A 56,365-nucleotide genomic window follows, 5' to 3' on the forward strand; every position below is an offset into this window, starting at 1 on the left:
GGACGTCGAAGCTGATGTCCAGCGTCGACTTGTAGGCCTCACTCATCAGCTGGCCCTGCAGCGGGACGTAACTGCCGTGGTACTCCACCTCGTTCATCGCCGGGTGGAAGAACAGCGTCAGGTACACACCCGTGAGGATGATGATGATGAAGCTGTACAGGCAGATCTCACCCAGCATGAACGACCAGTGGTCGGGGAAGATCTTGCGCATGTTGGCCTTGGCCAGGGAGTAGATCCCCAGCCGGCCGTCGGCCCAGTCGGCGACCCGCTCACCGGCCGGTGCCTTCCCGCGCGAGCGGGACTCGGTGCTGGTCGTAGTACTCATCCGCGCTCCCAGAAAGCAGGGCCGACGGGCTCTTCGAAGTCGCCGAGCGCTTCGAGGTAACCCTCGTCGTTCACGCCGATGCGCAGCTGCGGCAGCGGGTGGCCGGCAGGACCGAAGATCACCTTGGCGCCGTCGGCAAGGTCGAAGGTGGACTGGTGGCAGGGGCACAGGGCGTGGTGCGTCTGCTGCTCGTACAGGGAGACCGGGCAACCGACGTGGGTGCAGATCTTCGAGTACGCGAGGATGCCCTCGTGCGACCACTCGAGCGTGCGCTTGTCCTTGATGTCCTCCGGCTCGATCCGGACCAGCATCAGGGCGGCCTTGGCGATCTCGTTCTGGAAACCGTGGTCGTGCTCGTCCAGGCCCTCGGGCTTGGCGAAGGCCAGCGAACCCACGATCAGGTCCGACGGGCGCATCGGCTCGTTGGTGTTCACGTTGACGAGCAGCTTGCCCTTGGACCACAGGGTGTGGCGCAGCTTCGTCCCGGGCAGCGGCCCGAGGTCGCGCAGCAGCATCACGCCGGAGAGCGGGAACAGGGCCAGCGCGCCGAACATGGTGTTGCGGATCAGCTTCCGGCGGCCGAGCGCCGACTCCTTGGCGCCCTGGCGGAAGTCGTCCATGACCTTCGCGCGGACCTCGGGGGCCGCCTCGACCGGGTGACGCTCGTCGGCGAGCTCGTGGTCCGACATCAGCGTGCGGGCCCAGTGGACCGCGCCGGCGCCGATGCAGAACAGGGCGGTGCCGAGCGTCATGCCCAGCGCGAAGTTCATCGCGCTGATGTGACCGAGCGTCCAGATGTAGATCGTCTTGTCGATCGGGATGGCCACGTACGAGACGATGAAGCCGATGGTGGCCAGCATCGACACCGTGAACAGCAGGGCGACCGTGCGCTCGGACCGCTTGGCGGCCCGCTCGTCGATGTCCTGGATCCGCGGCTCGTGCGGCGGCAGGCCCGGGTCGGCGAACGGGTTCTGCTCGTCCGCGAGCTTCACCCGGCCGGGGCCGGTGTCCTGCGCTGCGGGCAGGTTCTCTTCGGGAATGTCTTGGCTACTCATGACTTCTTGGCCTTTGCGGTCCGAGCGGCGACCCAGACGGCGACCGCGATCAGCGCCCCGAGTCCGAAGATCCACGCGAACAGACCCTCGACGACGGGACCGAGACCGCCCAGCGCCAGCCCGCCGTAGCTCTCGGTGTCATCGCTGTTGACCTCGTCGAGGTACGCGATGATGTCCTTCTTGTTCTGCTCCGACAGCACGCTGTCGGGGAAGGAGGGCATGCTCTGCGGGCCGGTCAGCATGGCCTCGTAGATGTGCTTGGGGTCGACGCCCTCCAGGCTGGGGGCGTACTTGCCGTGCGTGAGCGCACCGCCCTTGCCGGTGAAGTTGTGGCACTGCGCGCAGTTGTTGCGGAACAGCTGCCCGCCCTCGGCGGCGTCGGCGCCCTCGGGGCCGTACTGCTCCTCGGTCGGGATGGCCGGGCCGGAGCCCAGGGAGGCGATGTACGCCGCCAGCTGGTCGATCTCGGCCTGGGTGTAGATGTTCCTCTTGCGCGGGACCTGCGCGGTCTGGGAGGTCGAGGCAGGCATACGGCCGGTGGCCACCTGGAAGTCGACCGCCGCGGCGCCCACGCCCACCAGGCTCGGGCCGTCGGTGGTGCCCTGACCGCCGGTGCCGTGGCAGCTCGCGCAGCCGACGGTGTAAAGCTTCTTGCCCTCCTCGATGGTGAGGGACTGGGCGGTTTCGTCGGCCTGCGCCTTGTCCGCGGGTGCGAACACGGCGTACAGCCCCCCGGTGCATGCCAGCGCGAGGAGTAGGACGACGAGCGCCGCCAGCGGATGGCGTCGTCGTGCGGAGAGCTTTTTCACGGATTACCCCGGTGTCAGGATCTTCTGCGTCGATGCTTCTGTTGGGTGCGCTGTGTCCAGCGCGCGGATGAGGGCCCGCCTACTTGATCATGTAGATCGTGGCGAAGAGGCCGATCCAGACGACATCGACGAAGTGCCAGTAGTAGGACACGACGATGGCCGCGGTCGCCTGTTCATGGGTGAACCTCCGGGCCGCGTAGGTCCGGCCCAGGACCAGCAGGAAGGCGATCAGGCCGCCCGTCACGTGCAGGCCGTGGAAGCCGGTGGTCAGGTAGAAGGCCGAGCCGTACGGGTCGGAGGAGAGGGACAGGCCCCCGTGCTTGACCAGCTCGGTGTACTCGAGGACCTGGCCGCCGATGAACACCGCCCCCATGATGAAGGTGACGATGAACCACATCCGGAGCTTCTTCACGTCACCGCGCTCGGCGGCGAAGACGCCGAGCTGGCAGGTGAGCGAGGAGAGCACCAGGATCGTGGTGTTCGTCGCCGAGAACGGGAAGTTCAGCAGGTCGGCCTTCTCCGACCAGAACTCGGGTCCGGTCACCGATCGCAGGGTGAAGTACATCGCGAAGAGGGCCGCGAAGAACATCAGCTCGGAACTCAGCCAGATGATGGTTCCGACGCTGGTGAGGTTCGGTCGGTTGACCGACGGGTGCGCGTGCCCGGTGTCTACTGTCGTTGCTGTCGCCACGCCGACATTATGTCGGTCGCTTATCCCGCCCTCACTCCCGGGGGTGCCGTTCGGTGTGTTCGCCCCTCCTGGACTGCCCGTATGGCCCATGAGAGCCCCCTTCGAAGCCGTGTCCGAACAGTGTTGACAGGCGGTCCGAGGGGGTAGCATCCGCGCCATCGGTACCCGAAGTTCCCGACAAGCCGTGCCCTCTCTCTTACGCGTGGAGGAACAATGCAGGCGACCGCCACGGTGCTGGTCTACAGCGACGACGCCAACACCCGGGAGCAGGTGCGGCTCGCCACCGGGCGGCGGCCGGCACCGGACGTGCCCCCCGTGGAGTTCGTCGAGTGCGCGACGCCGGCGGCCGTGCTCAAGGAGCTGGACCGGGGCGGCATCGACGTGTGCGTGCTGGACGGCGAGGCCGTGCCGATGGGCGGCATGGGCGTGTGCCGGCAGATCAAGGACGAGATCTTCGACTGCCCGCCGGTGCTGCTGCTGATCGGACGGCCGCAGGACTCCTGGCTGGCGACCTGGAGCCGCGCGGAGGCCGCGGTGACGCACCCGGTGGAGCCGGTGGAGTTCGCCTCCGCCCTGGCCTCGCTGCTGCGCCGGAAGGCGCTGGCGGGCGCCTAGGAGCTCCCGCGGCGGCCGTGCGGGCTCACACGGCCGCCGGCCGCAGCCGGGCCGTCTCCTGGACGGTGCCGGGGGTCTTCCCGCCGCCCGTGAGGGCGCTGCCCTCGCGCCACCTGTCCCAGTCCAGGTTCCAGTCGCCGAAGCCGTTGCCGAACGGTTCCATCGTGTCGCCGTCCGAGTTCACGACCTCGACGAGGTCGCCCTGGCGGACGGTGTCGAAGAACCACTCGGCGTCGGCGGTGCTCATGCCCACGCAGCCGTGGCTGACGTTGGCGTAGCCCTGCGAGCCGACCGACCACGGGGCGGCGTGCACGTACTCGCCGCTCCAGGTCACCCGGGTGGCGAAGTGCACGTCCAGGTCGTACGACTCGGCGGAGCCCTCGGCGATGCCGACGGTGGTGCTGCGCATGCGTACGAAGCGTTCCTTGGCGAGCACCACCTTGACGCCGTTGCGGGTCTCGAAGCCGGGCTTGCCGGTGGTGACGGGGATCTGCTTGATCTCCTCGCCGTTCTTGTAGACCGTCAACCGGTGGGCGGCGGCGTCCGTGAGGGCTGTCACGCGGTCACCGGTGCGGAGGGTGAGCGGCTCGGCCCCGCCGCCCCGCAGCCGGTCGCCGATCCAGACGCCCTCCAGGTTGCTGCGCACCCGCACGGTGGCGTGGGCCGGCCAGTACTCCTCGGGCCGGAAGTGGAGCTTCTTGTCGTCGACCCAGTACCAGGCGCCGGTCACGGCGGGCGTGGAGTCGACCTCCAGGCCGCGTTCCACGACGGCCCGCTGCGCCCGGTCCCTGACCGGCTCGCTGAGCTCCGCGACGAGCGGCTGGCCGACCCCGTACGTGCCCGCCCCGGGGCCGAAGGCGACGCCCAGGCGCTTGGCCGTGCCGGGCCTGCCCGTGGTGAAGGCGACGACCTTGCGGCCGGGCCTGCCGTCCTCGTCCTCGGTGCTCACGCGGACCGTGTACTGCGCGTCCTCGGCCAGCGGGGACGTGCTGTGCCAGCGGCTGCCGTCGGCGGCCAGTTCGCCCGACAGGTGCCGTCCGGCGGCGTCCACCGCGACGACGTCCGTGATGCGCCCGTCGGAGTTCTCGGCGGTGATCTCGAGGGGCTGGTCGGGGTCGACGGGCCCGCCCTCGTCGAGGGAGCCGCTGAAGGAGATCTGGTCCGCCGCGTCGTACGGCTCGGCGGACAGCGGGCTGCTGTCGGAGGAACAGCCGGTGACGCCCGCGCCGAGGGCCGCCGCCAGCAGCGCGCAGCCGGCGAGACGGGCCCGCGCGCCGCGGAGGCCGGTGCGGGGGGACTCGGTGTCTCTCATGGCCTCACGCTAGGGAGCCGGGCCGGTCCCGGCTCACCGGACGGCCCGAACGGGTGAGGCGGACGCGGCACGAGCGGGAGCCCGGACCCTCCTGACGGAGTGTCCGGGCTCCCGGGTGCCGTGCGGCGTGCTACTGGGTGCGGTTCTCACCGCGGTAGTACTCGAAGACCCAGCCCCACAGACCGATCAGCAGGATCGGAGCGGAGAAGTACATCAGCCACCAGCCGATGGCCACGCCCATGAAGGCCAGGGCGGCGCCCACGCCCAGGGCCAGCGGCTGCCAGCTGTGCGGGCTGAAGAACCCGACCTCGCCGGCGTCGTCGGCGACGTCCGCCTCCTTGTCGTCCTGGGCGCCCACGTCGACCCGCCGGGCCGTGAAGCCCAGGTAGAAGCCGACCATGATGCTCAGGCCGAAGGCCAGGAAGAGGGCGGTGGTGCCGACCGGCTCCTTCGACCAGACGCCGTAGACCACGGCGATGGCCAGGAAGAAGAGGCTCAGCCACATGAACATCTTGCCCTGGATCTTCACTTGCCGGCCTCCTTGCCGCCGGAGAGGGCCTTCTCACCGTGACCGGCGTTCTCGAGCTCGTCGAGCGCGGCGATCTCCGGGTGGTGCAGGTCGAACGCCGGGGATTCGCTGCGGATCCGCGGCAGGGTGAGGAAGTTGTGCCGGGGCGGCGGGCAGGAGGTGGCCCACTCCAGCGAGCGGCCGTAGCCCCACGGGTCGTCGACGGTGACCGGCTTGCCGTACTTGGCGGTCTTCCACACGTTGTAGAAGAACGGCAGCATCGCCATGCCGAGCAGGAAGGAGGCGATCGTCGAGACCGTGTTCAGGGCGGTGAAGCCGTCCGCGGCCAGGTAGTCCGCGTACCGGCGCGGCATGCCCTCGACACCCAGCCAGTGCTGGACCAGGAAGGTGCCGTGGAAGCCGACGAACAGCGTCCAGAAGGTGATCTTGCCGAGCCGCTCGTCGAGCATCTTGCCGGTGAACTTCGGCCACCAGAAGTGGAAGCCGGCGAACATCGCGAACACCACGGTGCCGAACACCACGTAGTGGAAGTGCGCCACCACGAAGTACGAGTCGGAGACGTGGAAGTCCAGCGGCGGCGAGGCCAGGATGACGCCGGTCAGACCGCCGAAGGTGAACGTGATGAGGAAGCCCAGCGTCCACAGCATCGGCGTCTCGAAGGACAGGCTGCCCTTCCACATGGTGCCGATCCAGTTGAAGAACTTCACACCGGTCGGGACCGCGATCAGGAAGGTCATGAAGGAGAAGAACGGCAGCAGCACACCGCCCGTGACGTACATGTGGTGCGCCCACACCGTCACCGACAGACCCGCGATCGCGATGGTCGCGCCGATGAGACCCATGTAGCCGAACATCGGCTTGCGGGAGAACACCGGGATGATCTCGGAGACGATGCCGAAGAACGGCAGCGCGATGATGTACACCTCGGGGTGACCGAAGAACCAGAAGAGGTGCTGCCAGAGCAGCGCTCCGCCGTTCGTCGAGTCGAAGATGTGCGCCCCGAACTTGCGGTCCGCCTCCAGGGCGAACAGCGCGGCGGCGAGCACCGGGAAGGCGAGCAGCACCAGCACACCGGTGAGCAGCACGTTCCAGGTGAAGATCGGCATGCGGAACATCGTCATGCCCGGAGCGCGCATGCAGATGATGGTGGTGATGAAGTTGACCGCGCCGAGGATGGTGCCGAAGCCGGAGAGGGCGAGGCCCATGATCCACAGGTCGGCGCCCATGCCCGGCGAGCGGACCGCGTCCGACAGCGGCGAGTAGGCGAACCAGCCGAAGCTGGCGGCGCCGTCCGGGGTGAGGAAGCCGCCCACCGCGATGAGCGAACCGAGCGAGTAGAGCCAGTAGGCGAACATGTTCAGCCGCGGGAACGCCACGTCGGGCGCGCCGATCTGCAGCGGCATGATCCAGTTCGCGAAGCCGGCGAACAGCGGCGTCGCGAACATCAGCAGCATGATCGTGCCGTGCATCGTGAACGCCTGGTTGAACTGCTCGTTCGACACGACCTGCAGGCCCGGGCGGGCCAGCTCGGCGCGCATCACCAGGGCCATCACGCCGCCGATGATGAAGAAGACGAACGACGTCACCAGGTACATGGTGCCGATCGTCTTGTGGTCCGTGGTGGTCAGCCACTTGACCACGACGCTGCCACGGTTCTGGCGCCTGACCGGCAGTTCGTCCTCGTAGTGGGACCCTGCTGCCGCGGCACCCTTGGGTTCGTTGAGGATGCTCACAGGATGTTCGACTCCCGGTTCTTCTCGGGGCCGGACTGCTCGATGCCCGCGGGCACGTAGCCCTGCTGCCCCTTCTTCGCGAGGTCCTTCAGGTGCTGCTCGTACCGCTCGGGGGAGACGACCTTCACGTTGAACAGCATCCGGGAGTGGTCGACGCCGCAGAGTTCGGCGCACTTGCCCAGGAAGGTGCCCTCACGGTTGGGGGTCACCTCGAAGGCGTTGGTGTGGCCCGGGATGACGTCCTGCTTCATCAGGAACGGCACCACCCAGAAGGAGTGGATGACGTCACGCGAGGTCAGCACGAAGCGGACCCGCTTGCCCTCGGGCAGCCACAGGGTGGGGCCCGGGTTGTTGGTCTGCGGGTTCCGGGTACCGGGGATGCCGCAGTCGTGCACACCGCCGGCGTCGGCCGGGAAGGCCTCCTTGTAGCGGTCCGGGATCGCGTCGAGTTCCTTGGACGTCTTGGCGTCGCCCGTGGAACCCTCGACGTTCTCGACGTAGTTGAAGCACCAGCTCCACTGGAAGCCGACCACGTTCACCGTGACGTCGGGCTTCTTCTCGAGCTTCAGCAGCTCGGATTCGTCACGGGCGGTGAAGTAGAAGAACACCGAGACGATGATGAGGGGGACCACCGTGTACAACGCCTCGATGGGCATGTTGTACCGGGTCTGCGGAGGTACCTCGACCTTGGTGCGGCTGCGCCGGTGGAAGAAAGCACTCCACAGGATCAGGCCCCACACCAGCACGCCGACGGCGAGCGCGGCCGCCCAGGACCCCTGCCACAGGGAGAGGATCCGCGGAGCCTCTTCCGTCGTGGGGGTGGGCATGCCAAGGCGGGGGAAGTCCTCCCATGTGCAACCGGTGGCGGTCGCCAGGACCAGGCCCGCGGTCAGTGCCTGCAGCAGCTTCCGCCGCATCGGGCGCCGCGGCTTGGGGGTACCGCCCACGCCTTCCAGGCCGTGGGGGAGGTCGGAGCCGTTGGGACTCACGTAGCGCCTTCCCGAGAGTCTCGCCCGCGCTGTTCGGCTGCGGCCTGGCCTTCTCGCTGGTCGGTCGCCGCCCTGCGTCGGGCAGGGGTTTGGATGTTTATGCGGACCAAACCCTAGCCGACGCCTTTTGAGCTCTCGCGGGGAGGGGTGCCATACGCGCCGCGGGTTACACCGAGCGCCCCATCGCCCGGGCGTCCGGGATGTCACGCGGGCGGGTGCGGAAGCCTCCCCCGGCCGCCGGAGCGCGCCCGCGCCCGGGCCGGTTCCCGGGTTCGCGCCGGGGCGCTTAGCGTGGGGGCGTGTCCTACTTCGATGCCGCTTCCGCCGTTCCGCTCCACCCCGTCGCCCGGCAGGCCCTGTTGGCCGCCCTGGACGAAGGGTGGGCGGATCCGGCGCGGTTGCACAAGGAGGGGCGGCGGGCCCGGCTGCTGCTGGACGCGGCGCGCGAGGCGGCCGCGGAGTCGGTGGGCTGCCGGCCGGACGAGCTGGTGTTCACCCCGTCGGGCACGGCCGCGGTGCACTCCGGGATCGCGGGGGCGCTGGCCGGGCGGCGGCGCACGGGGCACCACCTGATCGTGTCAGCGGTCGAACACTCTTCTGTACTCCATGCGGCGGAAGTTCACCGGGCCGGCGGCGGCACGGTCACCGAGGTCCCGGTGGACCGCACGGGCGCCGTGAGCCCGGCGGAGTTCGCCGGGGCGCTGCGGCCGGACACCGCGCTGGCCTGTCTGCAGTCCGCCAACCACGAGGTGGGGACCCTCCAGCCGGTGGCCGAGGCGGCCCGGGCGTGCCGGGCGGCGGGGGTGCCGCTGCTGGTGGACGCGGCCCAGTCGCTGGGCTGGGGGCCGGTGGACGGCGACTGGTCGCTGCTCGCGGCGAGCGCCCACAAGTGGGGCGGCCCCTCGGGGGTCGGGCTGCTGGTGGTGCGCAAGGGGGTGCGGTTCGCGCCCCGGGGACCGCGCGACGAGCGGGAGTCGGGGCGGGCGCCCGGGTTCGAGAACCTCCCGGCGATCGTGGCCGCGGCGGCGTCGCTGCGGGCGGTGCGGGCGGAGGCCGCCCAGGAGGCGGCCCGGCTGCGGGAACTGACGGAGCGGATCCGGGCGCGGGTGCCGGAGCTGGTGCCGGACGCGGAGGTGGTCGGGGACCCGGAGCGGCGGCTGCCGGGCGTCGTCACCTTCTCGTGTCTCTATGTCGACGGGGAGACCGTGCTGCACGAGCTGGACCGGGCCGGGTTCTCCGTGTCCTCCGGCTCCTCCTGCACCAGCAGCACGCTGACGCCCAGCCACGTGCTGAGGGCGATGGGGGTGCTCAGCGAGGGCAACGTCCGCGTCTCGCTGCCGCCGGGCACGGAGGAGGGGGACGTCGAGCGGTTCCTCGCCGTGCTGCCGGGCGTGGTGGCCGGGGTGCGGGAGAGGCTCGGCGCGCCGGTGTCCCGGACGGACGTGGTCACGGAGGAGCGGGACGAGGCGCTGGTGGTGGACGCGCTGGGACGGCGCTGCCCCGTCCCGGTGATCGAGCTGGCCAAGGTGATCGGCGATGTGCCGGTGGGCGGCCTGGTGCGGGTCCTCGCGGACGACGAGGCGGCCCGGCTGGACATCCCCGCGTGGTGCGAGATGCGCGGGCAGGAGTACGTCGGCGAGCAGCCGGCGGACCGGGGCACGGTCTATGCGGTCCGCCGGCTGTCATGACCGGGCTCAGCCCAGGTGCTGCCGCACCTCGGTGGCGGCGTCGTCGCCGTAGGCCTTGGTGAAGCGCTCCATGAAGTGGGCGCGGCGCAGCTGGTACTCCTGGGTGCCGACCGTCTCGATGACGAGGGTCGCCAGCATGCAGCCGACCTGCGCCGCGCGCTCCAGCGAGACGCCCCACGCCAGGCCGGACAGGAAGCCGGCGCGGAAGGCGTCGCCCACGCCGGTGGGGTCGGCCTTGCGCTCCTCGTCGGGGCAGGCGACCTCGACGGCCGGCTCGCCGGCCTGCTCGATGCGCACGCCGCGGGCGCCGAGGGTGGTGACGCGGTGGCCCACCTTGGCGAGGATCTCCTCGTCGGTCCAGCCGGTCTTCGTCTCGATGAGGCCCTTCTCGTACTCGTTGGAGAAGAGGTACGTGGCCCCTTCCAGCAGTATCCGGATCTCCTCGCCGTCCATGCGGGCGATCTGCTGGGAGAAGTCGGCGGCGAACGGGATGCCCCGGGAGCGGCACTCCTCGGTGTGCCGGAGCATCGCCTCCGGGTCGTCGGCGCCGATGGACACCAGGTCGAGACCGCCCACACGGTCGGCGACGGTCTTCAGCTCGATCAGGCGGGCCTCGCTCATCGCGCCCGTGTAGAAGGAGCCGATCTGGTTGTGGTCGGCGTCCGTGGTGCACACGAAACGGGCGGTGTGCAGCGTCTCCGAGATACGCACGGAACCGGTGTCGACGCCGTGCCGGTCCAGCCAGGCCCGGTACTCGTCGAAGTCGAAGCCGGCCGCGCCGACCAGGATCGGGCGGGTGCCGAGCTGGCCCATGCCGAAGGCGATGTTCGCGGCCACTCCGCCGCGACGCACGTCGAGGTTGTCGACCAGGAAGGACAGCGAGACCGTGTGCAGCTGGTCCGCGACGAGCTGGTCCGCGAACCGGCCGGGGAAGGTCATGAGGTGGTCGGTGGCGATGGAGCCGGTGACTGCGATGCGCACGGCGTGGAATCTCCTGAGGGAGGGGGTTTGACACTTCACGCTACCGGGTGGGGACGGCCCGCAGAAGCAGCCGAAACTACCCGATAGTAGCCCTTTCTTCGCGGCTGCCGGCGTGCATACGGTGCGGACATGACGAACATCAAGGCCCACGCCCCCGCTCCGGTCGACCTCGAGGGCGACCTGGCCTCGCTGCGCGGCGACTGCGCCCGGATGGCCCCGCACTGGACGGCGCCCGAGCGGGCGGCGGCCCGGCCGGTCGCCCCCTCCCTGATCCACGGGGTGGACGTGCCGCCCGCCTCCGCGCGGATGCTCGACGCCATGTGCGACTACGGCGACTGAGCCGACGCGGGGAACCGCGCGCTCCCCCGCTGCGTCCCATCGCCGTCCCCCGTGGGGGGGACGCGGGACACGAACCCTCTGCAGTCCCGGTGCGACCGGGCAGGGTCCACAGGGGACGGCTGTGCAGGCGAAGGAGCGATGCGGTGAACACCGAGCGACCCGACCACGACGACGAGCCGCGCCCCGCCACGGGCGACGCGGGGGGCGCAGGACCGCGCGCCGCCTCCGCCGCGGAAGCGGCCGCCTCCGGTGCCACGCGGACGCGTGGCGCGGGCGAGGACGCCGGGACCTCGGAGCCCGAGGGCGCCAGGACTTCGGCGCCCGGGGATGCGGACGCCGTGACCACGGACACCGGGACGGGTGAATCCGAAGCGGCCGGCCCGCGGACCGCCGGCGGTGAAGCGGCCGATGCCGATGAGGACGGGCCCGCGGGAAGCGGCGGTGTTCCCGCAGCCGGGGCGGACAGGCCCGCGCGCGCCGGGGCTCCCGCAGCGGAGGCGGACGGGTCCGTCGAACCGGATGAGCCGGTGGTCGGCGCGGGCCATGGCGGCGACCGCGGGTCCGGGAGAGCGGGGCGGCGGCGGACGCCGGCGTTGGTGGTCTCCGTGGCCGCCGCCGTGCTGCTGGCCGGCGGTGGCGGGGCGTATCTCGCGGCCGGGGCCGCCGGGGACTCCGGGGGCGGTACGGCCCCGGGGGCGAACGGCGACCCCGCTCCCCCGCCGCTCGCCCTGGACGGCCACTCGGAGAGCGGCCCGGCCGGCATCGCGCCGGGCGAGCCGAATCCGTACGGCGCCACCTACCGCGCCGACGGCACGCTCCCCGAGGGCCCGGACTCGGCGCCGGTGTTCCACGCGCGGGGCCAGGTGACCGAGGACAGGGTGGTCGCGCTGGCGAGGGCGCTGGGGATGGAGGGCGAGCCGGTCGCCGAGGGCGGTTCCTGGCGCATCGGCGGCCAGGACGGCTCCGGTCCGGCCCTGCGCGTCGACCAGCGGGCCCCCGGCGCCTGGACGTTCAGCCGGAACATCCCCGGCAGCGACAACTGCAAGGGCGCCACCTGCAAGGCCCCGGCCGGCGCGAACACCCCAGCGGTGAGCGAGGCCGCCGCGAAGAAGGCCGCCGCGCCGGTGCTCAAGGCGGTGGGCCAGGACGACGCCAAGCTGGACGCGAGCCAGGTGCTGGACGGCAGGCGTGTGGTGAACGCCGACCCGGAGGTCGGCGGGCTGCCGACGTACGGGTGGACGACCGGGGTGGTCGTCGGGGCCGGCGGCGAGGTGGTCGGCGGCAGCGGCCGGCTCGCGGAGCCGGTGAAGGGGGACGACTACCCCGTGGTGAGCGCCCGCGAGGCGCTGGACGCGATGAACGGCGCGCCCGGCGCCGGGGGCCGGGTGGAGATCGGCGGCTGCGCCACCCCCGTACCGCTGGACGAGGGGCAGCGGCAGGAGGAGCCGTGCGTCCCGGCGGCGAAGCCGGCCGGCGACACCGTGTCGGTGGACGAGGCGGTGTTCGGGCTGGCCGCGCACGCGGTGGACGGGCGTCCCGCGCTGGTGCCGTCCTGGCTGTTCGAGGTGCGCCCGGCGGGCTCGGAGAGCCCGTTCACGGTGACGCACCCCGCGGTCGCCCCCTCGTTCCTCGCCCCGCCGGAGGGGTCCGGACAGCGGCCGGGCGAGGAGCCGTCCGGCCCCGGTGACGAACCGACGTCCGCGCCGGCCACGCGTGAGGTCGAGGTGGAGGGCTACACGGCGGAGGGCGACGAGCTGACCGTGGCGTTCACGGGCGGCGTCTGCGCGGACTACGAGGCGACGGCGAGCGAGAGCGGGGACGAGGTCACGGTACGGGTGACCGAGACGTCCCGGCCGGGCGAGGTGTGCATCCTGATCGCCAAGCAGTACCAGGAGACGGTGCGGCTGGACGCTCCGCTCGGCGACCGCGAGGTCGTGGACGCGAAGGGCGAGCCGGTGCCGCTGCACAAGGAGGGCGCCCGCCTGCCGGCGCCCCGCACCCGCTGACGGCGGACGCGCACGACGAAGGCGGCGGTCCCGTGAGAACGGGACCGCCGCCTTCGTCGTGCGCTGTGGAGGCGGAGCCGCTCAGCTGAAGGAGTCGCCGCAGGCGCAGGAGCCCGTGGCGTTCGGGTTGTCGATCGTGAAGCCCTGCTTCTCGATGGTGTCGACGAAGTCGATGGTGGCGCCGCCCAGGTACGGGGCGCTCATGCGGTCGGTGACGACCTTCACACCGCCGAAGTCCTTCTCCACGTCGCCGTCGAGCGAACGCTCGTCGAAGAAGAGCTGGTAACGCAGGCCGGAGCAGCCGCCGGGCTGGACGGCGACGCGCAGGGCGAGGTCGTCACGGCCTTCCTGGTCGAGCAGCGCCTTGACCTTGGACGCGGCGGCGTCGGTCAGGATGATGCCGTCGGTGACGGTGGTGGTCTCGTCCGATACGGACATCTACATCTCTCCCGGGTTGTACGGAGACTGCTTGCCGACGGTTGCAACCGACGGGGCCGCGGATTCATTCCGGGCCGGGCGCGTCTTTTCCTCGGCTCCCTCCTCATGCTCGCACACGCCGTGCGGAGCGGAAACCGTCGCTCGCGGGGCCCGCGGGGAACGCACGGGCGGCCGGCGGGATTCACGTCACATGGACGCTATGACCATCGTCAAAGTGACATGAACCGGTTATGATAAATAGCGTCAATTAGACGAGAAGTCGCCAGAACAGAAAGGGTGCGTGCCGTGACCACCGCCCAGCCCCAGGAGCTCGACGTCCAGCCGACGCCCCTCGCCCTGCTGCTCCTCGGCCGTGAGGCCGACCCGAGGAGCGAGCGCGGTGTGGAGTGCCCCGGCGACCTCCCCTCGCCGTCCGACCCGGACCTGGTGGAGCGCGCCCGCGCGGCCAAGGCGAAGCTCGGGGACAAGGTCTTCGTGCTCGGCCACCACTACCAGCGGGACGAGGTCATCCAGTTCGCCGACGTCACGGGCGACTCCTTCAAGCTGGCGCGGGACGCCGCCGCGCGCCCGCAGGCCGAGTACATCGTGTTCTGCGGTGTGCACTTCATGGCCGAGTCCGCCGACATCCTCACCGGCGACGACCAGAAGGTGGTCCTCCCGGACCTCGCGGCCGGCTGCTCCATGGCGGACATGGCCACCGCCGAGCAGGTGGCCGAGTGCTGGGACGTGCTGACCGAGGCCGGGATCGCCGAGCAGGTCGTCCCCGTCTCGTACATGAACTCCTCCGCCGACATCAAGGCCTTCACCGGCAGGCACGGCGGCACGATATGCACCTCGTCGAACGCCAGGCGCGCCCTGGACTGGGCGTTCCAGCAGGGCGAGAAGGTCCTCTTCCTCCCCGACCAGCACCTGGGCCGCAACACGGCGGTGCGGGACATGGGGATGTCGCTGGAGGACTGCGTCGTCTACAACCCGCACAAGCCGAACGGCGGTCTGACCGCCGAGGAGCTGCGCGCCGCGAAGATGATCCTGTGGCGCGGCCACTGCTCGGTGCACGGCCGCTTCAGCCTGGACTCGGTGAACGAGGTCCGTGAGCGCATCCCGGGCGTCAACGTCCTGGTGCACCCCGAGTGCCGGCACGAGGTCGTGGCCGCGGCGGACCACGTCGGCTCGACCGAGTACATCATCAAGACCCTGGAGGCGGCCCCGGCGGGCTCCAAGTGGGCCATCGGCACCGAGCTGAACCTGGTCCGGCGCCTGGCGAACCGTTTCGCGTCCGAGGACAAGGAGATCGTGTTCCTCGACCGCACGGTCTGCTTCTGCTCGACCATGAACCGCATCGACCTCCCCCACCTGGTCTGGGCCCTGGAGTCCCTCGCCGAGGGCACCCTGGTCAACCGCATCGAGGTCGACAAGGAGACGGAGGCCTTCGCGAAGCTGGCCCTGGAGCGCATGCTGGCGCTGCCGTAACTCCGGCACACGGCGCACGCGGCGAAGGCCCTCGCCCGGCACCTTCCGGTGCCGGGCGAGGGCCTTCGCGGGTTCCGCGGGGTCAGACCTGCGCCGCGGCCGCCTCGTCGGAGGAGGACTCCGGCCGGGAGGCCGCCTGCCGCTTGGCCGCGCGCCGCTGGGCGCGGCGCTCCTTGCGCAGTTCCAGCATCGCGTAGAGCGTCGGGACCAGGAGCAGGGTGAGCAGGGTCGACGTGATCAGGCCGCCGATGACCACCACCGCGAGCGGCTGGGCGATGAAGCCGCCCTCGCCGGTGACGCCGAGCGCCATCGGGAGCAGGGCGAAGATCGTCGCCAGGGCCGTCATCAGGATCGGCCGCAGTCGGTGCCGGCCGCCCTCGATCACGGCCTCGATGACGCCGTGGCCCTGCGCGCGGTACTGGTTGATCAGGTCGATCAGCACGATCGCGTTGGTGACCACGATGCCGATCAGCATCAGCATGCCGATCATCGCCGGGACGCCCATCGGGGTGCCGGTGAGCAGCAGCAGGCCGAGCGCGCCGGTCGCCGCGAACGGGACGGACACCAGCAGGATCAGCGGCTGGGCCAGCGACCGGAAGGTGCCGACCAGCAGCATGAACACGATGGCGATGGCGGCCAGCATGGCGAGGCCCAGGTTGACGAAGGCCTCGTCCTGGTCCGCGGTCACGCCGCCGATCTCGGCCGTCGCACCCGCGGGCAGCGTCAGCTCGTCGATCTTCTTCTGGAGCTCCGTGCCCACGGCGCCCGTGTTCTCGCCGACCGGGCGGGCGGTGACGGTCGCCGCGCGCTGGCCGTCGATCCGGGTCATGGAGACCGGGCCGTCCACCAGCCGGACGGTGGCGATGTCACCCAGCTTCACCGGGCCGAGGCGCAGGTTGCGCAGCTGCTCCACGGTCGTGGCGGGCCGCGCCGAGCGGATCACGACGTCCCGCTCCGCGTCGCCGAGGACCGCCTTGGCGGCCGGGGTGCCCTTCACCGACTGGGTGACGGCCATCCCGAGGGTCTGGGCGTCGAAGCCGGCCGCTGCGGCCTTGTCGGTGGGTTCGACCGAGATGCGGGGCACGCTCTGCGCCAGGTCGCTGGTGACGTCCGTGACGTCGTCCAGCGAGGCCACCGCGTCACGGACCTGCTCGGCCGCCTTGCGCAGCACCTGCGCGTCGGCCGCCTTGACGGTCACGCTGACGTCCTGGCCGCCGAAGCCGTCACCGGCCGCCACGACGGTGGTGCCGATGCCGTCGAGCTCGGCGAGGCCCTTCTCGATGCTGTCCCGCACCTCGTCGGAGGAGGCGGACTCCTCCAGCATGACCTGGTAGCTCGCCTGGTTGGTGTCGGTGCCGCCGCCGAAGGCCGCCAGGAAGCCGGACGAACCGACCGTCACCTGGTAGTCCTCGACGCCCTCGGTGTCGGAGAGCAGCTTCTCGATCTTCTTCGCCCGGGCGTCGGTGGCGGCCAGGCTGGTGCCGGGCTCCAGCTCCTGGCGGACGGTCAGGACCTGCTGCTCGCCCGCGTCGAAAAAGTTGGTCTTCAGCAGCGGGGCCATGGCGAAGGTGGCGATCAGCACGACCACGGCGATGGCCAGGCTCGCCAGCCGGCGCCGGGTGGCGAACCGCAGCACGGGCACGTAGGCGCGCTGCAGGCGGCTCCTGGCCTCCTTCTCCTCCGCCAGCCGGCGGGCTTCCTCGGCGTCCTCCGGGGTGCCCTTCGGCGGCCGCAGGAACCAGTACGACAGCACCGGCACGACCGTCAGCGACACCAGCAGGGACGCCAGCAGCGCGGCGGTGACGGTGAGGCTGAAGGAGCCGAACAGCTCGCCCACCATGCCGCCGACCAGGCCGATCGGCAGGAAGACGGCGACGGTGGTGAGCGTGGCGGAGGTGACCGCGCCGGCCACCTCGCGCACCGCCTTCATGATCGCGGCGTGGCGCTCCTCGCCGTAGCCGAGGTGCCGCTTGATGTTCTCCAGGACGACGATGGAGTCGTCCACGACCCGGCCGATGGCGATGGTCAGACCGCCCAGGGTCAGCATGTTCAGGGACAGGTCACGGGTCCACAGCACGATCAGCGCGAGCACCACCGACAGCGGGATGGACACCGCGGTGACGAGGGTGGAGCGGACCGACGTGAGGAAGACGAGGATCACCAGCACGGCGAAGACCAGACCGAGCGCGCCCTCGGTGGTCAGGCCGTCGATGGCCTTGGAGACGGCGGGGCCCTGGTCGGCGACCACGGTGAGGGTGGCGTCGTCGCCGAGGTCCTCGCGCAGCCCGGGCAGCTCCTTCTCGACGGCCTCGGAGATGGCGACCGCGCTGCCGTCGTGGTCCATGGTGGCCAGCACGGCGAGGCTGGGCTTGCCGTTGGTGCGGGTGAGGGAGGCGGAACTCGCCTCCTCCTGCCGGACGGTGGCGACGTCGCCGAGGCGGACCGGCTTGCCCTCGCCGGGGCCGGCCGTGACCATCAGGTCCTGGATCTGCCGCACCGAGGTGAAGCCGCCGCCGACCTGGACGGTGCGGTTGGCGCCGTTCTCGTCGAAGGAGCCGGCCGGGACGGTGGCGCCGCCGGCCTGGAGGGCCTGGGCGACGGAGGCCGTGGTGAGGCCCGCCCGGGCGAGCTTCGCGTCGTCGGGCACGACGGTGACCTGAAGGTCCCGTACGCCGTCCACCATGACCTGGCCGACGCCGTCGATGCCCTTCAGCGCGGGCACCACCGTGCGGTCCAGCTGATCGGCGAGCGCCTGCTGGTCCTTGTCGGAGGTGACGGCGAGCACCACGGCCGGGATGTCGTCCGTGGAGCCGGCGACGACCTGCGGGTCCACCCCGGACGGCAGCCGGGCGCCGGCCCGGTTGACGGCCTGCTGCACGTCGGCGACGAGCTGCTGGGTGTCGTTGCCGTAGTCGAAGGACGCCATGATCACGGCGTTGCCCTCGCTCGCCGTCGAGGTGACGCCGGAAATGCCGTCGACGGCCTCCAGGCTGTCCTCGATGGGTTCGACGACCTGCTTCTCCACCACGTCCGGCGACGCGCCCTGGTAGGGCGCGATCACGGAGACCATGGGCAGTTCGATGGTGGGCAGGAGCTGCTGTTTGAGCTGGGGTATCGCGATCGCCCCGAAGACGAGCGCGATGATCGACATCAGTCCGATCAGCGCCCGTTGCGCGAGGCTGAATCTGGACAGCCAGGACATGGGTCAGGGTCTCTTTTCCGTGGAGCGGCGAAGGTCCGGCAGACGGGCGCGCGCACAGCGAGCGGCCCGCTCTACACCCTGGGGCATGGCCCGGGACCGATCCGTGGTCCCGAGGTCCGATATCTTCACGCGGCGCCTACTCCGGCCGCAGTACACCCGGCTGTGCCCGGTCCGTCCTCGGACGGACCAGCCCGGACTCGTAGGCGATCACCACGAGTTGGGCCCGGTCGCGGGCGCCCAGCTTGGCCATGGCGCGGTTGACGTGGGTCTTCACGGTGAGCGGGCTGACCTCGAGGCGTTCGGCGATCTCGTCGTTGGAGTGGCCGCCGGCGACCTGCACCAGCACCTCCCGCTCGCGCACGGTGAGCGAGTCCAGCCGCTCGGCGCGCTCCGGGTCGCGGTCGGGGCCGGGCGGGCCCTCCTGGGCGAGGAAGCGGGCGATCAGGCCCTTGGTGGCCTGCGGGGACAGCAGTGCCTCGCCCCCGGCGGCGACGCGGACCGCGTGGAGCATCTCGCCGGGCTCGGAGCCCTTGCCGAGGAAGCCGGAGGCGCCGGCCCGCAGCGACTGGACCACGTGGTCGTCGACCTCGAAGGTCGTCAGTATCACCACCCGCACCCCGTCGAGCGCGGGGTCGGAGCTGATCTCGCGGGTGGCGGCGAGCCCGTCGGTGCCGGGCATGCGGATGTCCATGAGGACCACGTCGGGCCGGTGTTCGCGCGCCAGCCGGACGGCCTCGGCGCCGTCGGACGCCTCGCCCACCACCTCCATGTCCGGCTCGGAGTCGACCAGGACGCGGAAGGCGCTGCGCAGCAGTGCCTGGTCGTCGGCGAGCAGGACGCGGATCGTCATGCGGGCTCCAGCGGGGCGTCGGTCACGGGGGGCTGCCGGGGGCGGCGGAGGTGCGGGGCTCGACGGGAAGGATCGCATGCACGCGGAAGCCGCCGCCGTAGCGGGGGCCGGTGGTGAGGGTGCCGCGCAGCGCGGTGACGCGTTCGCGCATGCCGAGCAGTCCGTGCCCGCCGCCGGGGGTGGGGGCGTGGCCCGCGTCGCCGCCGTCGTCGAGCACGGTGACCTCGATGTGCGGTCCGACGCGTACGACGCTGACCTCGGCGCGCGCGCCGGCCCCGGCGTGCTTCTGCACGTTGGTCAGCGCCTCCTGGACGATCCGGTACGCGGCCAGGCCGACGGCGGCGGGCAGTTCGGTGCCCTGGTCGGCGCGGGCCACCTCGACGCGGAGTCCGGCGTTGCGGAAGGTGGCGGCGAGCTCGTCGAGGCGGTCGAGGCCGGGGGCGGGCTCGGTGGGCGCCTCGGGGTCGCCGGACTGGCGCAGCAGGCCGACGGTGGCGCGCAGTTCGCCGAGCGCGTGGCGGCTGGCCGCACGGACGTGGGCGAGGGCCTCCTTGGCCTGGTCGGGCCGCTTGTCCATGACGTGGGCGGCGACCCCGGCCTGGACGTTGACCAGGGCGATGTGGTGGGCGACCACGTCGTGCAGGTCGCGGGCGATGCGCAGGCGCTCCTCGGCGACCCGGCGGCGGGCCTCCTCCTCGCGGGTGCGTTCGGCCCGTTCGGCGCGCTCCCGGATGGCCCGGACGAACGCGCGGCGGCTGCGGACGGCGTCCCCCGCGGTGGCGCCGATGCCGGTCCAGGCGAGGATCGCCAGGTTCTCCTGGGCATACCAGGGCAGGGGTCCGGCGGCCATCGCGACGCCGGTGAGGACGGTCGTGGTGAGCAGACCGAGCCGCCAGGTGGTGGGGCGGTCGGTGGAGGCGGCCACCGTGTAGAGGGCGACGACCGCGCACATGGCGACGGGAGCGCGGGGGTCGCCGGTGACGGACTCGACGACGGAGAGGCCGCCGGCCACACCGAGCACCGTGCGGGGCGCGCGGCGGCGGAGGACGAGCGCGGCGGCCCCGAGCGTCATCAGGACCAGGCTGAGCGCGTCCGGGGTGCGCAGGCCCCAGCGGACCCCTTCGGGGCCGTGCGGGTCGACGAAGGACCCGGCGACCATGCACAGCAGGACGCCGGCGGCCAGCGCCGTGTCCACGGCGGCCGGGTGGGCCCGCGCCCGGCGCCGGACGCGTGTCAGGGTGCTCACGGCTGGTTGCGGTGACCGGAGCGGACGCCCGTGCGGCGCGGCCCCGGTCCCCCCCCCTCTCTGCGGACGGCTCCTCGCGGACGATCGGACCGGGTGGTCCCGGGGACGCCTCAGGTCCCCGGGACGAGGCCGTCGTCGGTGAGGAGGTCACGGACCTCCTCGAGGGTGGCGTCGGGGGACGGGAGGATGAGGTCGGACGGCTCCAGGGAGTCGTCCGGCACCGGCTCGCCCAGCTCGTGCACCTTGTCCAGCAGTGCCCGCAGCGTCGCGCGGAAGCCGGGCCCGTCGCCGTTCTCCATCTCGGCGAGCAGTTCCTCGTCCAGCTCGTCCAGCTCGGGGAGCCGGCTCTCCGCCAGCGTCACCTGCCCCTCCCCCATGATCCGTACGATCATGTCGCCCTCCTCGGCGTGGGACTACTGCTTGTCGAAGCGCGGGGTGTCCTGCGGCTGCTGCTGGGCCTGCGGCTGCGCCTGCTCCTGGCCGCCCTCCAGGGCCTGGCGGTCGCCGGAGCCGCCGCCGGCCAGCTCGGCCTTCATGCGCTGCAGTTCGAGCTCCACGTCCGTGCCACCGGAGAGGCGGTCCAGCTCGGCCTGGATGTCGTCCTTGTGCATGCCGGACGGGTCGTCCAGGGCGCCGGAGGCGAGCAGTTCGTCGATCGCGCCGGCCCGCGCCTGGAGCTGGGCGGTCTTGTCCTCGGCGCGCTGGATGGCCAGGCCGACGTCGCCCATCTCCTCGGAGATGCCGGAGAAGGCCTCGCCGATCCGGGTCTGCGCCTGGGCGGCGGTGTAGGTGGCCTTGATGGTCTCCTTCTTGGTGCGGAAGGCGTCCACCTTGGCCTGGAGCCGCTGCGCGGCCAGCGTCAGCTTCTCCTCCTCGCCCTGGAGCGTGGCGTGCTGCGTCTCCAGGTCGGTCACCTGCTGCTGGAGCGCGGCGCGACGGGAGAGGGCCTCGCGCGCCAGGTCCTCACGGCCGAGCGCGAGCGCCTTGCGCCCCTGGTCCTCCAGCTTCCCCGACTGGGACTGGAGCTGGTTGAGCTGGAGCTCCAGGCGCTTGCGGCTGGTCGCCACGTCGGCGACACCGCGGCGGACCTTCTGGAGCAGCTCCAGCTGCTTCTGATACGAGTAATCGAGGGTCTCGCGCGGGTCCTCGGCCCGGTCAAGGGCCTTGTTCGCCTTCGCGCGGAAGATCATCCCCATACGCTTCATGACACCGCTCATGGGCTTCGCGCGCCCCCTTCTGACGGACTCCAGCTCCAGTGACTGCGACAGAACCCACAGTACGGGCCCTGCATCCATTACCGCACTGTCCGGGGACTGATGCGCTCATCCCCAAGGACGACTGAGTACCCTCCTGATCCGGCGCAGGGAGTAGGTGGTTCCCGGGTGGCGGCCGCCGGCCGTCCCGGAGACCCCCGCTACGTCCCCATCTGTCCTAGGAGAGACGTCCGGTGTTGCCGGATCGTTCCCCGCGGGGCTGTGGTCCAACCCCGGCCACCCCGTACCCTTGGGTTTTGTGTTCCGTAGCCGCGCCAAGGAAGAGAAGGCACCGGTCGCCGACAAGGCGACGGTGACCGACTCCCATCAGCCCCGTCATCCCGAGGCCCCCAAGGGCCGCCCCACACCCAAGCGCAGCGTGGCCCAGTCGCAGCGCCGCAGCGTGGCCAGCACGACGATGTCGCGCAAGGAGGCCGCCAAGCGTCAGCGCGAGGAGCGCCGTGCCGCACTGGAGCGTCAGCGTCAGGCGCTGGCCAGCGGCGACGAGCGGTACCTGCCCGTGCGCGACAAGGGCCCGGTGCGCCGGTTCGCCCGTGACTACGTGGACTCGGGCTTCCACATCGCCGAGTGGTTCCTGCCGCTGGCCGTGGTCATCCTCGTGCTGAGCATGGTGCCGGTGCCGCAGCTGCAGAACGTCGCGCTGCTGCTGTGGCTGGTCGTCATCGCGGTGATCGTGCTCGACTCGGTCGTGACGGGCTTCCGGCTGAAGAAGACGCTCGCCGAGCGCTTCCCGGACGAGAAGCGGCGCGGCGCGGTCGCCTACGCGCTGATGCGTACGCTCCAGATGCGCCGGCTGCGGCTGCCCAAGCCCCAGGTGAAGCGCGGGGAGCGGCCCTGAGCACCACCCCGTTCGCGCACGGTACGGCGGTGCCCGGCCCGGTGAGCGGGCCGGGCCGGCTGCGTGACGTCGTCCGTGAGGAGCTGGTGGCCCGCCAGCTGGAGGAGCAGATAGTCGGCCGCTTCCCGGTCGGGAAGCGGCTGCGGGTGCTCGACGTGGGCATGGGCCGGGGCGCGCAGGCGCTGCGGCTGGCCCGGGCCGGCCATCAGGTGACGGGCGTCGAGCAGGACGCCGCGTCGATCGCGGCCGCCCGGGAGACGTTCGCCGGGGAGCCCGAGGGCATCCGGGAGCGGATGCGGATCATCGAGGGTCACGCCGGGGACACCGGGGTGCACTTCCTGCCGGGCAGCTTCGACGTCGTGCTCTGTCATGGCGTGCTCACGGGCGACGTGGAGGAGCCGGACGCGCTGCTCGCGGGGGTGGCCCGGATGCTGGCGCCCGGCGGGATGCTGTCACTGCTCGTGCGCAACGGCGACGCGGCGGCGATGCGGGCGGGGCTGTCCGGCGACTGGGCGGGCGCGCTGGCGGCGTTCTGCCCGCCGACGGCGTCGTTCGGGCTGAAGCGGCTGACGTCGACCCTCGCGGGGATCGGGGCGCCGCTGCACACCTGGTACGGCGTGCGGATCTTCACGGACACGGTGGCGGACGACGTGGTGCTGCCGGACGACCTGGACGCGGTGCTGGCGGTCGAGGACCGGGCCGGGCGGACGGACCCGTACCGGGGGGTCGCCGCGCTGCTGCACCTGTGCGGGGTCCGGGGCTGAGGTCCCAGCCCCGGACGCTTCGGCTCCGGGCGCTTCGGCTCGGGTGGCCTCGGCCGGGGTGGCCCCGGCCCCGGTGACCTCAGCCCGGGTGGCCTCGGCTCACGCCCCTTCGTCGGCGCTCCCGGTCTCCGCCGCCGTCTCGTCCGCGTGGAGGCTCATCGGGCCGTAGATCTCGGTGTCGTCCTCCAGCAGCCGCACCTGGTCGGCGCCGCCCTCCAGGAGGGCCTTCCAGTTCTCCCCGATCCAGGACTCGGCGTCCCCCTGCGTGGAGAACTCCTCCGGCGGCACCGCGGGCTCGACCTGCGTCCCGTCGGTCTTCTCGAACCGCCACGTCCATGCCGCCATGTACGCCTCCCAAGCGTGTGAGCTCACTGCACAGCAGAAGCCGGATCTTGGTCCGGCTCCTGACCAAGAGCGTAGTCGGACGGGCATCGGCTGTGGGGAAAGGCGAGAATCGGGGCGTGGAACTGACTCTGCTCGGCACCGGCGCCCCGGCGGGACTGCCCCGCCCCGACTGTCCCTGCGCGGCGTGCGCGTGCGCGCTCGGGCCGGACGCGCGGGCGGCCACCGCGCTGCTGGTGGACGGCGTACTGCTGCTCGACCTGACCCCCGGCGCGGCCGTCGCCGCGGCCCGTGCGGGGCGTTCGCTGGGCGGAGTGCGCCAGGTGCTGCTGTCGCACCCGCACGACGGCCCCGCGGTGGAGGTGCCGGCCGGGCTGCCGCAGCCGGGCCGGGTGCCGGACGGACGGGAGCTGACGCTGCTGACCGGGCACCGGGTGCGGGCGGTCGCGCTGGACGCGCCCGGCACCGGGTACACGGTGACCGGCCCGGACGGGCAGCGGCTGCTGTACCTGCCGCCGGGCGGCGCCCCGGCCGGGCTGGAGGCGCCGGCCGAGCCGTACGCGACGGTGGTGCTGGACGTCGTGGGCCGCCCGGACGCGCTGGCGCGGCTGCGGGAGGCGGGCGCGGTGGCGCCGGCCACGGACGTGATCGCCGCGCACCTGGACCACGACGTGCCGCCGGGCGGCGAGGTACGGCGCCGGCTCGCGGCGGCGGGGGCGCGCGCCGTGCCGGACGGGACCACGCTGGAGGCCGGCGCCTGTGAGGACGTGCCCGACGTGCCGCGGCGCACGCTCGTGCTGGGCGGGGCGCGGTCGGGCAAGTCGGTGGAGGCGGAGCGGCGCCTGGAGTCGTTCCCCGAGGTGCTGTACGTGGCGACCGGCGGCTCGCGCAACGGGGACACCGAGTGGGCGGCGCGGGTGTCCGCGCACCAGGAGCGGCGGCCGGGGTCCTGGCGGACCGTGGAGACCTGCGACCTGGTGCCCCTGCTCGGGGACGACGGCCCGCCGCTCCTGGTCGACTGCCTGTCGCTGTGGCTGACGGACGCGATGGACGCGGTGGGCGCGTGGGACGACGCGGAGTGGGCGGACGGCGGCGAGCGCGCCCTGCGGGACCGGGTGCGGGCCCTGACGGACGCGGTCCGCGAGACCGGCCGCACGGTGGTCGCGGTCTCCAACGAGGTCGGCTCGGGCATCGTCCCCGCCACCGCCTCCGGCCGCCGTTACCGCGACGAACTGGGCCGCCTGAACGCGGCGTTCGCCCGGGAGTGCGAGCAGGTACTGCTGGTGGTGGCGGGACAGGCGCTGGTGCTGCGCGGGTGAGGCGGCGGGTCGCCGGCGTCCCGCCCGGGCGGGCGGACGGCCGTCGGCTCGCCGCCACGCCCTCTCCCGCCGGTCACCCGGCGCCGGCCCGCGGCCGGCGGTCCCGGCTCGCGCGGCCGGCGCGGCGGCGGGCCGCTCGGCCCCAGGGGCGGGGCTCTCGGGCGGGACACCCGGCGCCGGCCCGGCAGACCCTGGGACCCGGACCGTGGCACGGCCGGCCGGTCACCGCTTCGGCTTGTGGGCGATCACGCGGTACGTGTTGGCGAACGGGCTGTGGCGGATCAGGGGGGACAGGGCCAGGTCCGTCGCCGCTGCCGCGATCACCAGGGGGGTGCCGGCGCGGAGGAGGACCGTGCGCAGGCGTTGCCGGCCCGGGGACGGCGGGACGGCTCGCCAGGGGGTGTCCGGGGCGGGGAGGGCGTGGGAGAGGGCGAGGGCGGCGAGGCCCGCCAGGTCGTGCGGCACGTGGGCGGCGCGGTGGCCGGCGGTGACGATCTCGCAGTCGCGCGCCTCGAGTTCCTCGCGGAGGTTGCGGCGGGGCAGCAGGTGCAGGCGGCGCGGCTGGTCGTAGGGCAGCCACCAGCGGCCGAACAGGGCGGCGTACGCGCAGCGCGGGTCGAGCGTCTCGATCAGCAGGTGTCCGCCGGGGCGCAGGGCGTCGAGGGCGGCGTGCAGTTCGGCGCGCGGGTCGGTGGTGCGCTCCAGGTGGTGCAGCAGGCTGACCACGTCGTAGCGGCCGGCCAGCCGGGCCCGCAGCGCGGGGTCGGTCAGCGGCCCGACGTGCGCCTCCTCGACCCGGCCGAGCTCACGGGCCCGCTCCACGCGCGCGGTGAGGTCGGTGCCGTCGAACGCCGTGTACGGGAAGAACTCCCGCGCGGTGTCCGGGAAGCGGGCGAGCCCGGTGCCGACGTCCAGCCAGCTCTCCGGTTCGCCGAAGGGCAGCATCGCGCGGGCGGCGGCGCGGCGGCGGTGGCGTACGGCGTGCAGGGCGAGGACCCGCTCGGTGGCGGGGTCGCGGGGGGCGCCGCGCACCGCCCGCCGGTAGAAGGCCAGGCCCTCGGGGGTGAGCCGGGGGTTCTGGAAGGTGTGCCCGCAGTCGCGGCACTCGTCGACGGTGAACAGTCCGGGCCGGTGCCGGCGCAGGTCCCCCGTTCTCAGCCGGGTGCGCAGCCGTGCGGAGCCGCACCAGGGGCAGTCCGGGCGGCGCGGCTCGTGCACCCGGGCGGAGCCGTGCGGGGCGGGGAACGCGGCGTCGGGGGAGGTGGCGGACATGGGCGGCTCCCGGCGTGAGGGCGTACGGCACGCGGGTGGCGCGACGTGCGGGGACGGTCGGGGACGGACGGAGGGATCTCCGGCATCCCCGGGCAAAACGTTACGTACGGGAGGGCCTCACGGGGTGGATCACCGCCGGGGTGGCGTGGTGGGGGTGAGGGCGCGAACGCGGGGACGACCGGCGCTCCGGGGCGTTCGACGGGGGCCGGTACTGTTCGGCGAATGAGCTCGCTTAATCTCGAGGACTTCACCGATCTGATCGAGCGTCCGGACGGCGGGGTGCGCCGCGACGCCGAGGAGCACCGGTCCCGCCTGGTGGTGCCGCCCGGGTCGCTGGGCCGCCTGGACGACCTGGGCGAGTGGCTGGCCGCGGCGCAGTCCGCGGTGCCGGTGCGGCCGGTGGAGCGGCCGCGGGTGGTGCTGTTCGCGGGCGACCACGGGATCGCGGAGCTGGAGGTCTCGGCGCGTCCCGCGGGCACCGCCGCGGAGCTGGTGCGGGACGTGCTGGAGGGCGCCCGCCCGGTCTCGGTGCTGGCGCGGCAGCTGGACGTGCCGGTGCGGGTGGTCGACATGTCCCTGGACTGCGACCCGGCGTCGCTCCCCGAGGACGTCGTGCGCCACCGGGTGCGGCGCGGCAGCGGGCGCATCGACGTCGAGGACGCGCTGACCCCGGAGGAGGCCGAGGCGGCGTTCCGCGCGGGGATGGCCGTGGCGGACGAGGAGGCCGACTCCGGTACGGATCTGGTGGTGCTGGGCGACGTCAGCGTCGGCGGCACGACCGCGGCGGGTGTGCTGGTGGCGGCGCTGTGCGGGACGGACGCGTCGGTGGTGACCGGGCGCGGCGGTCTGGCGATCGACGACCTGGCCTGGATGCGCAAGTGCGCGGCGATCCGGGACGCGTTGCGCCGGGCGCGGCCGGTGCTGGGCGACCAGCTGCGGCTGCTGGCCACGGTGGGCGGGGCGGACCTCACCGCGATGACCGGGTTCCTGCTGCAGAGCGCGGTGCGGAAGCTGCCGGTGCTGCTGGACGGTGTGGTGACGGCGGCGTGTGCGCTGGTGGCGCAGCGGGTGGCGTTCCGGGCGCCGGACTGGTGGCTGGCGTCGCACGTGAGCGGGGAGCCGGGGCAGGCGAAGGCGCTGGACCGGATGGCGTTGGAGCCGTTGCTGGCGGAGGGGGTCCGTGTGGGAGAGGGCGCGGGGGCGTTGCTGGCGCTGCCGTTGGTGCGGGCCGCGGGGGTTCTGGCGGCGGAGCTGCCTGTGCGGCAGGAGGCCGCCAAGGGCGAGTGAGGCGGGCCCGGGGGCGTTTCCTCTCTTCGCCCCCGCCGCCCCTTCCCGTCCCGTCCCCGGGGCCGCGCCCCGGACCCCCTCGCGCGGTTCCCCGCGCCCCCGGGGGCGTCACCTCCGCGTCCCGGAGGGCGGGGTGGGCCCGGTCCGCCGCTTCGCGCGGTTCCCCGCGCCCCCGTTCAGGGGCGGTCCGGTTTGCCGCCCAGCCAGTCCCCGATGGCTCGGGCGGGGCGGGACCAGCGGCGGTCGTGGCGGTAGGCGCGCAGGAGGGCCTTCGCTCTGGCCCGGTGACGGTGGCGGTAGAAGCGCTTGGCCCACGGGGATCCCGGGCGGGCCAGCCGCAGGGAGCCGATGAGCGCCACGACCGGGACGATCACCCCGAAGACCGCGAGGCGCACCTTGCCCTTGCTCAGGGCGATCAGCGCGAAGCCGAAGTTGACGGCGAGGCCGGTCAGCGCGCCCGCGCGGTTCTGCAGTTCCTCCTGGGAGAGGTCGTTGACGCCGAACGGCGCGAACCCGGCCAGCAGCAGGACGACCAGCGCCGCCGTCAGCGCCACCATCTCCACGCTCTTGCGTCCGGCCTCGGACCAGTACACGTCGTCCAGGTGGAGGATCAGCGCGAACTCGTCGAGCACGAGCCCCGCGCCGATGCCGAAGAGCACCGCGCTGAGGTACGGGCCGAGGCCGCGCTCCCCGCTCGCCACCGCGCCGAAGCCGCCGACGACGGTGAGGATGACGCCGGGCACCACGTGGTGGATGTGCACCGAGCCCGCGGTGATGTTGCCGAAGGGACCTCTGCCGGCCCGGATCAGCCGGGTGACGGTCCGGGTGATCACGAAGGTGAGGACGAAGGCCGTCAGCGCGAGGAGCAGCGGGAGCTTGCCCGGCTCGATGATGTTCCGCTCCAGCCACTGTCCCATATGCGTACTTTATGCACGGCCATGGGCGGCGCCCTGCTGACCGCCGGGTAATCTGCGCCGGTGCCCGAGCCCTCCCCCGCCTCCCCCGCCGACGGCCTCCGCTTCGCCTTCGGCACCCTCACCGTGCTCCCGGCCCGGCTCACCCGCTGGGACCGTCCGGCCGCGCGGACGGGCATGCTCTGCGCGCCCGCGGTCGGCCTGGTGGTGGGCGGCGTGGCCGCCGCGACGGGACTGGTGCTGCTGTTCCTCGGGGCGGGGCCGCTGCTCGCCGCCGTGGCCTCCGTCGCCGTGCCGGCCGCGCTGACCCGGGGGCTGCACCTGGACGGGCTGGCCGACACCGCCGACGGGCTGGGCAGCGGCAAGCCCGCCGGGGACGCGCTGCGGATCATGAAGCAGTCGGACATCGGCCCCTTCGGGGTGCTCACCCTGGTGCTCGTCCTGCTGGCGCAGGTGGCCGCGCTGGCGCAGGCGTACGGCGGTTCCTGGGCGCGGGGCGCGCTGGCCGCCGTGGTGTCGGCGGTCGCGGCGCGGCTCGCCCTCACCCTGGCCGCGCGCACCGGTGTGCCGGCCGCCCGGCCGGAGGGGCTGGGCGCGACGGTCGCGGGAGTGGTGCCGGTGCGGGGCGCGGTGGTCACCGCGGCCCTGACGACGGGGCTGCTCGCGGGCGCGGGCGCGGCCCTCGGGGCGTACGACGCGCTGCGCGCCGGGCTCGCGGTGGCGGTGGCGGCCGGCGTGGCCGAACTGCTGCTGCGGCGCTGCGTCCGGCGGTTCGGCGGGGTGACCGGCGACGTGTTCGGCGGGGTCGCGGAGACGGCGGCGACGACCGCGCTCGTCGTCATGTCACTGGCCTGAAACGATCTCCGCGTCCCCCTGGGGGCACACCCGCCCCGCCGCTAGCCTGTGGGGGCGGATCGGCGGACGGACGGGGGGCGTTGATGCCGGCATTGCGTCGTGCCACGGCCTGGGTGATCGACTTCGCGCTGGTGGCGGGGCTGGCCTCGCTGCTGGCGGTGCTCACCTTCAACCGGATCTCCGCCCTGGTGACCGACGTGCCCGGACTGGCCGCGCGCGGCGGCTTCGACCTGCTCACCTCGCGCGGGGACGTGCTGGACGCCTCCGCCGGTCTGGGCACGTCGCTGTGGGACACGTCGGTGGGGTACGTGCGGCAGGCGTTCGGACTGCTGGTCCTCGCCGCCTTCCTCTACCAGTGGGCGTGCCTCGCCCTGGCCGGGCGGACCGCCGGCAAGGCCCTCACCGGGCTGAAGGTCACCCCGCGCACGCCCCGCCGGGCGGCGCTGCGCGCGGCGGTGACGACCGCCACGGACGTCGCCGTGTACGCGGTGGCCTGCGTGCTGCTGCTCGAGGGCGAGATCCTGCTGTCGGTGCTGGTGTGGCTGGTCGCGGTGGTGCTGTTCCTGCTGAACGCGCTGCCGGTGCTGGGCGCGCGGCGGCGCTCCCTCGCCGACCGGGCGGCCGGCACCTCGGTGGCCTCCGTGGAGCTCAGCAGGTTCGCCGCCACGCGTCGAGCTCGTACCTCTTGAGCAGTGAACTCAGCTTCAGGCGGCGGGAGTCGGCGCAGAAGCGGGCGGTGGGCAGTTCGTACTCGGCGTGGAAGACGGCCTTGTCCGCCTCGACGAACGGGGTGAGCTCCTCGCACTCGCCGTACTGGGCGCACTGCTCGTTCACCGCGAAGTCGAAGTCGCCGACCAGGTCCGGGATCTGGTCCAGGTCGTTCTTCAGGCCCACGGCCATGCCGCGCTCGTGCGCGAGGCGGGCGATCAGCCGGTTGTAGCGGAGCTGGTCGGCGGCGGTGAGCGGGAAGCCGGTGCGGTTGCGGTAGCCGTCCATGTTGTCCGGCTCCACCGCGTCGAAGCCCTTGTCGCGGCACATGTCGAGGCGTTCGGCCATCAGCGGCCCGAGGACGTCGGTGCGGCGGATGTCGAGCCAGCGCTCGCCCTCCCAGCCGTTGCCCCGGCCGAGCACCGACTCCGGGAAGCCGTCCGCGTCCGGGCGGAAGTCCTCCCAGGCGCCGGTGGACAGGTAGCAGATGACCTTGCGGCCGTCGCGGTGCAGTCGGGCGACCGTCTCCGCCGAGTGGTCGAAGCCGTCGATGTCGTACACCGGGACGTCGACGGCGGTGTCCAGGCGGCCGCTGAGCTGCCATTGCCAGGCGACGCCGGGCCGCGGCCGCCACCGGTCCCCCGACGGCGACGGCTCCGCGTCCGCGCCGCCGGAACCCCCGGCACACCCCGTCAGCACCAGGGCCAGCAGGACGGCCACCGCACGCGCTCTTCTCACCGGACGCTCCCTCAGGGCTCACGGCCGTCCGCGCCCCGGCGGCGCGGCGGCACCCCCATGATCGCCCGGCCGTCCGCACCCCGGGTCGCCATCCGGACACCGCACGGGCCGGCACGGGGCATTCCCGGCCCGCCGCGGGGCACCCGCCGCGCCGGGGCGGGTGCGCACCGGCCATGAGAGCGGGCGCACACGCGCGTAGGCTCGGAGCCGAGTGTTCGCCGCACCGGGGGAGGCCCCGACGGGATCGCACCCGGACGTCACGATTAGGGTCGGCTGCCGGGCCCGGTCGACCCACACCCTTCGGCCACTGAAACTTCACATCGGAAGCGAGAATTCACCACCGTGACTGCTCTGACTCTCAGCACCGCCGCGGTCGCCGGCCTGCGCGCCGACGCGATCGTGATCGGTGTCGCCAAGGGCTCCGCGTCCAAGCCCGGGGGACCCGTCGTCGCACCGGGCGCCGAGGCCGTGGACCAGGCGTACGACGGCAACCTGGCCGGTGTTCTGGAGACCCTCGGCGCGTCCGGTGCCGAGGGCGAGGTGACCAAGCTCCCCGCGCCGGCCGGCCTCAAGGCGCCGCTCGTGGTGGCGGTGGGCCTCGGCGCCCGGCCCGAGGAGGACTCCGGCTACGACGCCGAGGCGCTCCGCAAGGCGGCCGGCGTCGCCGCCCGTGCCCTCGCCGGCACCAGGAAGGCCGCGTTCGCGCTGCCCCTGGCGGACGCCGCCGACGCCGGCGCGGTCGCCGAGGGCGTGCTGCTCGGCGCGTACTCCTTCGACGCGTACAAGGACAAGGGCGACGCGAAGAACGGCAAGAACGGCAAGGCCCCGCTCGCCGAGGCCGTGCTGCTCGGCGGCAAGTCCCGCGACAAGGCGTTCAAGGCGGCCCTCGAGCGCGCCGTCGCCGTGTCCGAGGAGCTCAACCGCGCCCGCGACCTGATCAACACCCCGCCGAACGACCTCAACCCCGAGGCGTTCGCGGCGGTCGCCCAGGCGGCGGCCAAGGAGCACGGCATCAAGGTGCAGGTGCTCGACGAGAAGGCCCTCGCCAAGGGCGGCTACGGCGGCATCCTCGGCGTCGGCGCCGGCTCCGCCTCGGGTCCGCGCCTGGTGAAGCTGTCGTACACCTCGTCCAAGGCGAAGAAGCACCTCGCCCTGGTCGGCAAGGGCATCACCTACGACTCGGGCGGCATCTCGCTCAAGCCGGCCGGCCACAACGAGACGATGAAGTGCGACATGAGCGGCGCCGCCGCCGTGTTCGCCGCGGTCGTCGCCGCCGCCCGCCTCGGCCTGGAGGTCAACGTCACCGGCTGGCTGGCGCTGGCCGAGAACATGCCCTCCGGCTCGGCGACCCGCCCGGGCGACGTGCTGCGCATGTACAGCGGCAAGACCGTCGAGGTGCTCAACACCGACGCCGAGGGCCGGCTGGTCCTGGCGGACGCGCTGTGGGCGGCCTCGCAGGAGAAGCCGGACGCCATCGTGGACGTGGCGACCCTGACCGGCGCCATGATGCTGGCGCTGGGCAGCCGCACCTTCGGCATCATGGCCAACGACGACGCCTTCCGCGCCGCGGTGCACGAGGCCGCCGAGGAGGCGGGCGAGCCGGCCTGGCCGATGCCGCTGCCGGAGCACCTGCGCAAGGGCATGGAGTCGGCGACCGCCGACATCGCCAACATGGGCGAGCGGATGGGCGGCGGCCTGGTCGCCGGCCTGTTCCTGCGCGAGTTCGTCGGCGAGGGCATCACCTGGGCCCACCTCGACATCGCGGGCCCGGCCTTCAACGAGGGCGGTCCCTTCGGCTACACGCCCAAGGGCGGGACGGGCAGCGCGGTGCGCACGCTGGTGCGGCTGGCGGAGCGGGCCGCCGCCGGCGAGCTGAGCTGACGCGTCTTCGGGTGACGGGCCTCGTGCGCGGGTGCGACGGGGCCCCGTCACCGGGGAGTGGGACGTCTCACACCACGGCCCGGCGTCTCGTACGGCCCCGACAAGTGCGAGGATAGGGCTCGGCAGGACAGGGCCCCACACAAGGGCCGAGAACATAGAGCGGCCGGACACCAGCCGCCGACCGGTCACTGGAGACCGGCGTGGCGCAATGCATGGAGGACGTGACGTGGCGAACGACGCCAGCACCGTTTTCGACCTAGTGATCCTCGGCGGTGGCAGCGGTGGGTACGCCGCGGCCCTGCGCGGGGCGCAGCTGGGCCTGGACGTCGCCCTGATCGAGAAGGGCAAGGTCGGCGGTACCTGCCTGCACAACGGATGCATCCCCACCAAGGCCCTGCTGCACGCGGGTGAGATCGCCGACCAGGCCCGCGAGAGCGAGCAGTTCGGTGTGAAGGCCACCTTCGAGGGCATCGACATCGCGGCCGTCCACAAGTACAAGGACGACGTCATCGCCGGCCTGTACAAGGGTCTCCAGGGGCTGATCGCCTCCCGCAAGGTCACCTACATCGAGGGCGAGGGCCGGCTGTCCTCCCCCACCTCCGTCGACGTGAACGGCCAGCGCGTCCAGGGCCGCCACGTCCTGCTGGCGACCGGCTCCGTGCCGAAGTCGCTGCCGGGCCTGGAGATCGACGGCGACCGGATCATCTCCTCCGACCACGCCCTGGTCCTGGACCGCGTGCCCAAGTCCGCGATCGTCCTGGGCGGCGGCGTCATCGGGGTCGAGTTCGCGTCCGCGTGGAAGTCGTTCGGCACCGACGTCACGATCATCGAGGGCATGAAGCACCTCGTCCCGGTCGAGGACGAGAACAGCTCCAAGCTGCTCGAGCGCGCGTTCCGCAAGCGCGGCATCAAGTTCAACCTGGGCACCTTCTTCGAGAAGGCCGAGTACACCCAGGACGGCGTCAAGGTCACCCTGGCGGACGGCAAGGAGTTCGAGGCCGAGGTCCTGCTCGTCGCCGTCGGCCGCGGCCCGGTCTCGCAGGGCCTGGGCTACGAGGAGGCCGGGGTCGCGATGGACCGCGGCTACGTCCTGGTCGACGAGTACATGCGGACGAACGTCCCGACGATCTCCGCCGTCGGCGACCTCGTCCCGACGCTCCAGCTCGCGCACGTCGGCTTCGCCGAGGGCATCCTGGTCGCGGAGCGGCTGGCCGGTCTGAAGACCGTCCCGATCGACTACGACGGTGTCCCGCGGGTGACGTACTGCCACCCGGAGGTCGCCTCCGTCGGCATCACCGAGGCCAAGGCCAAGGAGATCTACGGCGCGGACAAGGTCGTCGCTCTGAAGTACAACCTGGCGGGCAACGGCAGGAGCAAGATCCTGAAGACCGCGGGCGAGATCAAGCTCGTCCAGGTCAAGGACGGTGCGGTGGTCGGCGTCCACATGGTCGGCGACCGTATGGGCGAGCAGGTCGGCGAGGCCCAGCTGATCTACAACTGGGAGGCGCTGCCGGCCGAGGTGGCCCAGCTCATCCACGCCCACCCGACGCAGAACGAGGCGCTCGGCGAGGCCCACCTGGCCCTGGCCGGCAAGCCCCTCCACTCCCACGACTGACGCCCTCAGTCACCGGGCGCGACGACACAGACTTCCGCACTTCTAAGGAGCAACCGAAACCATGGCGGTTTCCGTAACCCTTCCGGCGCTCGGCGAGAGCGTCACCGAGGGCACTGTCACCCGCTGGCTGAAGGCCGAGGGCGAGCGTGTCGAGGCCGACGAGCCGCTGCTCGAGGTGTCCACCGACAAGGTCGACACCGAGATCCCGGCCCCCGCCTCCGGCGTGCTGTCCTCCATCAAGGTCGCCGAGGACGAGACGGTCGAGGTCGGCGCCGAGCTGGCCCTGATCGACGACGGCAGCGGCGCCCCCGCCGCCGCCGAGGCGCCCGCCGCCGAGCAGGCGGCCCCGCCGGCCCCCGCGCCGGAGCCGCAGGCCCAGCCGTCCACCGAGCAGACCGCCCCGGCCCCGGCGCCCACCGTCGAGGCCTCGTCCGGCGGCGGTTCCGCGCAGGGCACCGACGTGGTCCTGCCGGCGCTCGGCGAGTCCGTCACCGAGGGCACCGTCACCCGCTGGCTGAAGTCGGTGGGCGACACCGTCGAGGCCGACGAGCCGCTGCTCGAGGTGTCCACCGACAAGGTCGACACCGAGATCCCCGCCCCCGCCTCCGGCACCCTGCTGGAGATCGTGGTCGGCGAGGACGAGACCGCCGAGGTCGGCGCGAAGCTCGCCGTCATCGGCGAGGCCGGCGCCGCTCCGGCCGCCGCCCCCGCCCAGGAGGCCCCGGCCGCCCCGGCGCAGCCCGAGCCGGCCCCCGCGCAGCCCGAACCGGCCCCCGCGCAGCCCGAACCGGCCCCCGCGCAGCCCGAGCCGGCCCCGGCTCCGGAGCCCACGCCGGCCCCGGCCGCCCCGGCTCCGCAGCAGACCGCCCCGGCCCCGGCTCCGGCTCCGGCTCCGCAGCAGGCCGCCCCGGCCCCGGCTCCGCAGCAGGCCGCTCCTGCCCCGGCTCCGGCCCCGCAGGCTCCCGCGGCTGAGGCCCCGGCCGCCGCCAAGGGCTCGGACGACGGCGCCTACGTGACCCCGCTGGTGCGCAAGCTCGCCGCCGAGAACGGCGTCGACCTGTCCACCGTCAAGGGCACCGGCGTCGGCGGCCGTATCCGCAAGCAGGACGTGCTCGCCGCCGCCGAGGCCGCCAAGGCCGCCGCGCCGGCCCCGGCCGCCGCCGCTCCGGCCGCCTCGAAGAAGGCCCCGGCGCTGGAGGCGTCCCCGCTGCGCGGCCAGACCGTGAAGATGCCGCGGATCCGCAAGGTCATCGGCGACAACATGGTCAAGGCCCTGCACGAGCAGGCCCAGCTGTCCTCGGTCGTCGAGGTCGACGTCACCCGTCTGATGAAGCTGCGCGCCCGGGCCAAGGACGCGTTCGCGGCGCGCGAGGGCGTCAAGCTCTCCCCGATGCCGTTCTTCGTCAAGGCCGCGGCCCAGGCGCTGAAGGCCCACCCGGTCATCAACGCCAAGATCAACGAGGCCGAGGGGACCATCACCTACTTCGACACCGAGAACATCGGTATCGCGGTGGACTCCGAGAAGGGCCTGATGACCCCGGTCATCAAGAACGCCGGCGGCCTCAACATCGCCGGCATCGCCAAGGCCACGGCGGAGCTGGCGGGCAAGGTCCGCGGCAACAAGATCACCCCGGACGAGCTGTCCGGCGCGACCTTCACCATCTCCAACACCGGGTCGCGCGGCGCGCTCTTCGACACGATCATCGTGCCGCCGGGCCAGGTCGCGATCCTCGGCATCGGCGCCACGGTCAAGCGTCCGGCCGTCATCGAGACCGAGGAGGGCACGGTCATCGGCGTCCGCGACATGACCTACCTGACCCTCTCCTACGACCACCGCCTGGTGGACGGCGCCGACGCGGCCCGTTACCTGACGGCGGTCAAGGCGATCCTGGAGGCCGGCGAGTTCGAGGTCGAGCTCGGTCTGTGAACCGGGCGGTGGCCACGGACCGCTGATCAGGTCCCTCGGTGCCCCCGTCCGGAAGCCCTCGCGGCTTCCGGACGGGGGCACCGTCACATGGGGCGTGTAAGTCTCGTCTCACCTGGGCGAGAGCGCCCCCGCGCGCCCCACCGGGGCGGGCTCCCGGCCGTATTGTCTATTCGTCAAAGCCCCCCGGGGGCCCGCGGGCCCCGCTAAGGAGCCCGTCATGACCGCGCCCGTCGTCCACTCGCTGCGCGAACAGATCCGCGAGCACATCCTGGAAGGGATCATCAGCGGGCGCTGGAAGCCGGGCGAGCGGATCGTGGAGCGGCGCATCGCGACCGAGCTGGAGGTCAGCCAGACGCCCGTGCGGGAGGCGCTGCGCGAGCTGGAGTCGCTGCGGCTGATCGAGTCGGCGCCGAACAAGGGCGTGCGAGTGCGGAACCTGACCGCAGCCGACCTGGAGGAGAGCTACCCGGTCCGGGCCGGTCTGGAGGCGATCGCGGCGGAGCTGGCGGCGGGGCGGCTGGCGGAGGACTGCTCGGCGCTGGAGCCGCACGTGGCCGCGCTGTACGAGGCGGACCGGCTGTCCGACGGGACCGCGCAGGTGCGGCACACGGTGGCGTTCCACCGGGAGCTGGTGCGGGCGGCGGGGAACTCGGTGCTGCTGCACACGTGGGAGGGGCTGGGGATCGAGGTGTTCACGGCGCTGTCGATACGGTGGCTGGGCACCGTGCAGCAGTCCTACGCGGAGGAGCACGAGGAACTGGTCGCGGCGTTCCGCCGCCGCGACCCGCGCATCGCGGAACTGGTCAAGTCGCACGTACTGGGGTGCGCGCCCCGCGCCTGAAGGGGCGCGGGGAACTGCGCGGTCGGCCCCACCGGCCCGCGGCCGTCCCGCCTGCGGGCCCCCGCGCTCCCACGCGCGACACCCTCCTCACCTGCGCAGACCCGCCGCATCGCCGTCACCGCGTGCCACCGCCGGAGGCACCCCGTGCCGACTTTCTCCAGATCAAGAGATTTTGCCCCTCAACCCTTTGATCGATCATCGATCACGGAGTTATTGTCGCCTGCGGACTTCCACCGAGGTCCACAGCCCTGTCCTGCCAAAGACCAAGGGCACCCCCGAACCCTTTGAGGGCACCCCCTTCGACTGAGGAAGGCGGCGACATGACCGACCCCAACGCCATCCAGCCGAGCGAGCTCGACCAGCTCCCGGACCGCGACCCCGAGGAGACCGCCGAGTGGCAGGCCTCCCTGGACGCCGTTGCCGCGGCGGCCGGGCCGCACCGTGCCGCGTACCTGATGCGCCGTACGCTGGAGCGTGCCGAGGGCGCCGGCGTCGCGCTGCCCAAGCTGCTCGAGACCGACTACGTCAACACCATCCCCACCGCGGCCGAGCCCGCCGTGGACGGCGACGAGGCGATGGAGCAGCGCATCACCGCCTGGAACCGCTGGAACGCGGCGGCGATGGTGACCCGTGGCAGCAAGTACGGCGTCGGCGGGCACATCGCCACCTTCGCCTCGGCCGCGTGGCTCTACGAGACCGGCTTCAACCACTTCTTCCGCGGCAAGGAGGGGGACGGCTCCGGCGACCAGCTCTACATCCAGGGCCACGCCTCCCCCGGCATCTACGCCCGCGCCTTCCTCGACGGCCGGATCAGCGAGGAGCAGCTCGACAACTTCCGCCGCGAGGCCGGCGGCAACGGCCTGCCGTCCTACCCGCACCCGCGGCGCCTGCCCTGGCTGTGGGAGTTCCCCACCGTGTCGATGGGCCTCGGCCCGATCTCCGCGATCTACCAGGCGCGCTTCAACCGCTACCTGACCAACCGCGGCATCAAGGACGTCTCCGACTCCCACGTGTGGGCGTTCCTCGGCGACGGCGAGATGGACGAGCCCGAGTCGACGACCGCGCTCACCCTGGCCGCCCGTGAGCAGCTGGACAACCTGACCTTCGTCGTCAACTGCAACCTGCAGCGCCTCGACGGCCCGGTCCGCGCCAACTTCAAGATCGTGCAGGAGCTGGAGGCCCAGTTCCGCGGCGCCGGCTGGAACGTGATCAAGACCCTGTGGGGTTCGGCCTGGGACGAGCTGTTCCGGCTCGACACCACGGGCGCCCTGGTCCGCCGCCTCCGCGAGGTGCCGGACGCGCAGGTGCAGACGTACCAGACGCGTGACGCCGCCTACATCCGCGAGGACTTCTTCGGCAAGGACCCGGCGCTCGTCGAGATGGCGAAGCTGCTGAGCGACGACAAGATCCTCGAGTGCTTCCACGTCTCCCGCGGCGGCCACGAGCCCCGCAAGGTGTACGCCGCGTACAGGGCCGCGCTCTCCCACAAGGGCGCGCCGACCGTGATCCTGGCGCAGACCGTCAAGGGCCACACCCTCGGTGAGGGCTTCGCGTCGAAGAACGCCAACCACCAGATGAAGAAGCTGACGGTGGACGAGTTCAAGGCGATGCGCGACCGCCTGGAGCTGCCGATCCCGGACTCCCGGTTCGCCGACGGCGTGGTGCCCTACGCGCACCCGGGCGCCGACTCCCCCGAGGTCCGCTACCTCCAGGAGCGCCGTGCCGCCCTCGGCGGTCCCGCCCCGGCCCGCCGCGTGCACCCGGTCGCGCCGCTGCCGCAGCCTGCCGAGAAGGCGTTCACCGCCTTCGACAAGGGCTCCGGCTCGCAGAACGTGGCCACCACGATGGCGTTCGTCCGCCTGGTCAAGGACCTGGTCCGCGACAAGGAGACCGGCAGGCGCTGGGTGCCGATCGTCCCCGACGAGGCGCGCACCTTCGGCATGGAGAGCCTCTTCCCGTCCCTCGGCATCTACTCGCCGATGGGCCAGACGTACGAGCCGGTCGACCGTGACCAGCTGATGTACTACAAGGAAGCCAAGAACGGCCAGATCCTCAACGAGGGGATCACCGAGGCCGGCGCCATGGCCGAGTTCATCGCCGCGTCGACGTCGTACGCGACGCACGGCGAGACGATGATCCCGTTCTACATCTACTACTCGATGTTCGGCTGGCAGCGCACCGGCGACCAGATGTGGCAGCTCGGCGACCAGCTCGGCCGCGGCTTCCTGGTCGGCGCCACCGCGGGCCGCACCACGCTGACCGGTGAGGGCCTCCAGCACGCCGACGGCCACTCCCCCGTCATCGCGGCGACCAACCCGGCCGCCCTGACGTACGACCCGGCGTTCGCGTACGAGATCGCGGTCATCGTCAAGGAGGGTCTGCGCCGGATGTTCGGCGAGGCGAAGCCGGGCGAGGACCAGGACGTCTTCTACTACCTGACGGTCTACAACGAGCCGCTGCCGCAGCCCGCGAAGCCGCAGACGGCCGGCATCGACGAGGGCATCGTCAAGGGCCTGTACCGCTTCAACACGGCGGAGTCCGCGGGCCTGTCCCCCGCCGCCAACGCCCCGCGCATCCAGCTGCTGGGCTCCGGCACGGCGATCCACTGGGCGCTGAAGGCGCAGGCGATGCTCGCCGAGGAGTGGGGCGTGGCCGCCGACGTGTGGTCCGCCACCTCGTGGACCGAGCTGCGGCGCGACGCGATGGAGGCCGACGAGGCCCTGCTGCGCGGCGAGGAGCGGGTGCCGTACGTCCGGCAGGCGCTCCAGGGCGCCGACGGCCCGGTGCTGGCGGTGTCCGACTACATGCGCCAGGTCCCGGACCAGATCGCGCAGTGGGTCGAGCAGGACTACACCTCGCTCGGCGCCGACGGCTTCGGTCTGTCGGACACCCGTGAGGCGGCCCGCCGCCACTTCGGCGTGGACGCCGAGTCCGTCGTCGTCGCGGCCCTGGCCCAGCTCGCCCGCCGCGGCGAGGTGCAGGCCACCGCGGTGAAGGAGGCCCGGGAGAAGTACGGCCTGTAGAACCCGGATCGCGGGGAGCCCCCGTCGTCACGCGTGCGCGCGGGGCGGCGGGGGCCTCTTGCATGATGGGCGCATGCGTGCTGCCCGGTTGATCAAGATGGTGCTGCTGCTGCAGTCCCGGCCCTCCATGACCGCCGCCGAACTGGCCCGGGAGCTGGAGGTGTCGGAGCGGACGGTCACCCGGGACGCGCAGGCCCTGTCCGAGGCGGGCGTGCCGGTGTACGCGGACCGGGGGCGGATCGGCGGCTACCGGCTGGTCGGCGGGTACCGGACCCGGCTGACGGGGCTGGCCCGCAGCGAGGCGGAGGCGCTGTTCCTGTCCGGGGTGCCGGGCGCGCTGCGCGAGATGGGCCTGGAGGACGCGGCCTCGGCGGCCCGGCTGAAGGTGTCCGCCGCGCTGCTGCCGTCGCTGCGGGACGCCTCCCGGACGGCCGCGCAGCGGTTCCACCTGGACGCGCCGAACTGGTTCCGCGAGCCGGAGACGCCGGAGCTGCTGCCGGTCGTGGCGGACGCGGTGTGGGACGACCGGCGCATCACCGCCCGCTACCGGCGCGGGACGGGCGGGCGACGGCACGAGGTGGAGCGGGAGCTGGAGCCGTACGGGCTCGTGCTGAAGGCGGGCGTCTGGTACCTGTGCGCGCGGGTCGCGGGGCGGGACTCCTTCCGGGTGTACCGGATCGACCGGTTCACGGCGGTGGAGCCGGGCGAGGAGCGGTTCGAGCGGGCTGAGGACTTCGAGTTGCCCGCGTTCTGGGAGGAGCGGGCGGAGCAGTTCGCGCGGTCGATCCTGCGGGCGGACGTGGTGGTGCGGCTGACGGCGGAGGGGATGCGGAGGCTGCCGTACGCGGTGGACCCCCTGTCGGCGCGGGAGGCGCTGGAGGGGGTGGCGGAGCCGGGGGACGGGGAGCGGGTCACCGTGAAGCTGCCGGTGGAGTCGGAGGAGGTGGCGCGGGTGCAGTTGGCTTCGCTGGGGGCGGAGGTGGAGGTGGTGGAGCCGGTGTCGCTGCGGGAGTTCTTCGCCTCCGAGGCGGAGCGGTCGGTGCGGCTGTACCGGGGGTGAGGCGCCGGGGGGTGCGCGTTCGGTTTGTCCGCCCCCTCCGCCCCTTCCCCTCCCGTCCCCGGGGCTTCGCCCCCGGACCCCCGTTTGCGCAGTTCCCCGCGCCCCTGGAGGGGCGCGGGGCGATGCTGGTTGTCGTGATGGACGAGACGGAGTTCTGGGCGTTGGTGGACGGGGCTCGGGAGGACGCCGAGGGGGACCCCGGGGAGCAGGCCGATCTGCTCGTGGAGCGGCTCGTGCTGCTGGACCCCGAGGCCGTGCTGGACTTCGCCCGTCACTTCGAGGCGCGCTACCGGCGTGCCTGCCGCTGGGACCTGTGGGGCGCCGCGTGGGTGCTGCTGGACGGGGCGAGCGACGACGCCTTCGACTTCTTCCGGTGCTGGCTGATCGGCCAGGGCCGCGAGGTGTTCGAGGGCGCGCTGCACGACCCGGACGCGCTGGCCGGGCTGCTCGGCGACTTCGACGAGGAGACCGACGGCGACGGCGAGGATCTCGGCTACGCGGCCGACGAGGCGTACGAGCAGCTCACCGGGCTGGTGATGCCCGATCTCGGCCTCCCCCCGGCTCCGGCGGAGCCGGAGGGCACGCCGCTCGACCTCGAGAACGAGGCGCTGCTCGCCGCGCGCTGCCCGCGGCTGTGGGAGAGGTTCCGCGGGGACCGGGCCGCGGGGCGCGGACGCCGGGCGCCGGTCACAGACGCCGGTGGGGGCTCGGCGCGTGGCGCAGAGGGGCCGCGTTGGCCTGCATGAGGGCGGTGGCCGTGGAGGCCGCGGGTCCGAGGACGACGGCCGCCGCGGCGCACAGCGCGGTCCAGGGGCGGCGCAGGGCGTCCGCCCACGTGGTACTTCGGTCAGGGGTGTCGCTCATGGGCTCAGCTCTTCGTTCCGTGCGTCGTCCGTCGCGGTGACGCGTCGTGTGTCGGTGCCGGCGTCCCGGCCGGGGCCGGTTCCGGCGTCGCGGCCCTGGAGACGGGCCGCGACGTCCCTGATCTCCGGGAGCCGCGCGTGCAGGGCGGCGCCCGGGCAGTCGGTCATGTAGCCGTCGCTGTGCCCCGCGACGGCGGGCAGGGTGGCGGTGGTGCCGGCCGCGTACCGGCTGCCGCCGTTGCTGGAGACCAGCCGCACCTCGGCGCGCGGGTCGGTGCCGGAGGGGCCGAGCTTCCAGGCGGTCACCGCGGCGATCGCGCGCAGCATCACGTCCGGTACCTCCGCGCCCTCGGTGAAGGTGCCGAGGGCGGCAATGCCGGCGGTGCGGTGGTTGAAGCCCTGGGTGTGGGCGCCGGTGACGGGACGGTCGGCGCCGCCCGCGCGGCCCTCGTAGACGGTGCCGCAGCGGTCGACGACGAAGTTGTAGCCGAGGTCGTCCCAGTCCCGCCCCTGGGTCTGCCCCTCGTACAGCGCCCGGATGATGCCGGGGGCGTCGGCGCAGTCGTACCCGTTGGGCGAGTCGGTGTGGTGGAGGAACACGGCGACGACCTGGTCGTCGTAGCGCGGCGGGGGCTGGTCGCGGGCCGCGTCGCCGAGCCATGCCGCGCGCGGCACGATGTCCGGCCGGGGCGCGTGGAAGGCGGGCGCGGGACGGGCGGCGGCCCGGGCGGCGGACTCGGCGGCCCGTTCCACGCCCTGGGCGCTCAGCACCAGCGCGACGGCGGCGGCCGCGCCCGGGACGAAGCCGAGGGGCGCGGCGACCGCCCGGGGCAGCCGCGTGCGGCCGGGCCCGCCGGGTATCCGGGGCGGGCGGGGTTTCCGCGCGCCGCGCGGTCTCCTGGGGACACGCATGGTCTCACTGTGGGTGCGGCCGGCGAGGCGCGCGACATCTGCTCTGCCAGTCGGTGGACAGCCGGTGGAACCATCGTCCCGGTGCGTGACGTTCTCCCGGTGCACGCGCGCCCCGCGGGCGCCCTCCCCGCGTCCGGACGGCGCGTGACTGATCACCGGGCCCCCGGGCCCCGTATTGAGGGTCGGTGGTCCCGAGAGAAAGGCGGCGTGCGTGGATCTGCTCGACATCCTGCTGATGCTGGTCGTCCTGGCCTATGCGGCGTCCGGTTACCGGCGCGGGCTGGTCGCCGGCTGTGTGTCCCTGGCCGGTTTCGTGGGCGGCGCGGTCGTCGGCGTGTGGATCCTGCCGTGGGTGATGGACCTGGTGACGCCGGGGACGACGCGGGCGACGGTGACGGCGGTGGTCACGGTGCTGCTGCCGGCCGTGGTGGGGCACGAACTGGCGGGGCGGCTGGGGCTGCGGCTGCGCCGGGAGCTGGACCGGGGGCCGCTGCGGGTGGCGGACGGGGTCGGCGGGGCCGCGGCGAACGCGGTGGCGGTGCTGATCGTGGCGTGGGTGGCGGCGAGCGTGCTGGGCGCGTCCTCGTCGCCGCTGGTCACGTCGGCGATCCGGGACTCGCGGCTGCTCGGCGCGGTGCAGGACGCGATGCCGGACACCACGCCGGCCTGGTTCTCGCGGGCCACGTCGGCGCTGACCGAGGCGGGTTTCCCGCAGGTGTTCAACCCGTTCGAGAACGAGTCGACCGCGGAGGTCGCCGCGCCGACCGGGGACAACGTCACGGCGGCCGCCACCCGCGCGGCGCAGCGCAGCACGGTGAAGGTCGAGGGGGTCGCCGGCGTCCAGGGCCGCGAGGGCAGCGGGTTCGTGTACGCGCGGGAGCGCGTGATGACCAACGCGCACGTGGTGGCGGGCATCGACGAGCCCACCGTGCGGGTGGGCGGGGTCGGACGGACGTACGAGGCGCGGGTGGTGCTGTTCGACCCGCGGACGGACGTGGCCGTGCTGTACGTGCCGGATCTGCGGGCGCCGGTGCTGGCCTTCGACGACGCCGGGCGGGGCGCCGCGGCGGTGGTGGCGGGCTATCCGCAGGACGGCGACCTGAATCTGCAGGCGGCGACGGTCGCGGCGCGGGTGCAGGCGCGGGGGCAGAACATCTACAACGACGCCCCGGTCACCCGGGAGATCTACTCGATCCGCTCCACGGTCCGGCCCGGCAACTCCGGCGGTCCGCTGCTGACCACCGACGGGCGGGTGTTCGGCGTGGTGTTCGCGCGGTCCACCTCGGACGCGGAGACGGGGTACGTGCTGACGGCGGACGAGGTGGCGGACGAGGCCGCGCGGGCGGCCACGGCGACCGCGCCGGTGGACACGGGGCAGCCGGTGACGTCGTAGCGGGAGCCGCCGGTCAGAGGAGGCTCCGCCCCATCAGGACGTCGTCGACGTAGCGGCCGCCGACGTGGAACTCGCCGGGCAGCACGCCCTCCACGGCGAAGCCCTCGGACGCGTACAGCGTGCGGGCGACGGTGTTGGGGGCGAGGACCCGCAGGGTGATCCGGCGGGCTCCCCGGCGGCGGGCCTCGGCGACGGCGGCCCGCACCAGCGCCCGGCCGGCGCCCTTGCCGCGGGCCTCCGCCGCGACGGCCAGGCCGCAGATCTGCAGCACGTGCGCGTGGGACTCCAGGGCCGTGGGCCGCAGGAGCCGGACGTAGCCGACGGCCCGTCCGTCGTGCTCGGCGACGAGATGGGCGTCCGGGCCGCACGTCGGGCGGAAGAAGGGCTCGTCGGGTCCGGGCGGCGCCGGCCGGACCTCGTGCAGCGGCGACCAGGTCTCCCGGTCCAGACGGGCCAGGGCGTCCTCGTCGTCGGGGCGGGCGGGACGTATGAGCGGTTCCGGCATGCGCGTCACTCTACGGCTCCACGTGGCGTCCCCACCGTGAATATCTTCGCGACCGGGGCAGGATGGACGCCATGGAACATGCGCGGATCGTGGTGGCCGGGGCGTCCGGACTGATCGGCTCCGCCCTGGTGCGGTCGCTGGCGGCGGACGGGCACACGGTGGTGCGGCTGGTGCGCCGGGCGCCCCGGTCGGCGGACGAGGTCCGCTGGGACCCCGGGCGGGGCACCGTGGACGCGGCGGCGCTCGCCGGGTGCGACGCGGTGGTGAACCTGGCGGGCGCCGGGGTGGGCGACCGGCGCTGGACGGACGCGTACAAGGAGCTGATCCGCTCCAGCCGGGTGCGGGGGACGACCGCGCTCGCCGAGGCGGTCGCCGGGCTGCCCGAGGACGCCCGGCCGCGGGTGTTCCTGAACGGCAGCGCGATCGGCTACTACGGCGAGACCGGCGACCGGGCGGTGGACGAGAGCGCGCCTCCGGGCGAGGGGTTCCTGCCGGAGGTGTGCGTGGAGTGGGAGGCCGCCGCGGCGCCGGCCCGGGAGGCGGGCGTGCGGACCGTGTTCGCGCGCACCGGGCTCGTGGTGGCGCGCGGGGGCGGGGCGTGGGGGCGGCTGTTCCCGCTGTTCCGGGCCGGTCTGGGCGGGCGGCTCGGGGACGGGCGGCAGTACTGGTCGTACATCGCGCTGCACGACGAGGTGGCGGCGCTGCGGCATCTCCTGGACACCGAGGGGCTGTCCGGGCCGTTCAACCTGACGGCCCCCGAGCCGCTGACGAACCGTGAGATCACCGCGGCGATGGCGCACGTCCTCAGGCGTCCCGCCGTGTTCGCGGTGCCGGCGCCGGTGCTGCGGACGGTGCTCGGCGAGATGGCGGGGGACGTGCTGGGAAGCGCGCGGGTGGTGCCCACGCGGCTGCTGGAGTCGGGGTTCCGGTTCGCCTTCCCGCGGATCGAGGGGGCGGTCAGGGCGGCGCTGTGAGGGACGCCGTGGGGGCGACCGCGCACGGGCGCGGCCTGACGGCACCGGGCAGCGACCTCCTCTGACCCCTCTGCCACCGGATCGTGCCCGCACGGGGCGCGTATGCGACCGTCGTGCGCCCGTGCACGGTGCGTGCGCGCCTGACCCGGCGACCGGGCACAGACCTAACCTCGAGCCGAACTCGGGTATCCCTGGGGCCTGTTGAGGGCATGACGTCTCCAGCGCCCGCGCAACCTCGAGGAGGGGCACGTGCTAGAGCCCACGTACCAGGCGGACGTCGTCGTCGTGGGAGCCGGGGTGGCCGGACTCTCCGCGGCACGACGACTGACCAGCGCAGGAATGTCCACCGTCGTCCTGGAGGCCGCCCATGAGGTGGGGGGCCGCATGGCGACCGAGCAGGTCGACGGCTTCCGTCTGGACAGAGTCGGCCGGCTGCTGTCCACGGCATGCGCCGAACTGCACGTCACCCCGGGGCTGGAGGACCTGGTGCTGCGGCCGTTCGCGCCCGGTGTCCTGCTGCACAGCGACGGGCGACATCATCGTGCCGGGACGCGGGCGGGCACCCGGCGCGCACGGGGAGCACGGAGCGCGAGGAGCACACTTCACGCGGTGCGCGCCCTGGCGAGCGTCCCGCTGCCGGGGCCGCGCAGGCCCGCGGCGGTGCCCGGACGGCAGGTGTCCGTGCCCCGCAACCGGGGCGGCGCCCCGCTGGGCACGGCACTGGACCAGGCCCGGCTGGGGGCCGCGCTGAACCGGCTGGCGGGCACGTCGGCGGAGCGGCTGCTGGCCCGCCCCGAGACGACCGCCGCCGAGGCGCTGCACGGCCGGGGCCTGCCCGCCCGCACCGTCGACGGCTTCCTGCGCCCCCTGCTCGCCGCCCTGTTGTGCGACCCGGAGCTCACCACGTCCAGCAGGCCGGCGGACCTCGCCCTGCGGGACTTCGCGAGCGGACGGCTGTGTCTGCCGGAGGGCGGGACGGAGGCGCTGCCGCGGCTGCTGGCGCGGACGCTGCCGCCGGGCACGGTGCGCACGGGGGTGCGGGTCACCTCCGTGTCGACGACGTCGGTGACCACCGCGGAGCACGGGGAGTTCCGGTGCGCGGCGGTGCTGGTCGCGACCGGCGCGCGGGCCGCCGCGGAGCTGCTGCCGGGGCTGCGGGTGCCGGACTTCCACCCGGTGACGGTGGTGCACCACACCACCGACGAGCCGCCCGGCACGGACACCTCGCTGCTGCTGGACGCGGACCGGGGCGGGCCGGTGGCGCACACGGCGCTCGTCAGCGCGGTCGACCCGTCCCGCGCCCCGGCCGGCCGCACGCTGGTGACCTCCACGGTCCTCGGCCCGGCCACGGCGGACACCGACACGGCCGTGCGGATGCACCTGGCGCGGCTGTACGGGGTGCCGACGGCGCGGTGGGAGACGCTGGCGGTACGGCACACCGCCGACGCGGTCCCCGCGATGCGCCCGCCGCACGACCTGCACCGTCCGGTACGGCTCCTGGCCGGCCTGTACGTCTGCGGCGACCACCGCGACAGCGGCACGGTCCAGGGCGCCCTCCGCTCCGCCGACCGCGCGGCCACCGCCCTCCTGGCCGACCTGGGAGCGGGCCGCCCGCTGCACACGGCCGACCCCCTCCCCACGGTCCGGGCAGCCTGACCCCCGTGCCGGGCAGGCCCCATGAACCGGCGCCCGCCGACGGTGAACACACCCTCGGCGGGTGCCTTCCACTTCGGGCGCCCCCTGGGAAGAGGCGCGCCCGGCACGCCCATCGGCGCTCGGGACACCGCGTGGTCCCGCGCGGCGCGCTCCCGAACCGGCTGGGCACATCCCGCCCGGGAGGAGGCCCGTGTCCCGCGACCCGGGCCGGCGGCTCTTCCGCGCCGCGCCCGGTCCGCCCCGAGAACCGCCTCACGCCCCGCGCGGTGCGGCGGCCGCACCCCACGCCGGCCACGGTCCCGCGCCCGCACACGCACCACGCACCGGGCGGAAGCCGTGGGCACGGCGCGTCCCGCGCGCCGTGCCGGGCCCCGGCCGCAAGGTGTCACCCCCGCCCCGGGAGCCGGGCGAGGGCTGTCGCCCCGCGGCCCGAGAAGTCCCCGCCCCCTCAGGCGGGCGTCGTCGCCACCCTGTCGCGGTACGTGCGGACCGGGGCTGCGTCGCGGTACGGCTCCAGGCGGCGTTCGAAGTCGCGGACGTACTCGACCGCGCGGACCGAGCGCATCTCCGCCGCCTGGGCGGCCGCCTCCGCCGCGAGCTGGCAGGCCTGGTCGAGTTCGCCCAGGCCGAGGCGGGCGGTGGCGAGGACGACGCGGCAGAGCAGGCGGCTGCGGGCGTAGCCCGGCGCGCGCAGGTGCAGCGAGCGTTCGGCGTGCTGGGCCGCCGCGCGGAACTGCTGGAGGTCCCGGTGGCAGTGGCCGAACTCGTCGGCGAGCTGGGCCTCGTCGAAGGAGCGCGCCCAGTGCGGCACCTCGTCGCCGGGCCGTGCCGCGTCCAGCGCGCGTTCCGCGCGGACCAGCGCGGCCGTGCCGGCCCGTACCTCGCCGAGCACCGCGTGCCCGCGCGCCTCGGCGGCGTGCAGCAGGGCCTGGACGGCGGGCGGGACCGAGCTGCCCACGCCCTGCTGGGCGACCCGGGCGAGCTGCACGGCCTCTCGTCCGTGGCCGAGGTAGACGGCCTGGCGGCTCATGGTGACCAGGACGTAGGCGCCGTACGCCCGGTCGCCGGCGGCCTGTGCCAGCCGGAGCGCCTGGACGAAGTACCGCTGGGCGAGCCCGTGCGCGGTGATGTCGTACGAGGTCCAGCCGGCCAGGCGGGTCAGGTCGGCCGCGGCGGCGAACAGCCGGCGCCCCGTCTGTTCGCCGTAGGTGCCGCGCAGCATCGGCTCCAGCTCGTGCTCCAGGTAGCGCACGAGGGCCTGGCGGGCGTGCCCGCCGCCGTACGCGTCGTCGAGGGTGCGGAAGAGCTCGCCGACGGAGCGCAGTGCCGCGATGTCGCCCCCGGTGACCCGGTGGCCGGGCGCGCGGTCGGCCGCCCCGCGCCGGCGGGCGGCGGTCCCGGCGGGCGTCACGGGCCGCACCGGCGGGCGGCCCTGGGCGGGCACCCGCACCGGCTCGGCGCGGGCCACCTTCTCGTCGGGCCGTCCGATCAGCCAGTCCCGGCTGGGCACCACCAGCCCCGCCGAGGTGAAGGCGATCTTGCGCAGCTCGGCGTGGCTGCCGGAGTCCTTGCGCCACAGCCCGCTGACGATGTCGACGGCCTCCTCGGGGGTGGCGGCGAACTCCAGCCCCGCGTAGACCGGCGCGCAGGCGTCCAGTCCGAGGTCCTGGGCGGTGAGCCGGCGTCCCAGGCGCCGGGTGAAGACCTCGGCGATCAGCGCCGGGGTCGTGCCGCGCGGCTGCTGTCCGCGCAGCCAGCGGGTGACGGAGGTCTTGTCGTATCTCAGGTCGAGCCCGTGTTCGAGACCGAGCTGGTCCACGCGACGGGCGAGTCCCGCGTTGGAGAACCCCGCTTCTGCGATGAGCGCGGCGAGCTGTCGGTTGGGGGTGCGCTGCGCGGGTCGTTCCGTCATCTGCGGTGCGGTCTCCTGCCTTCTGGCTGTTGCCCTGTCCGGATTGCCTGTGAGCAGCCCTTATGGCCGCGCGGTCGGCGCGAATGTAGCGGAGAGTGAGAGCCCGGTCGCGGAGATCAACCGGCATTCATCCGATCGTGTGAGGATTGACCCGAAGCTGACGAGCGGGGCGCGGGCGGCCGTCCGGCGGCCGGCGGTCAGAGGGCTGTCGAACGGTCGTACAGTGGCGTGGGCGCGTTTCGCGCCTGACGACCTTCGAGGGAGGCGTTTGCCGTGGGTGAGTTGCGGTTCGTCCGGATGGGCTTCGGCGACGGGGCGGTGGACTACCGGGTGGCCTGGGACGAACAGCGCCGGGTGCACGCCGCACGGTTCGCCGACGAGGTGCCCGACACCGTCATCCTGCTGGAGCACCCGCCCGTCTACACCGCCGGGCGGCGCACCGAGGACAGCGAGCGGCCCCTCGACGGCACCCCCGTCATCGACGTGGACCGCGGCGGCAAGATCACCTGGCACGGGCCGGGCCAGCTGGTGGGCTACCCGATCCAGAAGCTGCCCCGCCCGGTGGACGTGGTCGCGCACGTCCGCCGCCTGGAGGAGGCGCTGATCCGCACCTGCGCGGAGTTCGGCCTGGAGACCACCCGGATCGAGGGCCGCAGCGGGGTGTGGGTGCTGGGCGACCCGGTCGAGCGGCGCCCGTCGTGGGGGTCCCCCCGGCCGGAGGCTGGGGGGGGCCTCTCCCTGGACTTCGACCCGCGGCCGCGCGACGAGGAGTTCGACCCCCGGCTCAACGGCCCGGAGTACGCCCCCTCCAACGCCGGCCAGCGCCGCGAGGACCGCAAGATCGCGGCGATCGGCATCCGGGTCGCCAAGGGCGTCACGATGCACGGTTTCGCGCTGAACGTGAACCCCGACAACAAGTGGTTCGACAAGATCATCCCGTGCGGCATCCGCGACGCGGGCGTCGCCTCCCTGGCGAACGAGCTGGGCCGCGACCTCACGATCCAGGACGTGCTGCCCGTCGTGGAGCGCCACCTGAAGGACGTGCTCGGGAACGCCGAACCGACGCCGAGGGCGGTCGGGAAGGCGCCGGCGGCCGTCGGCCCGTCCGGCGCCTGAGGGCCCTCCGGGCATTCACACCGACGGGCGTACGCTTGACCACGCCGAAGAATCAATCGCTAGGAGCCGGTCGTGTCCGCAGTCGCACCCGACGGACGCAAGATGCTGCGCCTGGAGGTCCGCAACAGCCAGACCCCCATCGAGCGCAAGCCCGAGTGGATCAAGACCCGGGCGAAAATGGGCCCCGAGTACTCCAAGATGCAGAACCTGGTCAAGAGCGAGGGTCTGCACACCGTCTGCCAGGAAGCCGGCTGCCCCAACATCTACGAGTGCTGGGAGGACCGCGAGGCGACCTTCCTCATCGGCGGCGACCAGTGCACCCGGCGCTGCGACTTCTGCCAGATCGACACCGGCAAGCCCGAGGCGCTGGACCGGGACGAGCCGCGCCGCGTGGGCGAGTCGGTCGTCACGATGGACCTGAACTACGCCACCATCACCGGCGTCGCCCGCGACGACCTGGAGGACGGCGGCGCCTGGCTGTACGCGGAGACCGTGCGCCAGATCCACGCGCAGACCGCGGACCGCGCCGAGGGCCGCACCAAGGTCGAGCTGCTGGCCCCCGACTTCAACGCCGTCCCCGAGCAGCTCGCGGAGGTCTTCTCCTCCCGTCCCGAGGTGTTCGCGCACAACGTGGAGACGGTCCCCCGGATCTTCAAGCGGATCCGCCCCGGCTTCCGCTACGAGCGCTCCCTGAAGGTGATCACCGAGGCCCGTGACGTCGGCCTGGTCACCAAGTCCAACCTGATCCTCGGCATGGGCGAGACCCGTGAGGAGGTCAGCGAGGCGCTGAAGCAGCTGCACGACGCCGGCTGCGAGCTGGTCACCATCACCCAGTACCTGCGCCCCTCGGTGCGCCACCACCCCGTGGAGCGCTGGGTGAAGCCGCAGGAGTTCGTGGAGCTGAAGGAGGAGGCCGAGCAGATCGGCTTCTCCGGCGTGATGTCCGGTCCGCTGGTCCGCTCCTCGTACCGGGCCGGCCGGCTGTACCGGATGGCGGTCGAGAAGCGCGGCGCGTACGTCGCCTCCCAGGCGGTCTGAGCACGGCGGCGGAGGCCGCGCGGGGCCTGCCCCGCTCCCCCGCCGTCATACTGTGAATTCACGCACAAGGCCCTACCGGCAGGTAGCGGCTCAGAGAACGCGGCCCCGGCCGTCCTCCCAGCTGAGGGCACAGGCCGGGGCCGCGTCGGCGTCCGCGGCCCCGGCGCGAAGACTTCATGCCTGTTTGACCGGTCGGTCACGCCCTGGTAACACCAGGCAGTGAGCCTGGTACCACCGCACACACCACCATTGCCCGCCGGCATCGAGGGAGAGACCGTCACCATGCAGGCCGCGCCCGTCCGCGCCACCGCCATCCCGTCCCTCACCACCGCTCTGCGCGCCGTCGAGTCCCTGCTGATGAGCAGCGGCCAGCGCACCGCCCGGCGCAACGCCTGGACGTCCGTGCTGGAGGACCGCCGCCGCGCCAGGGACCGGGTCGAGGCCCAGCGCGTCCTCGACCAGAACCTGATCACCCACGGCTGAGCCCGCCGACCCCGGACTGCCGTCGAACGCGCTCCGGGGGGCACGTAGACTTCATGCCATGGCGAGGAAGGAAACCGCAGCGGACGCTGCGAACCCCGGGCGGCTGAAGCAGATCGCCCTGACCTACAAGATGACCCGCAGGGCCGATAAGAAGATCGGTCTTGTGCTCGCGGCTGTCGGAATCGTCACCTTCGGTGTCTTCCTCGCGATCGGTTTCTTGATCGGGCACCCCATCTATCTCGGCATCCTGGGCTTCCTGCTCGCCTTCCTCGCGACGGCGATCGTGTTCGGCCGCCGCGCCGAGCGAGCGGCCTTCGGACAGATGGAGGGACAGCCGGGCGCCGCCGCGGCCGTGCTCGACAACATCGGCCGCGGCTGGACGACGACCCCGGCGGTCGCGATGAACCGCAACCAGGACGTGGTGCACCGCGCGGTCGGCAAGGCCGGCATCGTGCTGATCGCCGAGGGCAACCCGAACCGGGTGAAGAGCCTGCTGGCCGCCGAGAAGAAGCGGATGAACCGCATCGTCGCGGACGTCCCGGTGCACGACCTGATCGTGGGCACCGGCGAGGGCCAGGTGGAGCTGAAGAAGCTCCGCACCACCATGCTGAAGCTGCCCCGCGTCCTCACCGGCCCGCAGGTCACCGTGACCAACGACCGGCTGCGCGCGCTGGGCGACCTGATGAGCAACATGCCGCTGCCGAAGGGGCCGATGCCCAAGGGCATGAAGCTGCCGAAGGGCGGCGGCCCGCGGGGCCGCTGAACCCCGCCCCGGACAGCACGAGGACGGGGGCGCCGGATTCCTTCCGGCGCCCCCGTCCTCGTCCGCGCACAGGAGCGGACCGGATACAGGAACGGATCAGACGCGGATCTCGACCGTGCGGGCCAGCCGGTCGTGCAGGCCGCGGCCGTCACGGTCCCAGACGAGCGCGGGGATCGCGAGGCACAGCAGCACCGAGCGCAGCAGGCCGCGCAGCGGCTGCACCCGGCCGCTGTCGAGGGCGACCACCCGCAGCCCGAACAGCCGCTTGCCGGGGGTGGAGCCGACGGTGCCGACGGTCAGGACGCTCAGCACCAGGAACACCAGCAGCGCCCAGTTGCCGGTCCGGGCGTCGTAGCCGTCGGTGAACAGACCGTATGCGATCAGGAGGCACAGCCCCCAGTCCACGGCGAGGGCGCCGAGCCTGCGGCCGGGACGTGCGATCGAGCCCGGTCCCTGTTCCGGCAGCCCCAGCTGCTCACCCCGGTAGCCGAGGTCGAGGCCGGCCTCCTCCATGGCCGCGCGCGGGCCGGACAGCCATGATCCGATTACTTGCCTGTTGTCCACCCGTCCACGGTACTGCGACCGGACATGACCGGGGGACGGCGGGGTGTGCCGGAGCTACCGTGGGAAAGGCGCTGGTTAACGTGTGTGAAACAAACGGGTCACGCCCGAGAAATGACCCGTCCCTAGGGTCGGGTCCAGCGTGTGCCCCCCGCACTGGCCGCACGAACGATCTACCACCCCGGCGGGACGGTCGGGAGTAGGAGGAGCCGGATGTTCCAGAACGCCGACGAGGCCAAGAAGTTCATCGCGGACGAGGACGTCAAGTTCGTCGACGTCCGGTTCTGCGACCTGCCGGGCGTGATGCAGCACTTCACGATCCCGGCGTCGGTCTTCGACCCGGCCGAGGAGCTGGCCTTCGACGGCTCCTCGATCCGCGGCTTCCAGGCCATCCACGAGTCCGACATGGCGCTGCTGCCCGACCTCTCCACCGCGCGGGTCGACCCCTTCCGCCGCGACAAGACGCTCAACGTCAACTTCTTCATCCACGACCCGATCACGGGCGAGCAGTACTCCCGTGACCCGCGCAACGTGGCCAAGAAGGCCGAGGCGTACCTCGCCTCCACCGGCATCGCCGACACCGCGTTCTTCGGCCCCGAGGCCGAGTTCTACGTGTTCGACAGCGTGCGCTTCAAGACCTCGGAGAACGAGTCCTTCTACCACATCGACTCCGAGGCGGGCGCCTGGAACACCGGTGCGCTGGAGGACAACCGCGGGTACAAGGTCCGCTACAAGGGCGGCTACTTCCCGGTCCCGCCGGTCGACCACTTCGCCGACCTGCGCGCCGAGATCTCCCTGGAGCTGGAGAAGGCCGGCCTGCAGGTCGAGCGCCAGCACCACGAGGTGGGCACCGCCGGCCAGGCCGAGATCAACTACAAGTTCAACACGCTGCTCGCGGCCGCCGACGACCTGCAGCTCTTCAAGTACATCGTGAAGAACGTCGCCTGGCGCAACGGCAAGACCGCGACCTTCATGCCGAAGCCGATCTTCGGTGACAACGGCTCCGGCATGCACGTCCACCAGTCCCTGTGGTCGGGCGGCGAGCCCCTCTTCTACGACGAGCAGGGCTACGCCGGCCTGTCGGACATGGCCCGCTACTACATCGGCGGCATCCTCAAGCACGCGCCGTCGCTGCTGGCCTTCACCAACCCGACGGTGAACTCCTACCACCGCCTGGTGCCGGGCTTCGAGGCGCCGATCAACCTGGTGTACTCGCAGCGCAACCGCTCCGCGGCCATGCGCATCCCGATCACCGGCTCCAACCCGAAGGCCAAGCGCGTCGAGTTCCGCGCCCCGGACTCCTCCGGCAACCCGTACCTGGCCTTCTCGGCGCTGCTGCTGGCCGGCCTGGACGGCATCAAGAACAAGATCGAGCCGGCCGAGCCGATCGACAAGGACCTCTACGAGCTGGCTCCCGAGGAGCACGCCAACGTGGCGCAGGTCCCGACCTCCCTCGGCGCCGTGCTGGACCGCCTCGAGGCCGACCACGAGTTCCTCCTCCAGGGCGACGTCTTCACGCCGGACCTGATCGAGACGTGGATCGACTACAAGCGCCAGAACGAGATCGCCCCGCTGCAGCTTCGTCCGCACCCGCACGAGTTCGAGCTGTACTTCGACGTGTGACCGGACCGCGGCGCGCGTGCCGCGTCGGTCCGTACGCCGCCGCCCCCGTCCCCGGTGCGTCCGGGGACGGGGGCGGCGGCGTGTCCGGAAAGCTTCCCTCTTCGGGGCCGGGGAGGGATGCTGGTGGTGACACTGCTGTTCGAAAGAGGGTCACGGGGATGTCCGAGCGGAACGACGAGGAGCGCGAGTTCGATCTGAAGTGGGCGGACGGCGCCGAGCACAAGGAGCCCTCGGCCCGTGCGCGGATGCTCGCCGCCCGCTGGAAGGAGAACCCGCCCGGGCCGGTGCCGTTCCGCGCCGAGCCGGAGCACCGGGGGTCGGCGGGACGCTCGTCGTGGGTGTCGACGGTCGTGGTGCTCGGCTGTGTCGTCGCGGTGATCGTCCTGCTCGGGTACGCCGACGCCGGGCGTTACTGACCCGGGTCAGTCGCCCTGGGCGACGGCGACCGTCGGCGGGGTCCGGGAGGCGCGCAGCGCGGGGACCGTGCCCGCGGCGGCGGTGACCAGGACGAGGGCGGCGAGGACCGCCGCGAGCTGTCCCGCCGGGACGGTGAACGGGGCGCTCACCTCGGCGACCCGCACCACCAGCCAGGAGTACGGCACGCCGAGCGCCAGGCCGAGGACGCCTCCCAGGAGGCCGTGGAGCGCGCACTCCACCGTGACCATGCGGTGCACGGCCGCTCCCCCGAGGCCCAGGGCGCGCAGCAGCCCGAACTCGCGCCGGCGCTCGACCACGGTGAGGCTCGCCGTGGTGGCGACGCCGGCGACCGCCACCAGGACGGTCAGGCAGAGCAGCATCACCACCGTGGCGGCCATCGTCCGCAGGTCGTCGTCGGGGCCCGTCCGCGCGGCCGTGTCCTCGGCGAGGACCCTGCCGTCCCCGCGTCCCGGCCCGGTCAGCGTCTCGGTGACGGCCCGGTGGGCGCGCGTGCGGCCCTGGGAGCCGTCCGCCGCGGCGTTGGCGGTGATCAGGGTGGGCGCGGGGTCCGCCCCCATGCGGGTGAGGTCCGCGGCGGACACGAAGAAGTTCCCGCCGTAGGGTCCGGCGCCGGGCAGCGTCGCCGCCACGGTGAGCCGTACGGGACGGCCCTCGAACTCCAGCGTCACGCGGTCGCCCGCCTCGACGCCGAGGCGGTGCGCGTGCTCGGCGTCCACCACGGCGTGCGCGGGGCCGAGCCGGCCGAGGGAGCCGGTCCGGGCGGTCAGGCCGGTCCCGGAGCGGACGGTGGTGAGGTCCAGGTCGGAGACGGTCGCGCTGCGGTTCCCCTCGATCACCTCGGCCGTGCGGAAGGCGGTCACGTCGGCCAGTTCGGGGCGGGCGGCCAGGCCGGCGGCGAGCGTCCGGTCCAGCGCTCCGCCCTCTCCCGCGTACAGGTGGAAGTCCGCGGGCGCCTCCAGCGTCCGCTGGTAGCGCTCGTAGGCGTCCAGGGAGGCGAGGCAGGTCAGGGTCGAGCCGACCAGGCAGACGCCGAGCGCCACCACGACCGAGACCGAGGCGGCCCGGCCGGGCGCTCCCCCGACGCCCGCGACGGCGAGGCGGCCGGTCGCTCCGGTACGGCGCAGCGCCACCGCGAGGGCCGACAGCACCGGCCGGACCAGCAGGGGGCCGAGGGCGATCAGGGCGAGGAAGG

50 protein-coding genes and 1 pseudogene (2 of these 51 cut by a window edge) are annotated in these 56,365 nt (G+C 73.2%); 27 read left to right on the forward strand and 24 right to left on the reverse strand.

Going from position 1 to position 56,365, the window contains the following annotated elements:
- The 4 genes from ACIQ8B_RS01025 to ACIQ8B_RS01040 all read right to left on the reverse strand — a co-directional run.
- Positions 1–325, reverse strand: partial view of a cytochrome bc complex cytochrome b subunit gene (locus ACIQ8B_RS01025; protein WP_290007425.1) — the 5' portion only. The gene continues 1,313 nt to the left of window position 1, outside the view; 325 of the gene's 1,638 nt are visible here — the first part of the coding sequence; its start codon is at positions 323–325; its stop codon lies off the left edge, out of view.
- Positions 322–1,380 carry a Rieske 2Fe-2S domain-containing protein gene (locus tag ACIQ8B_RS01030; protein ID WP_403544307.1) on the reverse strand — a complete coding sequence of 353 codons (1,059 nt, stop codon included), beginning with the start codon at positions 1,378–1,380 and terminating at the stop codon, positions 322–324. The genes ACIQ8B_RS01025 and ACIQ8B_RS01030 overlap by 4 nt, the downstream gene beginning before the upstream one ends.
- Positions 1,377–2,189, reverse strand: a complete 813-nt coding sequence (locus ACIQ8B_RS01035; protein ID WP_403544309.1) for a c-type cytochrome — start codon at positions 2,187–2,189, stop codon at positions 1,377–1,379. The genes ACIQ8B_RS01030 and ACIQ8B_RS01035 overlap by 4 nt, the downstream gene beginning before the upstream one ends.
- A 79-nt stretch (positions 2,190–2,268) precedes the next feature.
- Complete coding sequence (locus ACIQ8B_RS01040) at positions 2,269–2,880, reverse strand: heme-copper oxidase subunit III (protein WP_106414579.1); 612 nt, start codon at positions 2,878–2,880, stop codon at positions 2,269–2,271.
- Positions 2,881–3,093: 213 nt separating this feature from the next.
- Here ACIQ8B_RS01040 and ACIQ8B_RS01045 point away from each other — a divergent pair, with 213 nt between their 5' ends.
- Positions 3,094–3,495: a hypothetical protein gene (locus ACIQ8B_RS01045; RefSeq protein WP_403544311.1), complete on the forward strand. Its 402-nt coding sequence runs from the start codon at positions 3,094–3,096 to the stop codon at positions 3,493–3,495.
- Positions 3,496–3,520: 25 nt separating this feature from the next.
- Here the strand turns inward: ACIQ8B_RS01045 and ACIQ8B_RS01050 are convergent, their stop codons facing one another.
- From ACIQ8B_RS01050 to coxB, 4 genes are all read right to left on the reverse strand, one after another.
- Positions 3,521–4,807, reverse strand: coding sequence for an Ig-like domain-containing protein (locus ACIQ8B_RS01050; protein WP_403544313.1), 1,287 nt, complete (start codon positions 4,805–4,807; stop codon positions 3,521–3,523).
- A 130-nt stretch (positions 4,808–4,937) separates the two neighbouring features.
- Positions 4,938–5,336, reverse strand: coding sequence for a cytochrome c oxidase subunit 4 (locus ACIQ8B_RS01055; protein WP_106414576.1), 399 nt, complete (start codon positions 5,334–5,336; stop codon positions 4,938–4,940).
- A complete protein-coding gene (gene ctaD / locus ACIQ8B_RS01060; protein ID WP_290007411.1) occupies positions 5,333–7,069 on the reverse strand; it encodes a cytochrome c oxidase subunit I in 1,737 nt (578 codons plus the stop codon). The genes ACIQ8B_RS01055 and ctaD overlap by 4 nt, the downstream gene beginning before the upstream one ends.
- Positions 7,066–8,058: a cytochrome c oxidase subunit II gene (gene coxB, locus ACIQ8B_RS01065; RefSeq protein WP_403544316.1), complete on the reverse strand. Its 993-nt coding sequence runs from the start codon at positions 8,056–8,058 to the stop codon at positions 7,066–7,068. The genes ctaD and coxB overlap by 4 nt, the downstream gene beginning before the upstream one ends.
- 299 nt (positions 8,059–8,357) lie before the next feature.
- On the opposite strand from coxB, the gene ACIQ8B_RS01070 reads away from it, so the two are divergent.
- The gene (locus ACIQ8B_RS01070) at positions 8,358–9,746 is read left to right on the forward strand and encodes a cysteine desulfurase/sulfurtransferase TusA family protein (RefSeq protein ID WP_403544318.1); all 1,389 of its coding nucleotides are present in this window, start codon (positions 8,358–8,360) and stop codon (positions 9,744–9,746) included.
- Between the two features lie 6 nt (positions 9,747–9,752).
- Here the strand turns inward: ACIQ8B_RS01070 and ACIQ8B_RS01075 are convergent, their stop codons facing one another.
- The gene (locus ACIQ8B_RS01075; protein WP_290007406.1) at positions 9,753–10,727 is read right to left on the reverse strand and encodes a carbohydrate kinase family protein; all 975 of its coding nucleotides are present in this window, start codon (positions 10,725–10,727) and stop codon (positions 9,753–9,755) included.
- Positions 10,728–10,856: 129 nt separating this feature from the next.
- Between ACIQ8B_RS01075 and ACIQ8B_RS01080 the strand changes: the two genes are divergently transcribed.
- Both ACIQ8B_RS01080 and ACIQ8B_RS01085 read left to right on the forward strand, forming a co-directional pair.
- Positions 10,857–11,066: a hypothetical protein gene (locus tag ACIQ8B_RS01080; RefSeq protein ID WP_403544320.1), complete on the forward strand. Its 210-nt coding sequence runs from the start codon at positions 10,857–10,859 to the stop codon at positions 11,064–11,066.
- A 143-nt stretch (positions 11,067–11,209) separates the two neighbouring features.
- On the forward strand, positions 11,210–13,072 hold the full coding sequence (locus ACIQ8B_RS01085) for a hypothetical protein (RefSeq protein WP_403544322.1): 1,863 nt from the start codon (positions 11,210–11,212) through the stop codon (positions 13,070–13,072).
- An 81-nt stretch (positions 13,073–13,153) separates the two neighbouring features.
- On the opposite strand, the gene ACIQ8B_RS01090 is transcribed toward ACIQ8B_RS01085, so the two are convergent.
- On the reverse strand, positions 13,154–13,510 hold the full coding sequence (locus ACIQ8B_RS01090) for an iron-sulfur cluster assembly accessory protein (RefSeq protein WP_006135694.1): 357 nt from the start codon (positions 13,508–13,510) through the stop codon (positions 13,154–13,156).
- Positions 13,511–13,795: 285 nt separating this feature from the next.
- Between ACIQ8B_RS01090 and nadA the strand changes: the two genes are divergently transcribed.
- Positions 13,796–14,980, forward strand: coding sequence for a quinolinate synthase NadA (gene nadA / locus ACIQ8B_RS01095; protein ID WP_290007394.1), 1,185 nt, complete (start codon positions 13,796–13,798; stop codon positions 14,978–14,980).
- A gap of 82 nt (positions 14,981–15,062) precedes the next feature.
- Here nadA and ACIQ8B_RS01100 read toward each other — a convergent pair whose 3' ends face one another.
- From ACIQ8B_RS01100 to ACIQ8B_RS01120, 5 genes are all read right to left on the reverse strand, one after another.
- Entirely contained in the window at positions 15,063–18,182 is a 3,120-nt protein-coding gene (locus ACIQ8B_RS01100) for an efflux RND transporter permease subunit (protein WP_403544325.1), read from the reverse strand.
- A 136-nt stretch (positions 18,183–18,318) separates the two neighbouring features.
- Positions 18,319–19,032 (reverse strand): response regulator transcription factor, encoded by a 714-nt coding sequence (locus ACIQ8B_RS01105; RefSeq protein ID WP_290007392.1) that lies wholly within the window; start codon positions 19,030–19,032, stop codon positions 18,319–18,321.
- A gap of 22 nt (positions 19,033–19,054) precedes the next feature.
- Positions 19,055–20,278 (reverse strand): sensor histidine kinase, encoded by a 1,224-nt coding sequence (locus ACIQ8B_RS01110; RefSeq protein ID WP_403544327.1) that lies wholly within the window; start codon positions 20,276–20,278, stop codon positions 19,055–19,057.
- A 110-nt stretch (positions 20,279–20,388) separates the two neighbouring features.
- Positions 20,389–20,670 (reverse strand): hypothetical protein, encoded by a 282-nt coding sequence (locus ACIQ8B_RS01115; RefSeq protein ID WP_106414566.1) that lies wholly within the window; start codon positions 20,668–20,670, stop codon positions 20,389–20,391.
- A 21-nt stretch (positions 20,671–20,691) separates the two neighbouring features.
- Positions 20,692–21,495 carry a PspA/IM30 family protein gene (locus ACIQ8B_RS01120; RefSeq protein WP_106414565.1) on the reverse strand — a complete coding sequence of 268 codons (804 nt, stop codon included), beginning with the start codon at positions 21,493–21,495 and terminating at the stop codon, positions 20,692–20,694.
- A 256-nt stretch (positions 21,496–21,751) separates the two neighbouring features.
- Here ACIQ8B_RS01120 and ACIQ8B_RS01125 point away from each other — a divergent pair, with 256 nt between their 5' ends.
- Together ACIQ8B_RS01125 and ACIQ8B_RS01130 are read left to right on the forward strand one after the other, a co-directional pair.
- Positions 21,752–22,390: a DUF3043 domain-containing protein gene (locus tag ACIQ8B_RS01125; protein ID WP_198602739.1), complete on the forward strand. Its 639-nt coding sequence runs from the start codon at positions 21,752–21,754 to the stop codon at positions 22,388–22,390.
- Between the two features lie 86 nt (positions 22,391–22,476).
- Positions 22,477–23,154: a bifunctional 2-polyprenyl-6-hydroxyphenol methylase/3-demethylubiquinol 3-O-methyltransferase UbiG gene (locus ACIQ8B_RS01130; RefSeq protein WP_106416461.1), complete on the forward strand. Its 678-nt coding sequence runs from the start codon at positions 22,477–22,479 to the stop codon at positions 23,152–23,154.
- 99 nt (positions 23,155–23,253) lie between these two features.
- On the opposite strand, the gene ACIQ8B_RS01135 is transcribed toward ACIQ8B_RS01130, so the two are convergent.
- Positions 23,254–23,499: a hypothetical protein gene (locus tag ACIQ8B_RS01135; RefSeq protein WP_403544330.1), complete on the reverse strand. Its 246-nt coding sequence runs from the start codon at positions 23,497–23,499 to the stop codon at positions 23,254–23,256.
- A gap of 116 nt (positions 23,500–23,615) precedes the next feature.
- Here ACIQ8B_RS01135 and ACIQ8B_RS01140 point away from each other — a divergent pair, with 116 nt between their 5' ends.
- Positions 23,616–24,815: a bifunctional adenosylcobinamide kinase/adenosylcobinamide-phosphate guanylyltransferase gene (locus tag ACIQ8B_RS01140; protein ID WP_403544332.1), complete on the forward strand. Its 1,200-nt coding sequence runs from the start codon at positions 23,616–23,618 to the stop codon at positions 24,813–24,815.
- A 222-nt stretch (positions 24,816–25,037) separates the two neighbouring features.
- On the opposite strand, the gene ACIQ8B_RS01145 is transcribed toward ACIQ8B_RS01140, so the two are convergent.
- Positions 25,038–26,087, reverse strand: coding sequence for a class I SAM-dependent methyltransferase (locus ACIQ8B_RS01145; RefSeq protein ID WP_290007382.1), 1,050 nt, complete (start codon positions 26,085–26,087; stop codon positions 25,038–25,040).
- A 222-nt stretch (positions 26,088–26,309) separates the two neighbouring features.
- Here ACIQ8B_RS01145 and cobT point away from each other — a divergent pair, with 222 nt between their 5' ends.
- Positions 26,310–27,374: a nicotinate-nucleotide--dimethylbenzimidazole phosphoribosyltransferase gene (cobT, locus tag ACIQ8B_RS01150; RefSeq protein ID WP_290007379.1), complete on the forward strand. Its 1,065-nt coding sequence runs from the start codon at positions 26,310–26,312 to the stop codon at positions 27,372–27,374.
- Positions 27,375–27,550: 176 nt separating this feature from the next.
- Here the strand turns inward: cobT and ACIQ8B_RS01155 are convergent, their stop codons facing one another.
- A complete protein-coding gene (locus tag ACIQ8B_RS01155) occupies positions 27,551–28,291 on the reverse strand; it encodes a hypothetical protein (protein ID WP_403544335.1) in 741 nt (246 codons plus the stop codon).
- Between the two features lie 60 nt (positions 28,292–28,351).
- Between ACIQ8B_RS01155 and ACIQ8B_RS01160 the strand changes: the two genes are divergently transcribed.
- Both ACIQ8B_RS01160 and ACIQ8B_RS01165 read left to right on the forward strand, forming a co-directional pair.
- Entirely contained in the window at positions 28,352–29,143 is a 792-nt protein-coding gene (locus ACIQ8B_RS01160; protein ID WP_403544337.1) for an adenosylcobinamide-GDP ribazoletransferase, read from the forward strand.
- 83 nt (positions 29,144–29,226) lie between these two features.
- Positions 29,227–29,832 carry an RDD family protein gene (locus ACIQ8B_RS01165; RefSeq protein WP_403544339.1) on the forward strand — a complete coding sequence of 202 codons (606 nt, stop codon included), beginning with the start codon at positions 29,227–29,229 and terminating at the stop codon, positions 29,830–29,832.
- Here ACIQ8B_RS01165 and ACIQ8B_RS01170 read toward each other — a convergent pair.
- Positions 29,792–30,589 (reverse strand): endo alpha-1,4 polygalactosaminidase, encoded by a 798-nt coding sequence (locus ACIQ8B_RS01170; protein WP_403544341.1) that lies wholly within the window; start codon positions 30,587–30,589, stop codon positions 29,792–29,794. The genes ACIQ8B_RS01165 and ACIQ8B_RS01170 overlap by 41 nt on opposite strands.
- Positions 30,590–30,931: 342 nt before the next feature.
- On the opposite strand from ACIQ8B_RS01170, the gene ACIQ8B_RS01175 reads away from it, so the two are divergent.
- From ACIQ8B_RS01175 to ACIQ8B_RS01205, 7 genes and pseudogenes are all read left to right on the forward strand, one after another.
- Positions 30,932–32,470 carry a leucyl aminopeptidase gene (locus ACIQ8B_RS01175; protein ID WP_403544343.1) on the forward strand — a complete coding sequence of 513 codons (1,539 nt, stop codon included), beginning with the start codon at positions 30,932–30,934 and terminating at the stop codon, positions 32,468–32,470.
- A 226-nt stretch (positions 32,471–32,696) separates the two neighbouring features.
- Positions 32,697–34,085 (forward strand): dihydrolipoyl dehydrogenase, encoded by a 1,389-nt coding sequence (gene lpdA / locus ACIQ8B_RS01180; protein WP_198602576.1) that lies wholly within the window; start codon positions 32,697–32,699, stop codon positions 34,083–34,085.
- A 61-nt stretch (positions 34,086–34,146) separates the two neighbouring features.
- Positions 34,147–36,012 carry a 2-oxoglutarate dehydrogenase, E2 component, dihydrolipoamide succinyltransferase gene (gene sucB, locus ACIQ8B_RS01185; protein ID WP_403544346.1) on the forward strand — a complete coding sequence of 622 codons (1,866 nt, stop codon included), beginning with the start codon at positions 34,147–34,149 and terminating at the stop codon, positions 36,010–36,012.
- Positions 36,013–36,229: 217 nt separating this feature from the next.
- A complete protein-coding gene (locus tag ACIQ8B_RS01190; protein WP_106414552.1) occupies positions 36,230–36,853 on the forward strand; it encodes a GntR family transcriptional regulator in 624 nt (207 codons plus the stop codon).
- A gap of 320 nt (positions 36,854–37,173) precedes the next feature.
- Entirely contained in the window at positions 37,174–39,876 is a 2,703-nt protein-coding gene (gene aceE / locus ACIQ8B_RS01195; protein ID WP_403544349.1) for a pyruvate dehydrogenase (acetyl-transferring), homodimeric type, read from the forward strand.
- Positions 39,877–39,949: 73 nt separating this feature from the next.
- Positions 39,950–40,936, forward strand: coding sequence for a helix-turn-helix transcriptional regulator (locus ACIQ8B_RS01200; protein ID WP_403544351.1), 987 nt, complete (start codon positions 39,950–39,952; stop codon positions 40,934–40,936).
- A gap of 137 nt (positions 40,937–41,073) precedes the next feature.
- Positions 41,074–41,589 (forward strand): annotated as a pseudogene (locus ACIQ8B_RS01205) (DUF4240 domain-containing protein); the annotation flags it as partial.
- Positions 41,590–41,796: 207 nt separating this feature from the next.
- On the opposite strand, the gene ACIQ8B_RS01210 reads toward ACIQ8B_RS01205, so the two are convergent.
- Positions 41,797–42,711, reverse strand: coding sequence for a peptidoglycan recognition protein (locus tag ACIQ8B_RS01210; RefSeq protein ID WP_290007362.1), 915 nt, complete (start codon positions 42,709–42,711; stop codon positions 41,797–41,799).
- Between the two features lie 211 nt (positions 42,712–42,922).
- On the opposite strand from ACIQ8B_RS01210, the gene ACIQ8B_RS01215 reads away from it, so the two are divergent.
- Positions 42,923–44,104, forward strand: coding sequence for a MarP family serine protease (locus tag ACIQ8B_RS01215; RefSeq protein WP_403544353.1), 1,182 nt, complete (start codon positions 42,923–42,925; stop codon positions 44,102–44,104).
- Positions 44,105–44,117: 13 nt separating this feature from the next.
- Here the strand turns inward: ACIQ8B_RS01215 and ACIQ8B_RS01220 are convergent, their stop codons facing one another.
- Positions 44,118–44,609 carry a GNAT family N-acetyltransferase gene (locus ACIQ8B_RS01220; protein ID WP_403544355.1) on the reverse strand — a complete coding sequence of 164 codons (492 nt, stop codon included), beginning with the start codon at positions 44,607–44,609 and terminating at the stop codon, positions 44,118–44,120.
- A 71-nt stretch (positions 44,610–44,680) separates the two neighbouring features.
- Between ACIQ8B_RS01220 and ACIQ8B_RS01225 the strand changes: the two genes are divergently transcribed.
- On the forward strand, positions 44,681–45,583 hold the full coding sequence (locus ACIQ8B_RS01225) for a TIGR01777 family oxidoreductase (RefSeq protein WP_403544357.1): 903 nt from the start codon (positions 44,681–44,683) through the stop codon (positions 45,581–45,583).
- Between the two features lie 249 nt (positions 45,584–45,832).
- On the forward strand, positions 45,833–47,239 hold the full coding sequence (locus ACIQ8B_RS01230) for an NAD(P)/FAD-dependent oxidoreductase (protein WP_403544359.1): 1,407 nt from the start codon (positions 45,833–45,835) through the stop codon (positions 47,237–47,239).
- 448 nt (positions 47,240–47,687) lie between these two features.
- On the opposite strand, the gene ACIQ8B_RS01235 is transcribed toward ACIQ8B_RS01230, so the two are convergent.
- A complete protein-coding gene (locus ACIQ8B_RS01235) occupies positions 47,688–49,151 on the reverse strand; it encodes a regulator (protein WP_290007355.1) in 1,464 nt (487 codons plus the stop codon).
- A 273-nt stretch (positions 49,152–49,424) separates the two neighbouring features.
- Here ACIQ8B_RS01235 and lipB point away from each other — a divergent pair, with 273 nt between their 5' ends.
- The 4 genes from lipB to ACIQ8B_RS01255 all read left to right on the forward strand — a co-directional run bounded on the left by lipB (position 49,425) and on the right by ACIQ8B_RS01255 (position 52,551).
- Entirely contained in the window at positions 49,425–50,267 is an 843-nt protein-coding gene (lipB, locus tag ACIQ8B_RS01240; protein ID WP_403544362.1) for a lipoyl(octanoyl) transferase LipB, read from the forward strand.
- A 72-nt stretch (positions 50,268–50,339) separates the two neighbouring features.
- Positions 50,340–51,305: a lipoyl synthase gene (gene lipA, locus ACIQ8B_RS01245; RefSeq protein ID WP_106414544.1), complete on the forward strand. Its 966-nt coding sequence runs from the start codon at positions 50,340–50,342 to the stop codon at positions 51,303–51,305.
- Between the two features lie 282 nt (positions 51,306–51,587).
- On the forward strand, positions 51,588–51,788 hold the full coding sequence (locus ACIQ8B_RS01250; RefSeq protein ID WP_106416458.1) for a hypothetical protein: 201 nt from the start codon (positions 51,588–51,590) through the stop codon (positions 51,786–51,788).
- 58 nt (positions 51,789–51,846) lie between these two features.
- Entirely contained in the window at positions 51,847–52,551 is a 705-nt protein-coding gene (locus ACIQ8B_RS01255; RefSeq protein ID WP_290007353.1) for a DUF4191 domain-containing protein, read from the forward strand.
- A 96-nt stretch (positions 52,552–52,647) separates the two neighbouring features.
- On the opposite strand, the gene ACIQ8B_RS01260 is transcribed toward ACIQ8B_RS01255, so the two are convergent.
- The gene (locus ACIQ8B_RS01260) at positions 52,648–53,115 is read right to left on the reverse strand and encodes an RDD family protein (protein ID WP_290007351.1); all 468 of its coding nucleotides are present in this window, start codon (positions 53,113–53,115) and stop codon (positions 52,648–52,650) included.
- 210 nt (positions 53,116–53,325) lie between these two features.
- Between ACIQ8B_RS01260 and glnA the strand changes: the two genes are divergently transcribed.
- Both glnA and ACIQ8B_RS01270 read left to right on the forward strand, forming a co-directional pair.
- A complete protein-coding gene (gene glnA, locus ACIQ8B_RS01265) occupies positions 53,326–54,735 on the forward strand; it encodes a type I glutamate--ammonia ligase (protein ID WP_290007350.1) in 1,410 nt (469 codons plus the stop codon).
- Between the two features lie 158 nt (positions 54,736–54,893).
- On the forward strand, positions 54,894–55,151 hold the full coding sequence (locus ACIQ8B_RS01270; RefSeq protein ID WP_106414540.1) for a hypothetical protein: 258 nt from the start codon (positions 54,894–54,896) through the stop codon (positions 55,149–55,151).
- 6 nt (positions 55,152–55,157) lie between these two features.
- Here ACIQ8B_RS01270 and ACIQ8B_RS01275 read toward each other — a convergent pair whose 3' ends face one another.
- Positions 55,158–56,365 carry the final stretch of an FtsX-like permease family protein gene (locus ACIQ8B_RS01275; RefSeq protein ID WP_403544366.1) on the reverse strand. It continues 1,345 nt past the right edge of the window, so only the last 1,208 of its 2,553 coding nucleotides appear in the window; the start codon falls outside the window, past its right edge; its stop codon occupies positions 55,158–55,160.

Source organism: Streptomyces sp. NPDC096105 (assembly GCF_044763335.1).
Lineage (GTDB): Bacteria > Actinomycetota > Actinomycetes > Streptomycetales > Streptomycetaceae > Streptomyces.

What these genes read in the sequence shown, in the direction of transcription:
- ACIQ8B_RS01115 (WP_106414566.1), bottom strand. Translation starts at nt 20,670, where the DNA reads ATGATCGTACGGATCATGGGGGAGGGGCAGGTGACGCTGGCGGAGAGC.
- ACIQ8B_RS01090 (WP_006135694.1), bottom strand. Translation starts at nt 13,510, where the DNA reads ATGTCCGTATCGGACGAGACCACCACCGTCACCGACGGCATCATCCTG.
- ACIQ8B_RS01135 (WP_403544330.1), bottom strand. Translation starts at nt 23,499, where the DNA reads ATGGCGGCATGGACGTGGCGGTTCGAGAAGACCGACGGGACGCAGGTC.
- ACIQ8B_RS01120 (WP_106414565.1), bottom strand. Translation starts at nt 21,495, where the DNA reads ATGAGCGGTGTCATGAAGCGTATGGGGATGATCTTCCGCGCGAAGGCG.
- ACIQ8B_RS01105 (WP_290007392.1), bottom strand. Translation starts at nt 19,032, where the DNA reads ATGACGATCCGCGTCCTGCTCGCCGACGACCAGGCACTGCTGCGCAGC.
- glnA (WP_290007350.1), top strand. Translation starts at nt 53,326, where the DNA reads ATGTTCCAGAACGCCGACGAGGCCAAGAAGTTCATCGCGGACGAGGAC.
- aceE (WP_403544349.1), top strand. Translation starts at nt 37,174, where the DNA reads ATGACCGACCCCAACGCCATCCAGCCGAGCGAGCTCGACCAGCTCCCG.
- ACIQ8B_RS01190 (WP_106414552.1), top strand. Translation starts at nt 36,230, where the DNA reads ATGACCGCGCCCGTCGTCCACTCGCTGCGCGAACAGATCCGCGAGCAC.
- ACIQ8B_RS01050 (WP_403544313.1), bottom strand. Translation starts at nt 4,807, where the DNA reads ATGAGAGACACCGAGTCCCCCCGCACCGGCCTCCGCGGCGCGCGGGCC.
- ACIQ8B_RS01255 (WP_290007353.1), top strand. Translation starts at nt 51,847, where the DNA reads ATGGCGAGGAAGGAAACCGCAGCGGACGCTGCGAACCCCGGGCGGCTG.
- ACIQ8B_RS01100 (WP_403544325.1), bottom strand. Translation starts at nt 18,182, where the DNA reads ATGTCCTGGCTGTCCAGATTCAGCCTCGCGCAACGGGCGCTGATCGGA.
- ACIQ8B_RS01030 (WP_403544307.1), bottom strand. Translation starts at nt 1,380, where the DNA reads ATGAGTAGCCAAGACATTCCCGAAGAGAACCTGCCCGCAGCGCAGGAC.
- ACIQ8B_RS01270 (WP_106414540.1), top strand. Translation starts at nt 54,894, where the DNA reads ATGTCCGAGCGGAACGACGAGGAGCGCGAGTTCGATCTGAAGTGGGCG.
- ACIQ8B_RS01200 (WP_403544351.1), top strand. Translation starts at nt 39,950, where the DNA reads ATGCGTGCTGCCCGGTTGATCAAGATGGTGCTGCTGCTGCAGTCCCGG.
- ACIQ8B_RS01045 (WP_403544311.1), top strand. Translation starts at nt 3,094, where the DNA reads ATGCAGGCGACCGCCACGGTGCTGGTCTACAGCGACGACGCCAACACC.
- cobT (WP_290007379.1), top strand. Translation starts at nt 26,310, where the DNA reads ATGAGCTCGCTTAATCTCGAGGACTTCACCGATCTGATCGAGCGTCCG.
- ACIQ8B_RS01145 (WP_290007382.1), bottom strand. Translation starts at nt 26,087, where the DNA reads ATGTCCGCCACCTCCCCCGACGCCGCGTTCCCCGCCCCGCACGGCTCC.
- ACIQ8B_RS01210 (WP_290007362.1), bottom strand. Translation starts at nt 42,711, where the DNA reads ATGCGTGTCCCCAGGAGACCGCGCGGCGCGCGGAAACCCCGCCCGCCC.
- ACIQ8B_RS01220 (WP_403544355.1), bottom strand. Translation starts at nt 44,609, where the DNA reads ATGCCGGAACCGCTCATACGTCCCGCCCGCCCCGACGACGAGGACGCC.
- ACIQ8B_RS01250 (WP_106416458.1), top strand. Translation starts at nt 51,588, where the DNA reads ATGCAGGCCGCGCCCGTCCGCGCCACCGCCATCCCGTCCCTCACCACC.
- ACIQ8B_RS01225 (WP_403544357.1), top strand. Translation starts at nt 44,681, where the DNA reads ATGGAACATGCGCGGATCGTGGTGGCCGGGGCGTCCGGACTGATCGGC.
- ACIQ8B_RS01235 (WP_290007355.1), bottom strand. Translation starts at nt 49,151, where the DNA reads ATGACGGAACGACCCGCGCAGCGCACCCCCAACCGACAGCTCGCCGCG.
- ACIQ8B_RS01165 (WP_403544339.1), top strand. Translation starts at nt 29,227, where the DNA reads ATGCCGGCATTGCGTCGTGCCACGGCCTGGGTGATCGACTTCGCGCTG.
- ACIQ8B_RS01080 (WP_403544320.1), top strand. Translation starts at nt 10,857, where the DNA reads ATGACGAACATCAAGGCCCACGCCCCCGCTCCGGTCGACCTCGAGGGC.
- ACIQ8B_RS01155 (WP_403544335.1), bottom strand. Translation starts at nt 28,291, where the DNA reads ATGGGACAGTGGCTGGAGCGGAACATCATCGAGCCGGGCAAGCTCCCG.
- sucB (WP_403544346.1), top strand. Translation starts at nt 34,147, where the DNA reads ATGGCGGTTTCCGTAACCCTTCCGGCGCTCGGCGAGAGCGTCACCGAG.